Origin of the sequence: Flavobacterium sp. (assembly GCF_027484945.1) — a bacterium.
Lineage (GTDB): Bacteria > Bacteroidota > Bacteroidia > Flavobacteriales > Flavobacteriaceae > Flavobacterium.
The window spans coordinates 1-57,671 of the sequence record NZ_JAIXRZ010000013.1 but is presented as its reverse complement, the minus strand read 5'-3'; the positions used below and the strand labels follow the sequence as shown (position 1 = coordinate 57,671).

The following is a 57,671-nucleotide window of genomic DNA, read 5'->3' as shown; positions in this document are numbered from 1 at the left end:
GTGTTGCCTGAAATCAAATAGGTTCCATTACAAAGTGCTGGAAATTTTTGAATGGCGCTTTGTCCATTAAACGAACCATTTATTAAATTCAATTGTACATTTGAACTATTTCCATTTCGTTCAAAAATTCCGGTATAATTTCCATTAGTATTTGGCGAAATCGTAACTTCTTCACTTTTGTTACAACTAATAGTAATAATTAGTAAAGTCAAGAAAAAAAAGATTTTTGTTTTCATAATGTTTTTTTTATTTGTTATTGATTTGATATTAATTTTTTGTGTTCATTTCTCGTAAACTGACGCCTAACGTTCCCAGGCTTTACGTCTGTTGCGGATTAAATAAACCTTAACTTTCGGTTTTGCACTGACTTCAAAGATTCAAAAGAAACTTTAAATTAAGCCCAAAACCCGCAATAGCCTAAAACCTGTGTTGGTAGCTGTTTTTTATATTAAATTTCTAAATATTATAATAACTAATGTCGTTAAAATTAATAATGTAATCGAGATTTTATTTATAGTTATTTCTGCGTCAATTATTTCCATCTTTTTATATAATCTTAATGTACTTAAATAAGTCATAGGTACAAAAACAGTAGGCAATAAACTAAACCAAACAGCAATTGGTAAATTAAGTAATGATACTCCAATAATTAAAAAAATGATTGGAAAAATTAATAGTTGTTTTTGACACTCTTTTTTATCAAATAGTTCTTCATTTTTATAGAATATAAACTCTTTAGATAAATATTGGAATAATTTTTTTGTAATTAGAAATGTGATAACTGCAATAATTATTGAAATGAAAAATGGCATTTTAAAGTAATTAAAAACTCGACCAGTATCACCATCTTTTATAAATGGAGCAATTAACATATAACCCAAAAAATTTAGAATATTACTCATACCAAACCATAATAAAAAAAGTTTCATTAAAGATGGTTTAATAAGTTTTATAGATATAAAAAGAATCAATATTCCAATTATTAATGAGAAAGTTGGTCCTGCTAAAGCAATTAACATTAATTGTTTTTCTGATGGTTCAATTAAAGGTTTAACATAATTATGATGCAGTTCAGGATTCAAATTAAAATATTCTGCAATTAAATAATGCGCTGATTCGTGCAAAATTATTGAAATTAATGATGTAGAAATTGCTATTAAAATACTATTTATTCCTAATGAATTGTTTTTTAAAGTCATTTTTTATTTTTTAGAGTTTACAAAGTTCAAACTTCTGAATTTTGAATATTCTTTTTAAATAAATTATTCTTAAATGTTGATTTTCTAGGATGAATCGTCATTTTTAGGATAAAATAGCAACCAACTAGTATATACGCCTGACAAAGTCCGACTTATCACCCCAAAATTGGGTAGATTGGCGAAAGTTTGTATCGCATTATTTATTTCAAATATAGTCTTTTTTATTAAAATTGTTTAATAAATAAATAATTATTGGTTGTTGCTATTTTAAGGTCAAGCTCCACAACTTCAATATAATATACTGTATCTATACATAACAATGCAGTATTGATATTAAACAATAAAAACTCTTTAATCAATAGTAGTTCATTCAAATGAATGGGTTTTAATGATTTTATAGTGATTTTCTCTGAAGAAGTTAGAAAATAATTTACATTACTTCGGTTAGAAATAAAAGTTAATGAGTTTAATCGAATGGAATAATGTTTACCAAACTTTCTTTTTATTAAAGTATTCAATACTTTATTTAATAGGACATAAACTTTTGAAATAGATATAGGTTGGTCAATCATATCATTTGAAGTTTATGTGCGGTTGATTTCACTTTCAAGACGGTGTTTGTTGATTTATTTGTTAGCCCGGATATTTGCCGGATTGATAATTTCTTTTTTAATAATTTCAAAACATCCGAATGTTTTTGGATTGTTTCTTCCTCGGTTTCAATAGAACCTGATTTTCTTCCCACTTTACCGCCATTATTAATATGATTACGATAGCCGGAAACCATCCTGCTTTTAGTTAGTTGTGCTTCCATATTAGCAACACTAAACAAAATCTGAACCATAAACATAGATAATGAATTGGGGGTTTTATCATCGTTCAATGTTTCCAAGTTGAAATTTTTAATGTAAATAGATACTTTTTTATCTGTCAATAGTTGAATGTTCTGCAAGGACTGAATTACCGAACGACCAATTCTACTTAATTCCCATACTAATACTTTATCAATTGCACCCTTTTCAATCTCTTCTAACATCTTTGAGAATATTGGTCGGTCTTCATTTTTCTTATAACCACTAACTTTTTCTTCATATACCTCAACGAGTTTGTAACCCATTTTGTTTGCATACTCAATAAGTTCATTTGTTTGTCTTTCGGTGTCCTGACGATTGCCTTCAGAACTCACTCTGGAATAGATTACTGCTTTTATCATAATGTCTCAATTTTATCCTTTGAATTTCGTTGAGGCTAACATACAGCGGAAAACCTATATGTCGGCGCCTGTTTTTGATATTTTTTTGAGACAGTAATTAAATTGAGACAACCTGTTGCGTTTTAGCTTGAGGTTAGTTATTGATTTTTATTTAAAGAATTTATTTTTCATCCATTTATTATTATTTACATATATTTGCATCAAATTATAATAAACACACATCGTTAAATTATAATAAACACACGACGACTTATTATAATAAACACACAGCACTATACTATAACAAATACACGATGGCAAAACCGGCAGAAAAACTAGCAGAATCACTAAAAGTTCTCCAAGCAATACAAAGTAAGGGCATTGTAGCTATTAAATCGGAAGATTTAAGTAGAACTCATAAAGACCGACTTATTGCTAATGGTTTCATAAGAGAAGTTATTAGAGGCTGGTACATTGCGGTAAATCCTGAAGAAAATAAAGGTAATAGTACCTCTTGGTTCACTTCTTATTGGGGGTTTTGCTCGAAGTTTTTGGAAGACCGATACGGTGATGATTATTGTATTTCTGCCGAACAGTCATTGTTGCTTCATTCAGGTAACGAGGTAGTTCCAAATCAGATGATAGTGCGGTCAGTTAAGGGTAAAAATAACAACACTTCTTTATTATTCAATACTTCGTTATTCTGTATGAAATCGCCACTATCAGAATTAGAAGGTGTAGAGGTTAAAAACGGATTGAGAATATTAAATCTATCTTCCTCTATTATTTATTGTTCTCCAACAATTTTTGTTAGTAATCCAATAGATGTGAGAACGGCATTAAGTATGATAAATGATGCTTCTGAAATTTTAGGATTATTATTAGATGGCGGGCATAGTTTGAAAGCCGGAAGAATAGTGGGGGCATTTAGAAATATAGGAAATTCTAAAATAGCAGATGAGATTTTGAAAACGATGAAGTCAGCAGGTTATGATGTGCGAGAAACAGACCCATTTGAGCAGAAAACGGCAATACCATTATATTCAAGAGAACGTTCCCCATATTGCAATAGAATCCGTTTAATGTGGGTTGAAATGCGAGATGAAGTAATTAAAGCTTTCCCAAAGCCATTAAATATTAATTTGATAGACAAAGCGACTTTTCTAAAAAATATTGACGATATCTACGTAACCGATGCGTACCACTCTTTATCAATTGAAAAATATAAAGTCACTCCGGAACTAATTGAAAAAGTCAAAAGTGGCAAATGGAATTTAGGTGATAATGAAGAAGATAAAAAACATAGAGACGCTATGGCTGCAAGAGGTTATTGGCTTGCTTTTAATAGTGTAAAAAATAGTATTGAAAAAATTATTGATGGCGGTGATTTAGGTAAGATACTTTCTGAAGAACATAGTGATTGGTTTAGAGAATTATTTTCGCCAAGTGTAACTTCAGGTATTTTAAAACCTTCTGATTTAGCAGGATACAGAAGACATCAAGTTTATATTGGACAATCACAACACGTACCAGTAAATGTGGATGCTGTAAGAGACGTAATGCCAATTTTATTTGAATTAATAGCCGAAGAACCTGAAGCATCTGTAAGAGCAGTTTTAGGACATTTCATATTTGTTTATATTCACCCTTATATGGATGGAAATGGTAGGATGGGCAGATTCTTAATGAATACATTATTAGCATCGGGAGGTTATAAATGGATGGTAATACCTGTTCAAAAAAGAGATGAATATATGAATTCCCTTGAAATGGCTAGCGTCAAACAAGATATAGAACCATTCGCTAAATTTATTGGAGATTTGGTAAAATTAACAATGGACGGTAAGCCTGTTGCGGAATTATAATAAAAAAAATTATAGCTAATATAAACCATTTGGTTCTTTAATTATTTTCTAAACTTTTTTTTGAAAAAAATCACCCTAAATGATGACTTTTTGAAATATTACTATATTTATTATAGTATAGAATATATGAGTTGAAATTAAATCAACTGGCAAACCCCACCACGAGAAGAAGAGGATATGAAGTGGGGGAAGATGTTTCTATTATTTAAAAAAATCCTTCTTGAACGGTTCTGGATAAAGAAGGTCGGGTCATACCGCAAAAACTCTGTTGGGCTGAGAAATCAGTTGAGCAACCACATTCAATTTAATTATTGGATGTCCTTACAAACAGTAAGGAGCCCAGCCCAGAGCGAAAGAGGAGATTATAGAACTTCCTTTTATTAATTATAATTTTAATAAATTATTTAATAACCTCAAGCCACCTAGCGAGAGGTTGATTTACTTAAATTATCTTCATTTAACTTTATTATAATGCTGTACAAACTTTCCAAATAAAAAAATTTATTTTATGCAGTACAGCAAAATTAGTCTCTATATTTTTGTCAAAGAATTCAGGTGGCCACCCATTCAAAAAACAATTTAAAGAACAATTTAAAAATTAATTATTATGACAACTTTCAAAACATTATTCCCTGATTCACAATTTGAATTCAACAAAACAAAGTACAACAACAAATCATACGCAATGGCATACTATGACTTGGTTAAAGATGTCCTTGAGGGCAAACACGGGGAGTTTGCAACTAAAAAAGATGCTTCAATAGCATTGGGAAGAACAATCTGTTTAGATTATAATGAATTACCTGAATCAGTACTAAAACAGAAGTTATACAAACCCCTTAATGATATTTATGTTGTAACCAATAAAGATATTAAAGGGTTTAATTCAGCTATTCAACGCATCTCTAAAAAACTTAAAGTTGAGGTGGTATTCTGATAAATACTATTCAAAATAAATAACCCCCAGTATAAGCTTATAGACTTATATTGGGGGTTATTTATTTAACAATCACAATTCCGGATTTCAATTCTTATTTTTTTATTTAAACCAAGGAAATAGCCATTTGGTCTATCTCGCATTGAACATACAAAACTTTTATCGTCATTCAACTTTAAAGTTGTTTCAATAGCATAAATCAAAGCGTCTGTAAATTGTTCATTGTTTTCAAAATCTTCTAAATGAATTTTGAACACTAGGGTTGAAGTTTTAGGATTTTTCATAAGATATCTTTAAAAATAAATATCTCACATAATCAAAAAACACTATAAATATTGGAGTTTAAAAAAGTTGAGCACGATGTTTTGCTCAACTTTTTGCTCAACTTTTTAATAAGAAACCCTTGTAAATACTGATACTTACAAGGGTTTTGTGGTGGTCCCACTTGGGCTCGAACCAAGGACCACCTGATTATGAGTCAGGTGCTCTAACCAACTGAGCTATAGGACCCATCTACTTCACTAACTTCAATTAATAATTGTGTTTTGTGAATAAAGCCAAGGCTTTTGTAGCGGATGCAATATTAAAACTATTTCTGCGATTCTGCAAACGATTCAAGAGATAACTTTTTACGATTATTCCGCTTCTTGACACAGCTCGATCAATACGCCATTGGTCGATTTAGGATGCAAAAAAACAACTAATTTATTGTCAGCACCCAGCTTGGGCTGCTCATTCAATATTATAAAACCCTCGCCTTTTAACCGTTCTATCTCTTCATAAATGTTGGCCACGTCAAAAGCAATATGATGAATCCCTTCACCTTTTTTCTGAATAAACTTGGCAATCGGACTGTCTTCACGAGTGGATTCTAACAACTCAATTTTATTGGGTCCATTCATAAAAAAAGAAGTTTTCACACCCTCACTTTCTACTTCTTCTTCTTTATAGGCTGGGACGCCCAATAGTTTTTCAAACAAAGCATTTGATGTACTAAGTGATTTCACAGCAATTCCAATATGTTCTATTTTTCTCATACCATTTCATTTACCACAAAGATAGAAAATAGCTAATGGGTATAATACGGATTTTATCAAATCGGGAAAAATTCAAATTCCGATTAAAGTTGTATTTTTGTCAAATGGAATCAAATAGACAGAAAAAAATAGGGAGTGTACTGCAAAAAGATTTAGTCGACATCTTACAAGGCGAAGTGCGTAAAAACGGAATTGCCAACTTAATCATCTCTGTTTCTAAAGTTAATGTCACTACAGATCTTTCTATTGCTAAAGTATTTTTAAGTGTTTTCCCGGCTGAAAAAGGCCCTGAATTATTAACTGCTATTCGTTCTAACACCCCTTTAATCAAGCACGATTTATCCCAACGGGTTAAACTACAATTGCGAAAAGTGCCCAATTTAATTTTCTATATTGACGACTCATTAGAATACATTGAGCAAATTGACCGCGCGCTTTCTGGTCAAGAAAATCCTATTGAAAATCGTGAATTATTAGCTAAACGCAAAAAATCGTAAGTGAATATTTCGCTCTACATTGCCCGTCGCTATTTATTTTCATTGAGCAAAAACACCTCAATAAATATCATTACGGGTATTGCCTCCTTAAGTATTATTGTAGGCGCAATGGCTCTTTTTGTAGTTTTATCGGTTTTTAGTGGATTGCGCACCTTCAGCCTCTCATTTTCTAATGAATTGGACCCCGACCTTAAATTATTTGCTAAAAAAGGAGAATATTTTACCCTACTTCCAGCGCAAATCCAACAACTTCAACAAGTAGAAGGTTTGGATCATTTCAGCAAAGTAGTAGAGAAAAGGGTGATGTTTCTTTTTGATGGAAAAACCCAATTTTCTTATTTAAAGGGAGTCGATAATCAATTTTCAAAAGTATCTAATGCTTCTGAAAAGTTGTTTAACGGGCAGTGGTTGAGCCCAAATTCTACGCAGGTTGTAATTGGCTATGGACTTTCTGAAAAACTTTCATTAGGACTTATGGATTACAACAATCCCTTTGAGGTATATGTTCCAAAACCGGGTCGTGGTGACTTGAGTTTAAATCCAGAAGACGCTTTCAATACCTTAATTCTATTTCCTGTTGGAATTTATGCAATTAATGAAGAATTGGACTCTAAATATGTTTTTGCAGACTTACGATTAACCCAAGAGTTGTTGCAATTAAAGCCAAATCAGGTTTCTAGTTTGGAAATTAAACTCAAACCAAATGCGAATGAAAAAGCGGTCATGACACAAATTGAATCGATTTTTCCAACCGCTTTGGTAAAAAACCGGGCCCAGCTTAACGAGACGTTATACAAGATGTTAAACTCTGAAAATATTGCTGTTTATTTAATTTTTACCTTAGTGATTATCATGGCGTTGTTTAGTTTGGCCGGTGCTTTAATCATGATGGTGTTGGACAAAAAAGGAAATTTAAAAACCCTCTATAATCTAGGTGTGGAAATAAAAGAACTTCGGCGTATTTTCTTGCTTCAAGGAACAATACTGAGTGTTTTGGGCGGGATATTAGGACTCGGATTGGGTTCAATTTTGGTTCTTCTTCAACAAAAGTTTCAACTTATAATGATTACACCATCGCTTGCCTATCCGATCGAATTTCACTGGGAAAACTTGGTTTTAGTTTTTGGGACTGTGGTAACTCTTGGTTTTATCTCGAGTTGGATTGCGAGCAGCCGGGTTTCAAAAAAGATAATGGACTAAATCACCAAACCCATAAAATGGGTCGCTATATCTTCAAACACGCGTAACAAATCATCACGGCCATCGGTTGTCACCAATCGGGTTTTGTATTCTTTGAAGTTGGGAATCCCCTTAAAATAATTGGTATAATGACGGCGCATTTCCACTATTCCTAAACGTTCTCCTTTCCATTCCATCGACCATAACAAATGATTGCGCGCTGCTTCTATACGATCTGTAATTGTGGGTGTTGGCAAGTGTTGACCTGTAGCGAAATACTGTTTGATTTCATTAAAAATCCAAGGATAACCAATCGCCGCGCGGCCAATCATTATTCCGTCTAAACCATATTTATTCTTGTACTCCAGCGCTTTTTCAGGAGAATCAATATCGCCGTTTCCAAATATGGGTATATGAATTCTCGGATTGTTTTTGACGCGCGCAATATGCGACCAATCCGAGTGACCTTTATACATTTGGGCGCGGGTTCTGCCATGAACCGTTAAGGCATGTATCCCCACATCTTGCAACCGTTCGGCTACTTCATCGATATTGATCGAATTTTCATCCCAGCCCAAACGGGTTTTCACCGTTACGGGTAAATGCGTACTTTTTACAACCGCTTTTGTCAAACGAACCATCAAGTCAACATCTTTCAAAACACCGGCACCGGCACCTTTGCAAACTACTTTTTTTACTGGACACCCAAAATTAATATCCAATAAATCGGGTTGAACCGTTTCTACAATTTTGGCACTGAGCGCCATCGCTTCTTCATCACCACCAAAAATTTGAATGCCTACAGGACGTTCATAATCGAAAATATCCAATTTCATCCGACTCTTAATCGCATCGCGAATGAGGCCCTCAGACGAAATAAATTCGGAATACATAAGGTCGGCACCATGCGTTTTGCACAATCGGCGAAACGGTGGATCACTCACATCCTCCATCGGCGCGAGTAGTAAAGGAAAATCTGGGAGTTCAATGTTTCCGATTTTGACCATAAAGAATACAATTCAGGAGGCAAAAATAAAACTATTCTCGCATTAATAAAGTGAAAATCAACCGAAAAGAAGTTAACCCATTGTAAATCAACTGCTAAAACTTAAAATTAAGCGCAAAAATATCCCTAGCTAAACCGACGCAATACACGCGATATTCTAAACTTTGCGTTATATTTGCAAGGTGTTGCGCTAGGGATTGCAGCTAAGTACCCCGCCGTTGCCGCTAGGCAGGCGTGTACTGCGAAAAGCCCGGTACGGAGGCACGACGGAAGCGTCCCAAGTATTATTTTAAATGATGTATTTTAAATTTTAATGCGCGACCATAAAAGGACTATTGACGATGAAAAATATTCGGAATTTTTGCATTATTGCCCACATTGACCACGGAAAAAGTACGTTGGCGGATCGCTTGTTGGACCAAACTCAGACTGTAACTGCGCGCGAAGCTCAAGCGCAATTGCTAGACAATATGGATTTGGAACGGGAACGAGGCATTACGATTAAAAGTCACGCCATTCAAATGGAATATACCCAAAATGGGGAAAAATATATTTTAAACTTAATTGATACCCCGGGTCACGTTGACTTTTCGTACGAAGTTTCACGTTCAATTGCTGCTTGCGAAGGAGCCTTGTTGATTGTAGATGCAGCACAAAGTATTCAAGCACAGACCATTTCCAATTTGTATTTAGCTTTAGAAAACGACTTGGAGATTATTCCTGTATTGAATAAAGTTGACTTACCTAGTGCCAACCCTGAAGAAGTGAGCGATGATATTGTGGATTTGTTGGGTTGTAAATTGGAAGACATCATCCATGCTTCGGGGAAAACGGGATTTGGTGTAGATAAAATTTTGGAAGCAATAATCGAGCGAATTCCTGCACCAAAAGGCAATAAAGAAGAGCCCTTGCAAGCTTTGATTTTTGACTCGGTATATAATCCGTTTCGTGGTATTGAAGTTATTTTTCGTGTGAAAAATGGAGAAATACGTAAGGGTCAGAAAATCAAATTCATGTCCACAGGCAATGAATATTTTGCAGACGAAATTGGTACCTTGAAACTGAATCAGGTTCCAAAAGAAGTGATTAGTTGTGGCGATGTAGGGTATTTAATTTCTGGGATTAAAGAGGCGAAAGACGTAAAAGTGGGTGACACGATTACCGATGCAAAAACGCCGACTACCCAAATGATTCAAGGATTTGAGGATGTAAAACCGATGGTTTTTGCCGGAATTTATCCCGTTGATACCGAAGATTATGAAGACTTACGCGCTTCGATGGAAAAATTACAATTGAACGATGCTTCGTTGGTTTTTGCCCCTGAGAGTTCGGCCGCTTTGGGCTTTGGTTTTCGATGTGGGTTCTTGGGAATGTTGCACTTGGAGATTATTCAAGAGCGTTTGGAACGGGAATTTAATATGACTGTAATTACAACCGTCCCCAACGTTTCGTATTTAGCCTATACCAAAAAAGATCCGGAAACAGCAATTATTGTTAACAATCCATCCGACTTGCCGGAACCTTCAAAACTGGACCGGGTTGAGGAGCCGTTTATCAAAGCTACAATCATTACCAAATCAGATTTCGTAGGAAATGTAATGAGTTTGTGTATTGAAAAAAGAGGAATCATTACCAATCAAACCTATTTAACTACGGAACGGGTTGAGTTGAATTTTGATATGCCTTTGGCAGAAATTGTTTTCGACTTTTACGACCGATTAAAAACCGTTTCCAAAGGTTATGCTTCTTTTGATTACCACCCCATAGGAATGCGAACTTCTAAATTAGTGCGTTTAGATGTACTGTTGAATGCCAATTCAGTAGATGCTTTATCGGCCTTAATCCATGAAGACAACGCCTATCATATTGGTAAGAAAATGTGTGAGAAATTACGCGAGTTGATCCCAAGACAGCAATTTGATATTCCGATTCAAGCCGCGATTGGGGCCAAAATCATTGCCCGTGAAACTATTAAAGCCTTGCGTAAAGACGTAACCGCAAAATGTTACGGGGGAGATATTTCGCGAAAGCGTAAGTTATTAGAAAAACAGAAAGCCGGTAAAAAACGTATGCGTCAGGTAGGTAACGTAGAAATCCCACAGTCGGCGTTTATGGCGGTGTTGAAGTTGAACGACTAGATTTTGACTATTTTAAATTTTGAATTATAAATGAAGTTCGGTTTTTGCCGGACTTTTTTTTGGGCAGCAGACACCTGTCCTTTTTTACGCGTATCCTCCCGCTCTTAGCTGTATCTCTGGCGACCCCTTTGGCAAGGAATCACCAGAGGATGCCGCTGCGATCGGGGCTGAATACACAACACCCATTTCAAAAATATAAACCCGATGTTTTAGTATTGGATTTCCATAAGGGTTAATGTACCTTTACCGCTTAAAACACATAAAACCATGTTGGAAGATAAAGCCCCACAACGAACACCGCTATCGCAATTGGGCGAATTTGGTTTAATTGCACATCTTACGGAAAAAGTGGAAGTTAGCCAGCCCACTACCCTAAAAGGTATAGGCGATGATGCTGCTGTTTTAAGCTTTGAAAACACCAAAACAGTAGTCTCAACCGACCTGTTGATAGAAGGCGTACATTTTGATTTGTCGTATATGCCGTTAAAGCATTTAGGATATAAAGCGGTGGTTGTTAATCTCTCTGATATTTGCGCGATGAATGCAACACCAACGCAAATTACGGTTTCAATTGCGGTTTCCAACCGATTTCCTTTGGAAGCTTTAGAAGAACTGTATGAAGGTATTCGTTTAGGGGCCAAAACCTATTCAGTTGATATTATCGGTGGCGACACCACTTCATCACAAAAAGGATTGATTATTTCAATTACTGCAATTGGAACTGCCCAAGAAAACGAATTGGTCTATCGCAACGGAGCCCAAGAATACGATTTGATTGTAGTAACGGGCGACTTGGGTTCGGCCTATATGGGCTTACAAGTTTTGGAACGAGAAAAGCAAGTTTTTCAAGTGAATCCATTAAATCAACCTGACCTAGACAACTATACTTATTTAATTGAACGTCAATTGAAACCAGAGGCGCGCACAGATATCAAAGGATTATTGGCGCAATTAGAGGTTCAACCCACTTCCATGATTGATATTTCTGACGGTTTATCCTCAGAATTGCTTCATTTGTGTAAAAACAGTTCCGTTGGTTGTAACTTGTTTGAAGAAAAATTACCCTTGGACCCTCAATTTATTGCTACATGTGAAGAATTTACTATTGACAGCACAACCTTGGCCATAAACGGGGGCGAAGATTATGAATTGTTATTTACGATTAAATTAGAAGATTTTGACAAAATCAAAGGGAATCCCCATTTAACTGTAATCGGACACATGACCCCAGAAAGTGAGGGCATGCATTTAGTCACACGTGCTAATACAAAGATTGAATTGAAGGCACGTGGTTGGAATGCACTTCAAACCGAAACCGAATAATAATTACAATAATAATCCGCGATCGCGCGCTACGGATACTAAGGAGGCATCGTCACTACCTGAAATTCCGAGAAGGTCTTTCAAGTTTTCTTTTCGTGTTTTTACCGAACTAGATGAGATCGTGATGTATAATGGGATATCATCGTAATTGACCCCTTTGTTTAAATAGTGTAATATTTGGCGGTCGATTACATCGATGTATACTTTTTCTTTTTGTTGGTTATTTAAGAATTTAATCACCGAATCACTATAATACGTATCACCATTAAGTATAGAGGTAAGGGCTAAAATCATACTATCAAAAGTCAGATCATTTTTAATAACTAATCCCAAGGGATTGATTTCTTCGATAATGGACATGACTTTCAAGCTTTCGGAATGCATAGTTAGAAGGGCAATTTTACATTCTGGCATCGTTTCCTTAATCAATTTGGCCAAATCTTCACCTGTATTAATGTTTTTCTCAGGATATTCTGGCATACTAACATCTAGGAATGCAACATCAAAGGGTTGTGGACTATTGCTAATCGTTTCAAAACCAGACTTGCAATCTGAAGCTTCAATAAAATTAAAGGTTATAGATTTATCGGGAAATAGGTTAATTACATTTTTATAGCCTTGGATGATAAACTGGTGATCATCGACAATTAAAATATTGATTGTTTGGGACATAGCAATATATATTTTTTGTTAATGTTTGATGTTTTTTTGCTCCAATGGAACTGTTATACTGATACGGGTACCTTTTCCTGGGGCAGATTTGATTTCGATAATTCCGTCACTTTCGTGGGTTCGGGTCACAATATTTTTAAGGCCGATCCCCTTACTTTTCTTATCAACTTCAAATCCTTCGCCATCATCGGTTATATTCAGCACTAAATTACCCTTTTTATCCTTACGGAATTCAACTTTTATAGTATTTGCTTTGGCGTACTTGTTGATGTTTTGTAAACATTCTTGAAGAATTCTATAAAGATTGATCTTGGTTGTATTGCTTAATATGTCCCAATCGACCTGCTCATCGAGAATCGTAGTAAGTTTGGCTGGATTAATTTTGGCTTGTTCTTCAAATAAATTATTGACGATAGCAACGAAATTATTGACCAATACATACTTTTCTCGGGAAAGTTCATGAGAGATTTCTCGTAAATCTTGTTCAATAACTTTTAATTCTTCTAGGCAATGAATTCGTTCTTGAATGGCTGCTTCATCTTCCCGGTGATTGAGGCCATCAAGGTTTAGGCGTAGGCCAAATAAACGACCTAAAACACCGTCATGTAATTCTTTTGCAATCCGATTTTTTTCAAGTACACGTCCTTCTTCAAGTTTGTTTTGTTGCGAAATGATAAGCTTATAAATATCTTCATTCGCGCGTTGCTGTGCCTGACGTAACAAAAGCTCACGACTTTTTGCCCGTTGGGCGCGCATAAAAAACAATAAAGTCCCAATAGCAATGGTTCCGATAAAATAATTGAGAATACTTCGATTTTTTTGCTCGAGTGAGTCTTTTTGCTGAAGAATTTCATCGGTTTCGAGCTCGATTCTAGCAAAACGATCCTTTGATTTTCTCTCCAGCATTTGTAGACTATCATTTAATTTAATGTAATAATCAGAATAATTTAAACTTTTCTTTTTATTAACATTTGAAGCCTGCTTATAAGCTGCAATTTTATATAAAGGTGTATTAAGCTTTAAAGCATTTTTTATTGCAATATCAGAATAGTATACAGAATTTATTGTGTCTTTTATACTAGCATAATATTCTGACAAATGAATATTAACAATTGTAATTGTACTTAAATCTTCAATTGAATCTTTTTTATCTAAAGATTCAAAAAATAAATCTGGTAAACCTGAAAATTGATTTGACTTTAGCTTTGAGTATGCTAAATTATCAATTATTATAGAATACAATCTAGGATTATCATCAATTAAATTTCTACTCTTTAAAGCAAGATTGTAATAATAAATTGATTTTTTATAATCTTTTAAATCATTATATAATAATCCTAAGTTGTTCAAACAATTAGATTCTTGATGTTCAAGATTATTTAAATTTCCTTTTTTTATTACATTTAATGCTTGTTTGTAATAATAAATTGCCCTACTATATTCTTTCAATTCAGCAGAAACTGAACCCAAAGTATTTAGAGTTGCATATAATTTTTGAAAATCATTACCATTCTTAAATATTTGATATGCTTTTCTTAAAGATAAATCTGCACCTAAGAAATCATTAATCTCTAACTGAACAATTCCTTTTTTTAATAATATAATAGGGTAATTTTTTTTATCTTTTATTTTATTGAAAACCTTTTCAGATCTAGTGTAAAAATAAAATGTGCTATCCAAATTATTTTTTTGATAATAATAATTACCTATGTATCTTAAAGACAAACCATAATATAAGCTGTCATTATATTTTAATGAATTTTCTAATAAAACTAAAGACGCACTTTTATACTTCCCCCAATCTTGAAATTCAAAATAATTATTTAAATATCTATCAAAATCTTTTAAATCTTTTTTTTTTAATTCCTTTGATAATTTATTAATAGCCTTATCATTATATTTTAATCTTTCCGTTAAACTTAAATCTTTGTTATAAATTTTACTATTAAAAAAATTTAAATCTTTTGAAGAAAATTGATCATCACTACTTGTTCCCTTTTTCTCACACGAAAAAAAAGAAACAAGCAACACAAGGTTAAATATTTTTATAAAGTTTTTCAATTATCGTTTTTACAAAAATAAAAAAAGCCAACATAAAATGTTGACTTTCTTAATACTTTTTATTAAATATATTAACTCCCAGTACCCACTTGACCACGGCCACCAATACTCAAACTACCTGTACCCACTTGGCCTCTACCGCCAATTTCATAACTACCTGTTCCCACTTGGCCTCTACCACCAATTTCATAACTACCTGTTCCTACTTGGCCTCTACCACCAATTTCAGAAGGAGTACTAAAGGATGTTAATATTAACATCATTGTAAATAATGCAGAAATAATTGCTGACTTTCTCATAATCGTATGCTTTACTAGTTATTATTAAATTTTAAATGGTTGAATTGCCTTTGATTTGAGGGTATTTCAACGGAGTAAAACTAGTATAGCACGGGAAGTCAATTGCTATTTCCGTGGGCGTTTTATGTGAATGTATGTCGTTTGGTAGTAAATGATACTCAAATTTTGGTGAATGCGCTATTTTTTGTATTTCACCGTAATAAAAGAACTATTTTAACTCAACTAATTGTATTTCAGGCTTTTAATTAATTCAATGGGATTCAACTATAATTTCGGTTCCTTGATTTCGATTGGTTAGGATTTCTATTTTGGCTTGAATTTGGGCTGCTCTTGTCTCCATGTTTTGCAATCCTATTCCTCTTTGTATGGAGTGCAATTCAAATCCTTTTCCGTCATCTTTAATCCTCAATTTTATTCGACCGTCAATTTGCGTAAAGGCAATTAAAATATTATCCGCTTTAGCATGTTTGGCTGTATTAAACAATGCTTCTTGGATCATACGCACCAAACATAATTTAGTTTCCGCTGGTAATTTTTCCCAATCCCAAGTATCCATTTCAAAAATTACATTTTGACCGTATATTTCATGATGAACAACTATGAGTTGTTCAATCATTTGTTTTAAGGATATATGTTCAAGTTGACTTTGGTTCGTGAGGTTGTGTGTGAGATTCCGAAGTTCAACCTCTACTTGTCGAATGTTTTCGATACCGTAGAGCGCATCATTTAAAGCATTAGGGTCTTGCGTAAAATTCAATTTAAACAATCTATAACGCACGCTAGCCAATTGATTTAACACATTATCATGGATTTCCATAGCTATTCGGCGTTGTTCTTTTTGGCGCGATTCAACTTCTATAGCTTGATTTTGGGTAATTAATTCTTGAATAATCTCATTACTTTTTTGATGTTTCTTATTTAGTTCATATTTACTTTTTATGATACGATTTCTGTAATTAATAAATATAATTGCTAAAATTAAAAAAATTATAACCCCTACCCATATTGCTTGATTTCTTTGGGTTTCTAGTTGCTTTTTTTCTTGTTCAATTTGATTTGTCTCAAGTTCAATTTTATAAAATCTATTTCTGGATAGATTTTCATTATTCTCTATTTTATTTTTTAATTTAAGATAGTCAAAAAATAAACTTTTATTATCTTCACTCTGCTCAATTATCTTCTCTAAAATATATAACTCACATCTATTAGCTTTAGATTTTTTTGCAAAATTTAATGATTGTTTTGACAATTCATTTGACTTTAAAGTATTTCCATTTTTTAAAAATATTTTTGATTCATTTATCAATAAATAAGATAACTCTTCAAAATTATTTACTTTAAAAAATGCTTTTTTTGCTTCTTCAAAACTCTCTAATGCTTTTTCCAGTTGATTATTTTGCAAATAACAATATCCTAAATTTGATTTTAACAAACCAAATAATTCTAAGTCACTATCCAATAAAACTTTTTTATTAGATAGTGCTTTTTTAAAATATGTTTTAGCGGTATCGAAAAGTCCCATCTCCTTGTAAACATTTCCAATATTATTTAAAAAAGCTTGTCTATGAAGATAACTCATGTGAATTTTATCCCTATTATCTATATAGTACTTATAAGCAATTTTGTGATATTTAATAGAGGAAATGTAATCGCCGCTACTTTTATAATTATTACCAAGAGCAATACATGAAATATAATATAATTTTTTGTCGTCAATCTGTTTAGATAATTCAATTATTTTTTTTAACTTGATTTCAGAACTATTATAGTCATTAAATTTAGATTCTAATTCTGCTAAACCATACAATGAAGATCCATATTCATTATATTTTTTTAGAATATCATAATCTTTTTTTGACTCATTAAAAAAATAATATGCAGAGTCAAGCATCCCTATCATTCTGAAATATGAAGCTTTATTTTTAAATAAATTTGCTTGTTCTAATACGTTTTTTTTAACTGGTTGCTTAGCAAAAGCAATATTGATTTTTCGAGATAAATTATAATTATTATTAAAATTTGATTCTTTGAAAATTTGATTTAACAATCTAATTCTTTGACTATCAACTTCTATTTTTAATGCTGAAAAATAAAGTTTATTCAAAATAAAATATTTTTTACTTTTTGAGTTGACTTTTTCTATTTCTTTTAATTGACTTTCTATTTTTTGTACATCATTTATCTCTACATTGTTATTATTGCATGACAAAAGAATAAAAATTAAAGAAGTTATAATAAGTGCTTTTTTCATAATTAAAAAACAGTTTTACAATGCATAAGTTAATCAATCCTACTTATTAATAAAAATTTAAAAAATCCCCTCCTCGGACAGGCGTAGAAAAAACAAAGAATCCGGGCTTATACAACAGAATTAACGAAAGTGACAATTCCGAGGAAAGGGATTTGAACTTATGTTTGGCTTATACCTTACAACTGGCGCTTAGATATCGTAAAATTATACTACCTGAACTTTACTATTGGTATACAAAAAGTGTAGAATTTGTTAAATTTCAAAGCTTTTTACACTTCCAATCCATCCACAACCCATTGATTTCTTGTTCAATACATTCCATTTCGCAAGATTTTAACCCAATACACCTCCATGCTTCATCAGGCCCATCAACCCAATCCTTTTTATCGTTTTGAATATACAACGCGATAACAATAATTGGTAGCTGATCATTTTGGATTTTGTTAAAATTTTCAATTGAAAAGTCCGTATAATTAAAAACAAACTCCTGCAAGGCTTTTTCAAAAATCGGCTTGGAATCAAAATAAAAAAGTAATGTATCAGACTGAACGGTAAGCCGGAACATAATTTTCCCGGATTCAATGTTAGCTGTTTCCTGTGCTACAGGTAAAGAATAAACAAATAAGGCAAATAATAAATAATGAACTTTGTAATCATGGCATTTATAGGTTTTAAATTTCAACATCAAATTTACACTATTCAAGAATTAACTTGAATTATAAGGCTTTTAACACTACAAATATAGAATCTTAAATTAACCTTTAGGTATACAAAAAGTGTACAATTTGTTAAATATATCCCTTCTTTTTGGCTATTTGAATGATATCCTCATCATTCCCTTTTTCGATCTCAAAAAAATCGCGAATTTGAGCTTTTCGTTTATCAATGGCGCTTTTAGATAGATTTAATTCGGCCATGATGTTTTTTGTTTTTAATCCTTTAGCAATTAACTTAATCAACTCCCTATTGGTCGTGTCAAATATGCGATAATTTGACAGTAATTGATTTTTCAATTCTAAAACGGTTTTCGTATAACATTTACCGCCTTGGTAAACCGCCTCAAATGCTTCTAATAATTCCATTGAAGTGAAATCACTTTTAATCATAATCGCCTCCGCGCGCGATTCGACAATGACTTTATACAACATCAAAGCTTCAGAATGTGACGTTAATATCATTAATTTAGCTTGAGGCTGAAATTGGCGAACAAATTGCACTAAATCATACCCATTTTGAATTTCCAGCGCTTCATAAGGCGGCAAGGTGTAATCTAAAATAATTACGTCAAACTTTTGACTGTTTGCTGGGTTGCTTAGGGCTTCATATCCTTGCTGGGCATCAAGAGCCTCTGTAATGTGCAAGGTTGCATTTAAACGGTTGTTTGAAAGGATCGTTTTATATCCTTCAATAATTGACATGTGGTCATCAATAATTAAAATTTGTATATCCATGGCTTATAAATTTGAACAAAAAAAAGGAAAATAATTTATATCTCCAAATAATTTCCAGACGCTATGCTACTGATTATCTGCTCAATATTGTCTTTGTACGATTTTGAAAAGGGAATTTTGACCGAAGAATTTTTTATATGACAAACGGAATTCCCTGTGTGAATACGAGCAATGTAATTGCAGTTTACAATATAACTGTTATGGATTCGTACAAAAGGATGTTGAAGCACACTTTCAAAATGTTTTAAAGTTTTGAATGCTGTTATCATTTCTCCTGAATTTAAATGAATATCTGTTGAATTGTTATCGGCTTGCAAATAACAAATTTCTGCAGCATCAATATAGCGGTAATCCCCATACGATTTTACGCATATCACCAAGGGTTTTTGAATGGGTTGCTCGGCAATTCTTTGCGTTGTGTTTTTCTCACCGGATTCATCCAGAGTCTTGGCTAATTCATTATTTTCTGGTAAATGTGTCGCTTCCTCAGGTAGTTCGCTTTGTTCTTGAATCGGTTCGGGCAAATCATTATCAACTAAAATTGTTCGGGCTTCATCAGCAACATGGTTGATATTATTGGGAGGCACCATTTGATTTTTTATAGGCTGCCCTTCACCAATTTCTTTTTCAAAACGCAAAAGTGTTTTACGAAGATCTTTAACAGCAATAGGATGTATCAAATAATCAAAAACGCCAAATTGGAATGCCGTAGGGCATTGGGTATGATCTTTCGTAGTGATAATTATTTTTGGAAGTTGTAAAAGATACCGATGTAATTCACTGATGAAATGCAAGGATAAGCCAGATTCTTGCTCTTTAGGATTAATTTCTAAAAAGATAAAATCCGGCCGATGTTCCAATACGAGATCGACACCCGCATCACTGTTGGCGGCACTTCCCATACATCTCATATAAGGAAAATTAACAGCAGTTGCCATAGTTTTCTTTATATGATTTGGATTATCATCGATAATAACAAAGGTAAACGTCCTCAATTGCTTTTACTTTTTAGCAAAGCGTTAGTCCTTTTTTTCAAAATGGATTAAGTTTAATTATAAAAATCATTGATAGCTGGGGCTAACGGATTCAATTGGTAAAATAACTAGCTTTTATAACCTCTATTTCTATTTCAACGCTCCCTTATTTAATATCAAAAGACCCGTTACTCGTAGAAAACTTGAAGCGCTTTTATTGGCTAATCAACTGAAAATACTGCAGCAATTCAACCAATTTAACCTATGAATTTGCTTCAATGAATTTAGAAACATTATGACTCTAGTGAAAAGTGAAACAATTACTATTTTTGAACAATTTTATAAACAAAAAAAGCGGCCGTTTAATGCCGCTTTTTATTTTGCTTTTCTTGATTATTTCGAACGTAATAACCAATTGCGCATAGAAACTTCAGTATTGATTATTGCTCGTAATTCAGTTATTTTAACACGATCTTGAATCATTGTATCTCGATGACGTAGGGTTACCGTTTGGTCTTCTAACGATTGATGATCTACGGTTATGCAAAATGGGGTTCCTAAAGCATCTTGTCGGCGGTAACGACGACCAACCGCATCTTTTTCATCATACGCTACGTTAAAATCCCATTTTAATTCTTCAATAATTTCGCGTGCCAATTCGGGTAGTCCGTCTTTTTTAACCAAGGGCAATACCGCTGCTTTTGTAGGAGCTAAAACACTCGGTAAACGCAACACCGTTCGCGTACTTCCATCTTCTAGTGTTTCTTCCTGTAACGATTTTGAAAATACCGCCAAAAACATACGGTCTAAACCCACCGAAGTTTCAACGACATAGGGAACATAGTTTTTGTTTTCTTCAGTGTCAAAATATTGTAATTTTTTTCCTGAATACTGCTCATGGGCTTTCAAATCAAAGTCGGTTCGCGAATGAATCCCTTCCAACTCTTTAAATCCAAATGGAAAATTGAACTCAATATCGGCGGCGGCATTCGCATAATGTGCTAATTTTTCATGATCATGAAAGCGGTAATTTTCAGCGCCTAAACCTAACGATTGGTGCCATTTTAAACGCGTTTCTTTCCAATATTGATACCATTTCATCTCTTCACCTGGCTTGACAAAAAACTGCATTTCCATCTGTTCAAATTCACGCATACGGAAAATAAATTGACGTGCCACAATTTCATTACGAAATGCTTTACCCGTTTGGGCAATTCCAAAAGGAATCTTCATACGACCCGTTTTTTGAACATTTAAGAAATTCACAAAAATTCCCTGTGCCGTTTCGGGACGGAGGTATAAATCCATCGCATTTTCTGCTGCTGCGCCCAATTTAGTGCCAAACATCAAATTGAACTGCCGTACTTCAGTCCAATTTTTGGAACCCGTATCGGGATCGACAATCGCTAATTCTTCAATCAATGCTTTTACATCCTCCAAATCACCACTGTCTAAAGAACGTGCCATGCGTTCTAAAATGGTTTTCTTTTGGGTTAAATACTCAACTACACGTCCATTTGTAGTAATAAACTGCTGTTCATCAAATGAAGCTCCAAATCGTTCACGGGCTTTATCGATTTCCTTTTGTGCTTTTTGTTGCAATTTTTCGCAATAATCTTCAATTAGCACATCGGCGCGAAAGCGTTTTTTGGAATCTTTATTATCAATCAACGGATCATTGAATGCATCAACGTGACCAGAAGCTTTCCAAGTGGTAGGATGCATTAGTATTGCCGCATCAATTCCCACAATATTTTCGTGCATCTGCACCATTGCTTTCCACCAATATTCGCGGATGTTTTTCTTTAATTCTACTCCATTTTGAGCATAATCGTATACGGCGCTTAAACCGTCATAAATTTCGCTAGAAGGGAAAATAAACCCGTATTCTTTTGCATGCGAAATTACATTTTTGAATAGATCTTCTTGTTTTGCCATAGTGGTGCAAAAATATAAAAAGTGCCGTGAAATCGTATGTTAATCAAGGAATTTTCTATCTTTATGACTTTATTTATACGCCTATGTTATCACATCTTATTCGCCTCTTTTATCCAGAGACATGTGCCGCTTGTCGTGGTTTTTTAATTTCTGAAGAATGGGTGCTCTGCAGTCATTGTCGGCATGTACTCCCTGTAACTTCTCACCATGCTGTTGCTGAAAATGAAATTGTTCGAAAATTTTATGGACGAATCCCTATTGTTTTTGGAGGCTCATTACTTTATTTCCACAAAGAAAGTTTAGTACAATCGTTGATTCATGAACTCAAATAGAAAGGAAATGAAGCTGTAGGAACCGCCCTAGGCTTATGGCATAGTTCCGTACTTAATTCAAGCATACTCAACCCAGCACCCGATTATATCATTCCTGTACCGTTACACCCCAGAAAACAAAGGCAACGGGGTTATAATCAAGTGACTTCCTATGGCAAGGCATTAGCTGAAAGTTGGTCCATCCCATTTGAGGACACTATCCTTAGGAGAAATTTATATTCGAAAACGCAAACTAAAAAATCAATTATTGGGCGCGCTGAAATTGTACAGTCCATTTTTAGCGTTAACTTCAACGAAAATCACTACCATAAACATTTCGTTTTGGTTGATGATGTAATTACTACGGGCTCTACTCTTGAAGCTTGTGCGCGTGAACTATTAAAGATTCCTGGCGCAAAAATTAGTGTTCTTTGTATGGCCATGAGTCAATAAATCGTTAATTCTGATGAAAAAGATTTCCCAAACACCAATTATAATTGTTACTTTGCAACGTAAAATTTTGATTTCATGCGCAAACAAGTAGCCGTATTTGCTTCCTTGGTTTTGTTGACCGTACTCATTCCTTCTTGTGCTCGTCGTGGATCTATATCTGGTGGACCAAAAGACACCATTCCACCCCGAATGTTGTTTAGTATTCCTAAAAATTTAAGCACAAACTTTAATGGGAATGAAATCCGAATTCAATTTGATGAATATGTTAAGCTAAAAGATATTCAGAAGCAACTTGTGGTTTCTCCACCCATGAAAATAGCGCCTGAAGTTAGTCCGCAAACGGCAAGTAAAACATTAACAATTAAAATTAAAGATACGTTAAAGCCCAACACCACATACAGTTTTAATTTTGGGCGGAGCATACAAGATAATAACGAAGGAAATCCGTATCCCCAATTTCGCTATGTGGTCGCAACCGGACCAACCCTTGATTCTTTACAATTAAGCGTTAAAATTAAAGATGCATTGGCCCAAAACACCGATAATTTCGTTTCGATAATGCTTTATGAAGTTAATGACACGTATAATGATTCAATTGTATTTAAAAAACCGCCTCAATATATTGTCAATAGTCTTGATAGCTTGAAAATAATGCGATTTGAAAACATTAAAGCGGGTAAATACCGACTTATCGCTGTAACTGATTTGAATAAAAACAATACGTTTGATCCTAAAAATGAAAAAATCGGATTTCAAAAAGATATTGTATCGATTCCAAATGATACGGTTTTTGAATTGGAATTATTTAAAGAACGGAAACCTTTAAAAATCACAACTTCCGCCCATGTAAAAGCTTCTAGAGTATTACTTGGACACCAAGGAACCCTTGAAAAAAATAAAATCACATTAAATCGCGGAACGGAAATCATCCCTCATAAAGTAACAAAATTACAGGGAAAAGATTCGGTTGAAGTTTGGTTTGCTGCCCAAAAAAACGATTCCCTTACCTTAACCGTGCTTGAAAATAAGTATAAAAAACAATTTGGATTTCGAGTAAAAGATTTTAAAAAAGATAGTTTATCCATTGCTATTGAACCGAAAGGGACCTTGCATTTTAGAGATACCTTACGTATTCGGACGAGTATTCCACTTCAATCTTGGGAGGTCTCAAAAATAAAATTGTATCGAAAAGATTCTACCCTAGTAAATTACAAACCTTTTTATTCAGAAATTAATAAAGAGTTGGCGTTAATTTTTGATAAAGAACCCAATCAGAAGTACAAATTACACCTTTTACCTGGGGCACTACTCGATGATTTCGGGAAACAAAACGATACCATAAAATATGAAACCAACACATTAGATTATGCCGATTATGGCAATTTAAAATTGGTCCTCCAAAATGTAAAACGATTTCCTATATTGGTTGAATTGACCGACAAAACCGGTAAAATTTTAGCTTCTTCCTATAGTGAAAAATCCAATGAAATCAACTTCGATTTAGTACAACCTAATGCTTTTACTGTTCGCATCATTTATGATGACGACAAAGATCAAAAATGGACGCCTGGAAATTTTATTGAACAACGGCAAAGTGAAGAGGTATTTTATTATCCCGAAACGATCGACGTCCGCATGAATTGGGATGCGGAACAGCTGATCGATTTAAACGGAAATTAATCCCAATGTATGGTGTCGCGATCCTCTAAAAAAGGAAATTTTTTGCGATTTTCTTCTAATGTTTTTTTATTCAATTCCACATAGTAAATAGCATCGTTTTGTTGGGGCGCTAAACTATAGTTTCCAAAACAATCGATAGCTTGTGAATGGCCTACATAGCAATGGTTATTTCCATCTTGGCCAACCCTGTTGACGCCAAGCGTATAACACATGTTTTCGACAGCTCTAGCGCGCAATAATAGATCCCAGGCTTGTATTCTAGGCTGCGGCCAATTGGCCACGTAAAGTAAGATATCATAATTTTCAGTATTGCGGGAATACGCGGGAAATCGAAGATCATAGCAAATTAATGGACAAATTTTCCATCCTTTATAAGTTACGATTAAGCGTTCTTTTCCAGCTGTGTATACCTGATGTTCACCGGCTAAAGTAAATCGATGCCGTTTATTATAAATTTCTAGTTTACCGTCAGGATGAACAAAAAATAATCGGTTGTAAAAGTGTCCATTGTCTTCCACGGCTATACTTCCTATTAGTGCTGCATGTAACTTTTTTGCCCAAGATTGCATCCAAACTACCGTTGGACCATCCATTGATTCTGCACAAAATTGCGGTTGCATGGTAAAACCTGTAGTAAACATTTCCGGGAGTACAATTAAGTCGGTTTCTGGCAAAATTGTATTGAATTTTTCATCAAATAGTGTGCGATTTGCACTTGGATTTTCCCAAATAGATTCTGACTGTACAATGGCGATTTTCATGGCTACTTGATTTCGATTTCGTCAATAAATATAAATGCATCGCCGCCTACACCTATATGCCAATCGGGTAATTTTCCAAAATTATACGCTTTTACTTTGATGTAGCGAGCAGATAATATTTTATCCAAATTAAAGGCAAAATCTTGAATTGAATTGGTGTCGTTTTTTGGGTCTAAGGTATTGTGGACTGTTCCAACTAAAGTAAAGTTTATCCCATCTAATGATGAAAAATACTCAACTTTGCTCGGCATTAAAATCCACGAACGGCTATCTTGTAAGCAAAAAGCTTTAATACTTGAAACAGGTTTGACTGCTTGCATATCTACTATAGCTTCAAAATCTTGTGATTGATAGCCTTGCCAATCGCCTTTCCTCCAATTGGTCGTACCGTGGATACCATCAAGCAATCCTTCTGGACCACCGGCATGATATTGCGGGTTGTATTTGGATTGAATGGCAATCGTATATGTATTGGGTTTTTTATAAAAAGTAGCCTCAACGGTAGCGCTTTGGGTAGTTTTATTTTTAGAAAAAGCTTTAATCGTAGCCGTTTTGGAAATCGTAAGAGGTTGGGTATATTGAAAAGAAACTCCAACTATTTTTTGAACCTCATCTGGATATGAAATAGAATAGTAAAGTTCATCCTTAGGGTTTTGGGACATCAATTCAACGCGCAAAGTATCTTTAAACGATTTACTTGTTGCTTGAAACACGGGGACAGGAAGTAGCGGGATTGCGGCACTAATTTCTTCTACTTTTGTGAATTGGGAATAGGTTGAACTTCTACTTTGAAGCAGTTGTTCTTTCATTTTACTAGGCAATAAAAAAATTCGATTGGATATCCCATTTACAACCTCTTTTTGGTACTCAACAATACTTTTTCCGGTTTCATCTTTTATGACAATCCCATCAAATAAAGGCGTTATACTCTCCCATTTTTCCTCACCAGGGGTAACCGAATAAATTCCCATTGAACTCAACACATACCAAGCGCTCATTTGTCCGCAGTCTTCATTTCCAATCAAACCATCTGGGGTGTTTTTGTAAAAATTATGAAGAATATAATGAACTTTTTCTCGGGTTTTCTCGGGTTTGCCTATATAGTTATATAAATAGGTCATGTGGTGACTGGGTTCGTTTCCATGGGCATACTGCCCAATAAGTCCCGTTACATCAACTTGTTCGCGACCGGTTGTTTTACTTTCACTTGTAAACATTTCATCCAATTTAGCTTCAAATTGAGCAGGACCACCATAGGCTTCAATCATACCAGGGATGTCTTGAGGTACAAAAAATGAATATTGCCAACTGTTGCCCTCCGTGAAATTATTGTTGATTTCCCGTGGATCAAAAGGCTTGTCCCAACCGCCATTCTTTTTGGGTCGCATAAACCCAACGTTCCAATCAAAAACATTTTTCCACGATTGTGAACGCTTCATAAAATAGGTATACTCTTCTGATTTGCCCAAAATTTTTGCCATTTGCGCAATACACCAATCATCATAAGCATATTCTAAAGTTTTAGAAACACTTTCGTGTTCGTCGTCCATAGCTATAAAGCCCTGTTGTTTATAAGCTGCTAATCCCAAATGATCCAGCATTGCCGAATGTTTTGAAGCTTCAAAAGCTTTTTCATAATCAAATCCTTGAATTCCTTTAGCCATCGCATCAGCAATAACCGAAACGGCATGGTACCCAATCATACAATCGGTTTCATTAGAGGCCAATTCCCAAACGGGTAAACGTCCCCCTTGTTCATATTGTTTGAGGAATGTATTAATATAATCGGCAGTACGTTTTTTATCAATTAAGGTATATAAAGGATGCGCTGCACGAAAGGTATCCCATAGCGAAAACACCGAATAATAAGTAAATCCTTCCGCTTTATGAATTAAGTTGTCGCGACCTCTATAGGAACCGTCAATATCTTGCGCCACATTGGGCTGCATCATTGTGTGGTATAAAGCAGTATAAAAAATGGCTTTTTTATCGGTATCCGTTGATGTAATCTGAATTTTAGCCAGTTCTTGATCCCACGAACGAGCCGCTTCTTGCACCACTTTTTCAAAATCCCAATGCGGAATCTCAGCGCTATTTAGCTTTGCGCCTTCATAAGATGTCGGAGAAAGTGAGACTTTAACTTTAATCTTATCTCCGGTATTTACTTTTTTACTCAATGCAATTTTCACTTCGGTCCCCGAATAAAATCCATTTTTATTTTCAGCATTACCTAATGCTTTCGTAACGGTCATCGGTGTATCAAATTCAATTCGAGCATACACATATTGATCTTTTGCCCAAGCTTCACTGCGACGTAAAATTTCAATAGTTGTGGCATCTACTAGACGAATAGCCCCATAGAGCAACTTATCCCGATGATTCAAATCGATAATCAAACTAGCTTTTCCAGATTTAGAGAATGTATATTCATGAAATCCAACTCGAGTGGATGCGGTTAAACGAACGTCTATTTGGTGTTTATCTAAATGTACTTGATAATATCCAGCTGCCGCTTTTTCTTTTTTATGTGAAAATGGCGAAGAATATTGACTGGGTACAAATGAAATGTTATCCATCGTAGGCATAAGCATGATGTCACCGTAATCGGAGCAGCCGGTTCCATTTAAATGCGTATGGGAAAACCCGAAGATTACCGGATCAGAATAATGGTAGCCTGAACATCCGTCCCAGCTTCCATCGATACGGGTATCGGGAGAAAGTTGCACCATGCCATAGGGTAAAGTTGCGCCAGGAAAGGTATGTCCGTGACCATCAGTGCCAATCATTGGGTTAACATACTGCGATAAATGCTGAGCCGTTGCAGTTAACGCCCATCCACTCAACAATAGGGAGAATAGGAATTTCATAGGTAATCATTTGTTATTTTCAAATATACGTTTTTTTGTGCGTTTAAGCGGTAGTATTGCCCTATGAGCAAGTCGTCAAAAATAAAAAAAGCACCCCGTTATGGAGTGCTTTCGTATGAATTAACCTTTTATGTGGGACTTATTTAATACTTGCTTTTAAATATTCACGATTCATTCGTGCAATGTTTTCTAAAGAAATTCCTTTTGGGCATTCAATTTCGCAAGCTCCCGTATTGGTACAATTTCCGAATCCTTCTTCGTCCATTTGGCGTACCATATTTAAAACCCGTTGCGTTGCTTCTACTTTACCTTGTGGCAATAATGCATACTGAGACACTTTTGCCCCTACGAATAACATTGCAGAACCATTCTTACATGTGGCAACACAAGCGCCACAACCGATACAAGCGGCTGCTTCAAATGCTTTGTCGGCATCGTCTTTTGGTATGGGAATGGTATTTGCATCAATCGTACGACCCGAAGTGTTAACCGAAACGAAACCACCCGCTTGTTGGATACGATCAAAGGAACTGCGATCTACCACCAAGTCTTTGATGATAGGAAATGCGCGACTTCTCCAGGGCTCTACATAAATAGTATCGCCATCTTTAAACATACGCATATGCAATTGACACGTAGTGATTCCTGTGTCGGGTCCATGGGCGCGACCGTTGATATACAACGAACACATTCCGCAGATTCCTTCACGACAGTCGTGATCAAACGCTATTGGCTCTTGTTTTTGTGCTATTAATTGCTCATTTAATTGGTCTAACATTTCCAAGAATGAGCTATCGGTAGATACATTATCTAATTTATAGTCTACCAATTGACCTTTGGCATTGCCATTTTTTTGACGCCAAATTTTCAAATTTATGTTGATGTTCTTTTTAGAAGCCATGTCTCCGATTATTTATAGTTTCTAGCTGCAATTTTAATAAACTCGTATTTCAGTTCTTCTTTATGAAGTTCTGCTTTACTAATATCTTGACCTTTATATTCCCAAGCTCCAACAAATGAAAAGTTGGCATCATCGCGCAAAGTTTCGCCTTCAGCATCTTGGTACTCTTCACGGAAGTGCCCTCCACAAGACTCATTACGTTGTAGTGCATCCATCGCCATTAACTGTCCTAATTCGATAAAATCAGCAACACGCATCGCTTTGTCTAATTCAGGATTTAATTCATCTGCGCTTCCAGGAACATAAACTTCCTTATAGAATTCTTCGCGTAAAGCGGCAATTTCACGGATAGCTTCATTCAAGCCTTCAGTGTTACGACCCATCCCTACTTTATTCCACATGATCAATCCTAAACGTTTATGGAAGTGATCCACTGATTTTGAACCGTTGTTGTTTAAGAAGTTGTTGATTTGATCTTTTACTCGTTGCTCGGCTTCATCAAATTCTGGAGAATTTATAGAAATTTTCCCTGTACGAATATCGTCTGCCAAGTAATTAGAAACGGTATACGGTAAAACAAAATAACCATCAGCTAGTCCTTGCATCAAAGCAGAAGCTCCCAAACGGTTTGCTCCGTGGTCAGAGAAATTTGCTTCCCCTGCGACAAAACAACCTGGAATAGTTGATTGTAAATTGTAGTCAACCCAAACTCCACCCATAGTATAGTGAACCGCAGGATAGATTTTCATAGGCGTTTCATATGGATTTTCGTCGGTAATTTTCTGGTACATCGTAAACAAGTTACCATACTTTTCTTCCAACCATTTTTTCCCTAAACGCGTAATTTCTTCCGCGGAAGGATTATGATTACCTGCTGCATAAGCCGCTTGTTTTCCTTTGTTTTGAATCTCAGTAGAAAAATCCAAATAAACTCCTTCGTTGGTGTCATTTGCCTCAATACCAAATCCTGCATCACAACGCTCTTTTGCAGCACGCGACGCCACGTCACGCGGAACTAAGTTACCAAATGCTGGATATCTTCTTTCTAAAAAGTAATCGCGATCTTCTTCGGCTATTTGAGTGGGTTTTAACTGACCCGCACGAATGGCTTCTGCATCTTCTTTTTTCTTAGGTACCCAAATACGCCCTGAATTGCGAAGCGATTCAGACATCAAGGTCAATTTGGATTGGTTCGTTCCATGAACAGGAATACAAGTAGGATGAATTTGAACAAAACAAGGGTTTGCAAATAAAGCTCCTTGACGGTGAATTTTCCATGCTGCTGTAACGTTACTTCCCATTGCATTGGTCGACAAGAAATAAACATTTCCATAACCTCCCGATGCAATGATCACTGCATGTGCAGAATGACGCTCGATTTCACCCGTAACTAAGTTGCGTGCGATTATTCCTCGAGCTTTACCATCGATCTTTACTAAATCCAACATCTCATGACGGTGAAACATTTGAACACGTCCTAAACCAATTTGACGTGACAATGCCGAATAGGCTCCTAGCAACAACTGTTGACCCGTTTGTCCAGCTGCATAAAATGTACGTTGCACTTGTGTTCCTCCAAAAGAACGATTGTCCAACATACCTCCGTATTCACGAGCAAAGGGGACACCTTGTGCTACACATTGGTCAATAATATTTCCTGAAACTTCGGCTAATCGGTGTACGTTTGCCTCACGCGCACGGTAGTCACCACCTTTAATTGTATCGTAAAATAAACGGTAGGTTGAATCCCCATCGTTTTGGTAATTTTTAGCAGCATTAATTCCACCTTGAGCAGCAATCGAGTGCGCGCGACGTGGAGAATCTTGAAAACAAAACGCTTTTACATTGTACCCCATTTCACCTAGAGAAGCCGCTGCGGATGCCCCAGCTAAACCCGTTCCTACAACAATAATGTCAATTTTTGGACGGTTATTAGGAGCCACTAATTTTAAGTTATTCTTGTGATTGGTCCACTTCTCTGAAATGTGACCTACCGGTATTTTCGAATCTAACTTCATAATGCGATGTTGATTATTTTAAGAAAAAGTGAATGTAAACAGGAATGGCAGCAAATAAAGCCGGAACTACAATGGCAAACGCTGTTCCGAAGAATTTGATTGCTGGAGTAAATTTACGACTAGTTGCTCCCAAAGATTGAAAGGCACTTTGAAAACCATGTAATAAATGGAAGGCTAAAACCAACATTGCTGCAACATACAACAATGTAGCCATCAAACCCGTTTTGGCATCTTTGAAAAACGCTACTGTAATTTTGTGCAAATCTTTCATTCCAACAAAAATGACTTCTCCTTTTTCATCCGTAATTGTGGTAAGATCCTTTTGCACCAAACGGTATTGCTTCAAAGTCATCGGATCAATAGTTCCTTCTGGAGTTAATGGAAACATTGGATTGGGTGAACCTAAAATACCAATAGCCATTTTTTGCGTAACCCCCATATTTGAAATTTCTTTACTTGCTAGAGGCATATTTTTATCAAAATGCATCTTAGCCCAGAAATTTACCATGTGTGTTACAATAAAAATTAAAATAACAGTCCCTAAAACCGCCATATTACGTGATGCAAATGAACTGTTAGCCGAAGGATTGGATTTTGCATAACCCACAGGGCGCGCTGCCTTATTTTGAAAAGCCAACATAATCCCATCGATTGCATGGAAGATAATTGAGAGGTACGTTAAATACGATAAAATTTTAACTGCTGGATTTGAGGTCATGAACAATGCATACTCATTAAAATGTTTTGCATCGCTGAAAATCAATTGTAGATTTCCCAACAAGTGACCTGTCAAAAACAAGCATAAAAATAAACCCGTAAGAGCCATCCAGTATTTTTTTGTGATGGACGACTTCAAAAGTGCAGATTTTGCCATAATTATTCGTTGATTATAACTGTTTTTTAAAAAATCAAACAAAAATAAGGCTTCTTGTACTTAACTACAACCTTTTGAGGCTAATTTATAATGAATTTAAAAAGCGTTTAACGCCTATTGAAAATCAACTATTTATGACCGAAAATTGGAAGATTTATTTAACATAGGTTGGAATTAATCCACGTAAACCCATATCGACAACCGACTCCCCAGCAGAAGGTTCGTATTTTCCATCGGGTGTTGTATCTATCCACTCAAAACTTTGGTTGGTCGAAAGCGACATGGTTACTACTACATCGTTCGTTTCATTTCCAGAAATTTGTAAAGGCACAGCAAATTGTCCAGTTACCACACAGGAACCCGCCGGTATAGGTGATGTAGCAGCTAACGGATTAGGTACAGTTGTAGCGCCTTCGGGGGCTTGACCCGAACTTGAATACGGAAAATCATTTAAAGCAAATGCCCAATAACCTTGAGCGCGATTACCGTTAACAGTAAAAAAATTATTGCCTATTGAATGATTGGTTATATAGGTTTTAAATCCCACAAAACTTGCTAAAGTCCCCAAGTAATCAGCTCCCGAATGCCGTACAGCAATCCTATAATTTTGATATGATAACGAAACACGCATCCATTGATAGCTTCCAGCAGCAACTTGTTTTAGTGGTATTTTCAAAAAAACTTCATCTTCTGCCACTACCTTTGCCTGATTAAAATCAATTGCATTTGCACCGCCTGCAATTGTTTCGGGCGCATGATACAAAATGGTGCCTTGGCCCAATTGGGTATTGGCGGTTGGAGCTAATTCTACATAATGTGAAGAAATTGTATTAAAAACGGGAGATTGGGCAGCATGTCCAGTAGGGACGGATGCAATTTGACCCAAATTATTCAATCGCTCTTGCGTGGGATCGAACTTAAATTTTAAGATTAAATAATGGGTATTTGGCGTCTCTTCTTTTTCACACGAATAAAACGGTAAAAAAAGCAACACTGCAACTACAAGCGCAATCAGTTTCTTCATACGAGTTCGATTAAGATATAAACAAGACAAACCTAGTAACTCTTTGTTACATCTTCATCGATAACGAGTATAAAGTCGGCTTTATTGTAATGCTCTGAATCTAATTTATCAATATCCTTTTGCTCAACTGTCGCAATTGTAATAATCTTTGTTCCGGGCTTATAGGATTGTAAATACCAACTAATTCCCTCAAAATAATCTGAATGATAGGTGCCGTTGTAGTGTAAAAAGACCGTGTTGGGTTGCAAATTTTGAACAATAAAATAACCCATAGTTGCATCTTTTGATGCTTGAGCTTTGGGCATGTTCGGACTGGTATGCTCGCCCATCATTTTCATCATGTTGACATACCCCGACAACGAAGCATCGTAAGGCATCGGTAAGGGTGCCATCCAAGATTTCTCCTCGGGAGAGAGTAATTCCAATGCTTCAAATCCTTTTTTAGCGACCTGAGAAGCATAGCGTCGTGGTATATTAGTGGCTACAAATTTAATTGCATTATCTTTTGCAAAATCCAATAAGGGTTTATAATCGGTTGTATAATTGGGCCATAACCGCGCGGTGCTGTCCAATTTTTTCTGATCGATACTCCCCGCTAAATACTGATTTACGGCTTTCTGATTATCGGCTTCAAACATTTCTGCACCCATAACAATAGCTTTATCAGCAGCTACACCTTTGGCTAACTCCAATTCGAGCCAGTGGCAAATGGGATTGTTGTGGTATTCGCCAAACAAAACAACTTCAGTTTCCAAGGCCGCTTTTAATAGCTTTTTATAGGCCACTTTTTTTCCGTTTTTATCAAATAATTGATAGACGGACTTGTCTTGTGCGTGCAACATAATGCCAATGAGCAACAAAAAAGAAAGGATTCCCTTTTTCATGGATTAATTTTTTTCTAAAAGTACACTTTTCATTTCATTCCGAAAAATTCCCTAATATTGAAACTTAATTTCGAAAAAATGTAAAATAAGGTCATTTGGTCTCGAATCACTTCAGACTTATCCGTAATTTTGGTAAACCATTTTCAAATCTTCAAATAAAAAATCTTCAAATAAAAGAATATGAAATATCATGCTATTGACCGCGAATTGTTTAGTACTAATCGGGCCAAATTTACGGCGCAAATGAAACCGAACAGTGTCGCTATATTTAACTCCAACGACATTTATCCTATATCTGCAGACAGCACCTTACCCTTTGCACAACACCGTGATATCTTTTATTTATCGGGTGCTGATCAAGAAGAAAGTATTTTGTTGCTTTTTCCAGATGCTCCTTATGCCCACCTTCGCGAAATTTTATTTTTACGGGAGACTAACGAACATATCGCCATTTGGGAAGGTGAAAAACTGACTAAAGAACGCGCGTTCGAAGTATCTGGTATACGCTCGGTTATTTGGCTCCAAGATTTTCAAAAAACGCTAAAAGAAGTCATGGCTTATGCCGACACAATTTATATTAATACCAATGAACACTACCGTGCTTCAGTAGAAACGCAAACCCGAGAAGATCGTTTTATCAAATGGTGGAAAGAAACATACCCTGCCCATAAAGTAGAAAAGTCTAATCCAATTTTACAACGCTTACGTTCGGTTAAGGAATCCCAGGAAATTGCACTAATGCAAACCGCTTGCGACATCACCGAAAAAGGAATTCGTCGCATCTTAAATTTCGTAAAACCGGGTGTTATGGAATATGAAATCGAAGCCGAGTTTGCACACGAATTTTTGCGTAACCGTTCCAAAGGCTTTGCTTACACGCCGATTATCGCAAGTGGTGCCAATGCCAATGTGTTGCATTACATCGAAAACAACCAAGAATGTAAGGCCGGCGATTTATTGCTTTTGGATGTCGGTGCTGAATATGCCAATTACTCTAGTGATTTGAGTCGCACGATTCCTGTTTCTGGCCGTTTTACCGAACGTCAACGGGCGGTTTATAATGCTGTATTGAAGGTTAAAAACGAAGCAACAAAATTGTTAGTTCCGGGCACCCTTTGGAAAGAATACCACGTAGAAGTGGGTAAAATCATGACTTCCGAATTGCTCGGTTTGGGCTTATTGGACAAAGCCGATGTACAAAACGAAGATCCCGCATGGCCAGCCTACAAAAAGTATTTCATGCACGGAACTTCGCACCACTTGGGCTTAGATACCCACGATTACGGTTTATTATACGAGCCAATGCAACCCAATATGGTGTTTACCGTTGAACCAGGCATTTATATTCCTGCTGAAGGTTTTGGGATTCGTTTAGAAGACGATGTAGTGATTCAAAAAAGCGGCGCACCATTCAATTTAATGCGCAACATCCCGATTGAAGCCGAAGAAATTGAACAATTGATGAATGAAAACTAGTTTGCAGTCGCAGTGATCAATTTGTTTATCGTGAAAAGTCGGAATTGCACTAATTGATAAAGACGGCCTTATTGGCCGTTTTTTTATGCAGCAATCTTTTTTGACTATTTATATTTTAATGATAATTGAAAAGTTATAAACACCCTGTAGCCATTTCATCTTAAGCTGTATTTTTGCTATTAATCATGGCGCAATTGCATTATAAAAATATCACTATTGACTATACCTCAACGGGTAAAGGCAGTGCTGTGGTTTTGCTCCATGGTTTTTTAGAAAACCAAACCATGTGGCACCATTTGGTTCCTGTTCTTGCTGCTAAATACCGGGTCATTACGATTGATTTATTAGGGCATGGTAATACGAGTTGCCTCGGTTATGTGCATACCATGGAAGATCAAGCCGATATGGTACATCATGTTTTGCATGAATTGAAAATTCGAAAATCGGTACTAATTGGACATTCCATGGGCGGCTATATCGCTCTGGCCTTTGCCGAATGCTATCCCGATAATGTCAAGGGATTGGTGTTACTCAACTCGACTTCGCGTGCCGATAGTGATGAACGTAAACAGAACCGTGATCGGGCAATTGCTGCAGTGAAACAAAACTACACGGCTTTTGTGCGCATGTCGATTGCGAATTTATTTAGTGAAGACAACCGAGAAAAATTGGCCGACGTCATCGAACAAGTAAAATTAGAAGCCTTAAAAACCCCTGTTCAAGGAATTGTCGCCGCATTAGAAGGGATGAAAATCCGAAATGACCGCGAAGTATTGTTACATTTTGGACCCTATCCCATTGCATTGATTTTAGGAAAAAAGGACAGCGTGCTTCCCTATGAAGAAAATTGTACCCAAATCGAAAATACACGAGTTGCACTGACTACCTTTCCTGACGGCCACATGAGTCATTTGGAAAATGAAAAAGAAGTAGGACAAACCCTTTTGTCTTTTTTGAAATCCATTTAATTCACCTTTTCAACAAATGGGATGTCTGGATTAATGATTTCGGCCAATAAAGTTGCCAACTCATCTAAATAAGCACTTATTATTGCAGGGGTCACTTCTGTGTGTACTTCTTTATCTACTTTAAACGCAAAGGGTAAAAATCCTGCTTTTAAATTTTTAAAAGAAATAATCCCTACTTCTACAGGTTGTCCTTTGGCCTGTTGTTCGTATAAGAAAGCATAGGCTAACACTTGGATGATTTTATCATTTTTGATGTCTTCGGTTAAACCCTCCCATTTGGACAACATAACTGCATTAGCGTCTACCTTTCCGGTTTTGTAATCGATAATACGAATGCGCTGGTTTCGGAGTTCGATACGATCGACGTTACCCCCTATTTTTATTGGAAATGGCAATTTTGGGTGTATCAACTCTCGTTCGAATGGTTGTTCTAAAGCAATGATTTGTACAACATCACCTTGTTGTAGCGCATCGAGTTCGAGTTTAAGGAAATTATAGACATTGCGTTTGGCTACTTCAAATGCAAGCAAGTTGCGCCCTTTTTTTATTTCACCTTCTTTATACACGTCTTTGAATTTCTCCAACACTTTTTCATCTATCAGCGCGAAACATTGCATAATAGCAGCTTCGGTTAAGACTTGTCCAATAAAGGGCTCATACAAATCTTCTAATACCGCGTGAATAATAGTTCCCAAAGTATTGACGGCAATATTTTCTTCAACTTCTTCTGCCTCGAAAACACGTAATAACCGCTGAAAATAAAACTGTATTGGATTGCGAACATAATTCGTAAGCGCTGAGGGAGAAAAGTACTTATGGGTTGCAATATCTTGTAATTGTTGGAGTACAGCTACATCTTTTGGAATTACTATGGGCTCATAAGCGGTTTGAGGTACTTCGGGATGGTACATTTCAAATGAAAGGGTATGATTATCCCGATTTTCTACTTGCAATTGAGTAATGAAACGACTTCGTTCCCCAGCATCTAATCCTTCGGAGTCGGAATTGTAAATTAGGTATATGTTTTTAGCCCTTTGGAGCAAATGATAGAAATGATAGGTATAAATGGCATCTTTTTCTTTGTAGGTTGGCAATCCATATTCGCGCTTTACGTCATAGGGAATAAAAGAATTTCCAGATTTCCCAGATGGAAATTTACCTTCATTGACAGAAGTAATAATTACCGTTTCAAAATCGAGTACACGACTCTCTAAAACGCCCATAATTTGGAGTCCTTCAAGGGGTTCGCCTTCAAATGAAACTTCGGCCAAGTCGATGACTTGTTTATATAAGGCATAGAGCGTTTCGGGGTTACTATCTACCGAATGAGTTTGGTAATAACTAATCAATTTATTGATAACCTTATAAACCGAATATAAAAAGGCATTGGCTATTTTTTCTTCTGTATTGGTATAATTGAATTCTTCTTTAATTGACAATAACAACTTTGAAAGCTGTTCTAAAATAGCTAAGGGAGTGGATTCCCATGCCCCAAAAACGAGTTGGAACAAGGGGGAACATTGACCTTGCATTTCCATCAATCGATGTTGAGGAATAAAGGAAATATTATAGCTTCGAATACGACTTACGAGACTTTGTGTTTTAAGATACGGTTCGAGCAACGGGTGGGTTAATAAATCCAGAACTTCTTTATAATAAAACACATAGGAATTGGCATTTCGAGAAAGCGCATTAATATGCATTTTAAACCATTTATTAACGAGCAATTGAGCCGGATTATTTTTACTCGAATACCCCATCGTGATGTTTAAAGCCTGAACTTCTGCTGGTAAATGATAGAGTAGCGGCATCAACATTGTTTCATCGCCCAAAACCACAGCGCAATTTTGAAGATTGGATTCGGGTTGGTTTTTTATATGTTGTTCCAAAAGATGTCCTGCGAGTTTTGCTTGACCAATCGACTTGGAAGTTCCCATGACCTGAATTTTTTTTGGAGTATCAAAATCATTTTGAATCCACTGCAGCGAATTATTTTTATAATACGGCCACTCTTTTTGAAAACGGCGTAAAAAATGTCCGGCATCATGTAAGGGATCATTTAAAAATATTTGATCTATATCCCAGTAAATTTTAGCTTTATCAAGTGCTAATAAATGTTGTACGATAACCTCCTCGGCTTTGTTCAGGGCGTTAAAACCTGCAAAAAGATAAATTTCGTTTTGTAAACTGTTGGTAAAATGATTTAAGTTATCTTTTGCTTCACGGTAAATCAATCCCTGATATCCTTTTTTGGCTGAACGCAAATGTTGGTAGAACGCATGATAGTATTCGGGTAGTTTTCGCCAAAAAGCCAAGTGTTTTTCGATTAATTCGGTCTGTTTTTCAATGGTTACTGACCAATGTTCGATTTCCTTGATATTTTCTAAATACTTCAAAATTTTATCCGGATCGAGCAAATAGCGATCAATCTCGTTAAAATCTTGAATTAATGTTTTTGCCCAATTGGCAAAGGTTTCAAAAGGTTCTGGCTGATCTGGTGTTAGCGAACAATAAACCTCATAAAATACAAACAACTGTTCAATTCCATCGATGTATTGTAGCCCTGAAATATCTTGAACGAAATCTTCAATGCTAATAATTTTGGGAGCAAAAAATGTTGACTGCGTTTGTTTTTGAAATGCGTTTATTAAAAATATTCGCGCGCGCTTGTTGGGCAGTATAATGACTACATCACTCAATTGAGTGGAATAATCTTTTAAAATAGTGGTAGCGAGTTGATGTAAAAAAGAATCTGTTTGCATTGTATAAAAATAAAAAACGCTCCGAAATTTCGGAGCGTTTTCTGAAAATATTTAAAAAGAAATTATTTTATTAATTTCACTTCAACACGTCTGTTTTGTGCTTGTCCTGCTTTTGTTTTGTTTGAAGCAACAGGCATTGACTCTCCAAAACCTTTCGAAGATAAACGCGAAGCATCAATACCATTAGTTACTAAAAAGTTTTTAATAGCTGCTGCTCTTTCTTCAGACAATTTCAAGTTGGTAGCATCTGCACCCTTGTTGTCTGTATGACCTTCAATAGAGAATTGTGAATTTGGATATTCCTTAAAGATAGCTGTCATCGCCTCAAGAACTGGATATGTTTGTTTTTGGAATGATGCTTTACCAGTATCAAACAAGATTGTTTTTCCATAATCGTTCAAACGTTTCATAACTTCTTCAGTTACTTCAGGACATCCTTTATTAGCAGCTGTACCCGCAACATCTGGACACTGATCATCTTTATCTAAAACTTTATCCCCATCTCTATCTGGCCAAGGACATCCACCGTTTTCTTTTGGACCTTTAACATCTTTACATTTGTCCTCTTTATCAGCGATACCATCACCGTCAGCATCTGGACATCCTCCTAAAGCAGCAACACCAGCTGCATCTGGACAAGCATCTTCTTTATCTTGAATACCATCAGCATCTGTATCAGGACAACCTGCAAACTGAGCTAAACCTGGAGTATCTGGACAAGAATCATCTTTGTCAATAATTTTATCTCCGTCAGAATCTGGACAACCTTTAAATTCAATTGTACCCGCAGCATCTGGACAAGCATCGTCATTATCATAAATTCCGTCGTTGTCTGTATCTTTTGCACCAAATTTAAAGATTAAACCTGCAGAATGTAAAATGTGTGTTGGTACATCAACATTAGCAAAACGAGTGTCATCAAAAGAATGCTTGTAAGTAGCTGAATAGCTAAAACCAATTTGTTTTCCAAACCAGTAAGTCAAACCTAGACCTGCGTTTACAGTACCTGCTGAAGCATTACCTAACCATGAGTAACCACCACCAAATTGAGCTGATGGATCAAATGATTTAGATTTGATTAAGCTCATAAAGCTATAGCGAACCACACCATCAAAGCTGTAATACATTAAATCCCCTGGGTTAGCTACGGTATACTCACTCGTATTTGTAGCCGCGTCGTATACACGTTCACCAACCATTTTGTTGATTTTGTTAATAGAACCTGTAACTCCAAAAGAGAAGTTATTTCCTACATAATGTGAAACGTTTACTGAGCTCACTGCCGGCATTACACTCCAATACTCTCTTGCATTGAAGAATTGAGAGAATTGATCTTTAATTGTGGAAGCAGCGCTAACTCTTCCGCCATCAAATGCATTGGCACCAATAGTAACCGACCATTTGTTGTTATAATCTTGAGCTTGAACGGTTAAGCCAGCAAGCATCAAAATAGCACATAGTTTGTTAAGATGTCTCATACTTAATTTTGTTAGATTATTATATATGAATAGTGCGCAAAATTATAACCAAATAATGAAATATCAAAATGTTATCCCATATTTCAATGAATTATCCCTAAGCTTTTTCCAACTTCAGTAAATGCGGTTATCGCTTTATCCAAATGAATTTGGGTATGTGCAGCGGAAAGTTGTACGCGAATGCGCGCTTTTTCTTTAGGCACAACCGGATAAAAGAAGCCTATAACATAAATCCCTTTTTTTAACAATTCATCGGCCATTACTTGTGATAATTTTGCATCATAAAGCATCACTGGAACAATGGCAGAGTCACCATCAATGATATCAAATCCAGCGGCTTTCATTCCTTTTTTAAAATAGTTGGTATTCCACTCCAATTGATCGCGTAAGGAAGTATCTTTTTCTAATAATTCAAAAACTTTAAGCGAAGCACCAACAATACTTGGCGCCAGCGAATTTGAAAACAAATACGGACGCGAACGCTGTCTCAAGAGTTCAATTATTTCTTTTTTTGCGGTAGTATAACCACCCATTGCTCCACCCAAGGCTTTACCAAGTGTTCCCGTAATGATGTCTACGCGACCCATAACTCCTTTTGCTTCCAATGTTCCTTTACCCGTAGTTCCTATAAAACCTGCGGCATGGCATTCATCTACCATAACCATTGCATCATATTGATCCGCTAAATCGCATATTTTATCCAATGGTGCAACTAGACCATCCATAGAAAACACTCCATCAGTAACAATTAACTTAAAACGGTGCCCTGCTGCTGTTGCCTTTTGAAGTTGTGTTTCCAAATCGGCCATGTTGTTGTTTTCATAACGATAGCGGGCTGCCTTACATAATCGAACACCGTCAATAATAGAGGCATGGTTTAGACTATCGGATATAATACAATCGTCCTCACCAAGCAAAGGTTCAAAAACCCCACCATTAGCATCAAATGCTGCGGCATATAAAATTGTATCTTCCGTGCCATAAAAATCGGCAATTTTTTGTTCCAATGATTTGTGAATATCTTGCGTACCGCAGATAAACCGTACCGATGACATCCCAAACCCATGCGAATCCATTGCATCTTTGGCCGCTTGAATTACTTCAGGATGAGAAGATAATCCCAAATAATTGTTCGCACAAAAGTTTAAAACAGTCGTCCCATTAACCGTTATTTCGGCACCTTGAGGCGAAGTAATAATTCGTTCTTTCTTGTATAACCCACCGTCTTTAATCGATTGGATTTCATTTTGCAAATGCTGCTGAATTTTTCCGTACATAAAATTAAGTAATTGATTCGTGCAAATGTACAATTTCGATGTTCTCACCAATATAAACAAGTGTTTTTTTCGCTACCTGCAAACCCATATCTTGAAGAGCCTTTTCATATCCTTCCAGTTGCAATTTATAGTTTTCATGATGCTCTCCCGTTTTGTAATCCAACAAATACGCTTGATTACCTTTGATTACAACCCGGTCAGGCTTTAATAAAATCCCTTTTTGAGGTTGAACAATGGTTTGCTCACTATACACTTTCCCATCTGGTGAGAAGAAATCTGTTAATTCTTTATGAGTCACAATTTGCAGCAACGTTTTTCGAATCGCTTGGGATTGGATTACCGTAATTAGTCCCTCTTCAACGGAACGCTCTAAAGCCCAATCTATATCGGAAGGCGTCTGAATTTTAGCCATGATTTCGTGAATTAAATTCCCAAAAGCAATGGCCTCCTGCTGAAGTGTCCCCCACATTAAACTTTCGCGTTGTGCAATTTTGATCTTATTAATATCAAATTTATGCGCTACTTTAGGCATAAGTTGCGAAGCTTGTATAGTCTCCTCGGGAGTAGAAACGCGTTGCGATTCCCCCATTAGTATAGGATCGACTCCAATTGTATATCCCCGGTTTTCTAAAAATTCAATAAAAAAAGAGGATAAATTGTTGGGCAGCACCCCTTTGGAAGAACGATTGTTGGCCGAAATTACATACAATTGCTCAACAGCACGCGTTAAAGCGACATAGAGCACATTGATATGATCTAACAAATCTTCTTGCTTGCGTTGGTTATACACTGCTGCTGCATGCGGATTAAACCCTTCCACTTCTTTGTTTTTGGCTACCAATGCTTTTGGCACACCGATTTCTTCACTATCGGCATCTAGCCATAATTTATCTCCTTTAGTCAATGCGTAATTTTCTTCTGCAAAAGGAAACAAAACAACAGGAAACTCCAATCCTTTTGACTTGTGTATCGTCATAATTCGGATGGCATCATTTCCTTCAGGGGAAGGAATGCTAAGCTTGTGTGCGTGATTGTCCCAATAACTTAAAAAATCAGACAAACCGGATTGTTTTCGTAAATCTTGCTCCAAAACTACATCTTGAAAATAGTGCAAATAAGCATTGTGTTTATCGGCGGGAATAATTAACTCCGACAAATATTCAACAGCGTCAAACAAGGCCTTTTTTCGTAAATTTTGAAATGAAAATTGGCTCCATTTTGCACCTAATTCCGTTTGCAACATTTTTTCCCATTGTTCTTCCGACTTTAAAGCCATGCCTCTTGAAATAAAAGAATGGATAGCATTGGGAAATGCATTTTTTGCCAAATAATACAATAATTGTGCTTTTGCTCCCGAATCAGTAGGATTGCTTATATAACGTAACGCAGCTATAATTACACGAACTTCACCAGAAGCTTCCAGAAGTAAACTTTCGGAGGAGATAATAGGGATTCTTTGTTCGGTTAACGATTGTGCAATCATTGCTCCATGTCGGTTATTGCGAATCAAAATTGCGATATCACTATAGGCAAAGCCTTGATTTCGAATCGTTGAAATTGTCTTTGCAATGGCTAAAAGGTATTGTTCTGCTTTATCTAAGGCATCATCTTCCAGTTCATTTTTGGGAACAACGGGTAAAAATTCAAAAGATACAAAACCGCCTTTTTTGGAATTGATCTTTTGTTTACTGTAGTGTTGATATAAGGTTTTATAGTCGGTATTTTCAAATTTACCACTGAGAAAATGAAAGAAATCATTGTTAAATTGAATAATTTCAGCATAACTTCGGTAATTGGTTTCTAGCGTTTCACGGGAAAAATCTTTATTCGAAAACGGATTTTCCCCTTTACCTAAACGGATAAATTGTTCGGCTTTACCACCACGCCAGCGGTAAATAGACTGTTTTGGATCACCAACCAAAAGCAATGACCCCGAGACGCCAAACACTTCACCAGCTAAAGCATTGTCGATTAATGGAATTAAATTTTTCCATTGTAATTCAGAAGTGTCTTGAAATTCGTCAATGAAAAAATGACGGTATTTTTCACCTAATTTCTCATAGATGAAAGGAGCCGGTTGGTGCTGAATTTGCTCATGAATTAGCTTATTAAACTCGGTAATCGAAAGAATATTTTGTGCCTCTTGTAACGCTTTTAGTTTTTTCTGCAACGTATTTAATAGCGATAGTGGTGTAACGTTTTTTAAAAAGGCGGTATAAAACAATTTTTTATCCAAGCAGGCGTACATGTCTTGCAATAGATCCATAATTTCTGGAATCAACAACTCAATAGTATTCCGATCGGGCGCTGTTTTATTAATCTTGATTGCATCAACTTCACGATACGTTTTAGTGTTGGGATTGTATTTTTTTTCAATAATTCCATTCAAATGATTCGGGAAATATCCCCCAGAGAACGATTTCAAGTCTACCCCATGTTGATCTAAAAGCTGAAAAATACGCTGTGCATAACCTACAGCTTGCGTCTCTAAATCTGCTGTAAGTTCAATTAATTTATTTTTTAATACTACAAAATCTTCAATTGATTTTTCCTGAAGTTGTGCAATTTCCTCCCGATTATTTTCATTTAACATTAACTTACCGGTTTCGAAAATTTCTTTAGAAATATCCCAACTTTTATCATCATCGGTCTTTTCCATCGTATAGTTCACCAGAAGCTGGGTCAAGATCTCGTCTTCACCAGCTTGAGCAATGATTGTATCAATCGCTTCCGTTAGTAAACTATCGGTATCTAAAGAAACCTCAAAGGTTATCGGCAAATTCAAATCGTGTGCAAATGCACGGATAACTTTGTGGGTAAATTTATCAATGGTTGAAATATCAAAAGCCGCATAATTATGAATCAAATGCTTGATGATTACACGTGCCTTCTCTTCTATTGCCGACAACGACAACCCAGTATCTTGAGCAATATCACGCATAAAATCAAGCGCTTTGGACGAGGGTGTGGGGCTTGCAAATTGCATCAAATTTTCCACAACTCGGCTCTTCATTTCGTGTACCGCTTTATTGGTAAATGTGATTGCTAAAATATTTCGGTAGGCATCGGGTTGGGGAGAACACAATAAAATTTTCAAGTATTCTTTGACCAATGTATAGGTCTTCCCCGATCCGGCAGAAGCATCATAAAGAGAAAAGGCAGTAGTTTTCATAAAGCAGCTAATTGATGGCGTTGAAACGCATAGACAAAATTAATCTTTTCAGGTTCGCCAAAATAGGCTACCTCAATTTCATTTATTTTTTCGGCTCCGAGTTTAGAAATAGCTTTTTGTGAACGAAAATTCTGTGCACCAATATGAAAGAAAACCGTTGCTACATATTGAAATATATATCCTAACATTATTTTCTTTAATTGGCGATTGTATCCCGAACCCCAGTAGGCTCTTCCTACAAAAGTATATCCAATTAATATAGTGTTGTGTATTGCGTTATAGTCATAATACCGGCTACAACCCACAACGGCATTTGTCGTTTTTTCGAGTATCAAAAAAGCGCCTTTCGATTCTAAGGCGCCTTTGAAATAAATTTCAAAATCAGTTCTTTGATAACGGTTGGGGTTTGGGTGTTGTTCCCACAAAAGCGGATCTGCAGCCACTGCATATAATGCTTCAAAATGATCTTCGCTTAATGGAATCAATCGAATTTTGTCGCCTTCGAGATGGGTGGGCTGTGCCGAAAAATGCATCTTTTATTATTTGTTAAAACTAACGTTAAATCGAGAAATTGTATTTTCTATTCCGAAGTTAAATGTATAAATTTGAATTTAAATTAATATTCATTTAAACAAAAAAATTATGGCTTTTGAGTTACCACAATTACCCTATGCTCACGATGCATTGGAACCCCATATTGATGCGCGTACTATGGAAATTCACCATAGCAAACATCATAATGCGTACACAACTAACCTAAACGCTGCCATAGCTGGCACTGATTTAGAAGGAAAAACCATTGAAGAACTATTAGAAAACCTAGATATGAGTAAAGCGGCTATTCGCAACAACGGCGGTGGCTTTTACAACCATAACTTGTTTTGGAATATTATGGCTCCTAATGCAGGCGGCACTCCAACTGGTGAATTAGGCGCTGCAATATCCCGTGATTTTGGATCATTTGATGAATTTAAAGCGCAATTTGCTAAAGCAGGAGCTACGCAATTTGGTTCTGGTTGGGCGTGGTTATGCGTACACAAAGGCGGAAAATTGGAAGTTTGCGCTACTCCCAATCAAGACAACCCGCTTATGCCTGGTGTTGCATGCCAAGGGTTCCCTATATTAGGAATGGATGTTTGGGAGCACGCCTATTACCTAAATTACCAAAATCGTCGCCCAGATTATATTGAAGCCTTTTTCAATGTAATCAATTGGAACGAAGTTTCACGATTATATGAAGCTAATAAATAAGAATTAGAAATCAATACTTTAACCCCAATTATTGGGGTTTTTTTATTTATAAAAATAAAAAGGCGTTCTAGCGAACGCCTTTTTGCCCCAAATCTACCATAAACTTAACCTACTAAATACTATGGTAGAGCAAAATTATACAACAGCCTTTTGTTCAGGTGCTATTTGAAAATAAATGTGCGAAATGAATTGTTTTGAGAGTGAATGGTACGAAAATAAAAGAGAACACATGAATTTCGTAAAAATAAAAAAGGTGAAAATTTCTTCTCACCCTTTTTGCCCCAAATCTACCATAAACTTAACCTACTAATGCTATGGTGATTCAAATGTATATAGTTCTGTAATTACCATCACAAAATTATTGACGAATTACCAATAAAAACGATAAAGTGCATCTTTTCAGAATTTTAGTACGCGCGCGCATCTTTCCCTTCATAAAAATTCATAAAGGCCCGATTCACAACTCGATTGCCTCCGGGAGTGGGATAATCACCTGTAAAATACCAATCCCCAAGATGCTTTGGACAGGCGTGATGTAGGTTTTCTACCGATTGAAAAATAAGTGTCACTTCGGCTCTAATTCCCTCAGGCTTTAAAAGTCGTGCGATCTTATTTGAAATTTCTTTATCGCTGAAGGATGCATATATCATTTTCACATGATTAACAATTTCGGTGTCGGGTTTTCCTTCTTGCGCTTTACACTTAGCATAGACTTCATCAACAATTGAATACTGATTTTGCTCTTTCAATAATTCAATTGCTGCTCGAAATGCAATTAACCCTTCCAATTTTGCCATATCAATTCCGTAACAATCCGGGTAACGAATTTGTGGCGCTGAGGAAACCACAACGATTTTTTTCGGATTCAAACGATCCATCATGCGAAGAATACTGTTTTTTAGGGTTGTTCCCCGCACAATACTATCGTCTATGATTACGAGATTATCCGAAGGCTGAATCACACCATACGTTACATCATATACATGGGCTACTAAATCATCCCGACTACTGTCTTCAGTAATAAAAGTGCGCAATTTAGCATCTTTAATAGCGATTTTCTCCGTTCGGATTTTAACCGCCAAGATTTCTTCTAGTTTTTCTTTAATTAACGTCTTTCGGTTGTCTAAAATGTATTGATTTTTGCGTTGGTTTAAAAAGTCATTCGCGGCTTCTATCATACCAAAAAAAGAAGTTTCAGCCGTATTGGGAATATATGAAAACACTGTATTGTCGGTATCTTGATCAATAGAATCCAAAACATCGGGTAAAATTAATTTACCTAAAGCTTTTCGTTCTTGATAAATTTCGGCATCACTCCCACGTGAAAAATAAATTCGCTCAAACGAACAGGCTCTTTTTTCAACCGGAACAATGATTTCTTCCTCGGTAACCGTTCCGTTTTTCTTAATAATTAGTGCATTTCCAGGTTGTAATTCTTTAACAGCGTCAAAAGCAACATTAAATACCGTTTGTATCACCGGGCGTTCTGATGCCACCACCACGACTTCATCATCTTCATAATAAAAGGCCGGACGAATACCTGCAGGATCCCGCAACACAAAAGCATCACCATGACCAAATAACCCCGCCATCGCAAAACCGCCATCCCATCCGCGAGAAGCACGTTTTAAAATACGATTGATATTTAAACGTTCGGCAATTACAGGAGAAGCCTCACGCTTGGTTAGTCCTTCATTTTTACATTCTTGGTACAACTCAGTTACCTCATCATCCAAAAAATGACCAATTTTTTCCATGACCGTAACGGTATCTGCCATTTCTTTTGGGTGTTGTCCTAACTCGACTAAACTAGCAAAGAGTTCCTTAACATTAGTCATATTAAAATTACCCGCAACAATTAAATTACGATGCATCCAATTGTTTTGACGTAAAAAAGGGTGAACACTTTCAATGCTGTTTTTCCCAAAAGTGCCATAGCGAACATGACCTAAAAACAATTCGCCAATATAGGGGATCGTTGCTTTTTGCCAAGCCACATCATCGCCTTTATCGGGATTGGATTCAAGCTCACTATTGATTCGTTGATTGATTTGAGCAAACACATCCTGAATCGGCTGTGCCTCATTGGAACGGATACGACTGATATACCGTTCCCCGGGATCGACATCAAATTTAATCGATGCAAATCCAGCTCCGTCTTGCCCGCGGTTATGTTGTTTTTCCATGAGCAAATACATTTTTTGTATGCCATAGAAAGCCGAACCGTATTTTTGTTTGTAGTAATCCAACGGTTTCTTCAACCGTAAAAGTGCAATTCCACATTCGTGTTTTACTGCATCACTCATAAAATGTTGTTGTGTTGTGTGTTGTTGTTTAGTACTCTGAAAATCAATGAAATTTTCGGGAAATTATATTTTAAGTAAACAAAAATGCCCCGAAAATTCGAGGCATAAAGTTACTATAATTCTATTTCAAATTGGGTCAGCGCTTTAAATTGTTTCAATCGTTGCGCGACATCTTCCTTCGTCAAATTAACCATGCGCTCAGTTCCAAATTGCTCCACACAGAATGACGCTAAATTGGATCCTTGAATAATCGCTGTTTTTAGTGTTTCAAACGAAACATCGCCTTGTTGTGCTATATAGCCTGCAAATCCACCTGCAAACGTGTCACCTGCTCCCGTTGGGTCGAATACATCGGCTAACGGTAATGCGGGTGCAAAGAAAATATGTTCATTATGGAATAATAAGGCACCATGTTCTCCTTTTTTAATCACTACGTATTTTGGGCCCATCGTATGGATCTTTGCAGCTGCTTTTACCAAAGAATATTCTCCCGATAATTGACGGGCTTCTTCATCGTTAATGGTAATCACGTCTACGCGTTTAATCACCTCCATTAATTCGGGTAATGCACAATCCATCCAGAAATTCATAGTGTCCAACACCACCAATTTTGGTTTTTTTGTTAATTGATTCAAAACACCGGTTTGTACTAACGGATGCAAATTGCCCAACATCACTACATCGGCGTCTTTGAAGTTTTCTGGCACAATAGGATTAAAATCGGCCAGAACATTAAGTTCTGTAGCCAAAGTATCGCGCGAATTCATATCGTTATGGTAGCGACCACTCCAAAAAAACGTTTTTCCGCCTTTAACAATTTCCAAACCCGAAATATCAATGTTGCGTGCCGTTAATAAATCCAAATACGCTTGTGGAAAATCATCCCCTACAACTGAAACAATTGCGGATTGCAGGTTGAAATGCGCTGCCGATAACCCAATAAAGGTACCTGCGCCTCCTAATATTTTGTCGGTTTTGCCGAAGGGAGTTTCGATGGCATCAAAAGCCACTGTCCCAACGATTAAAAGCTTGTTCATGAACACGTTTTTATAGTGAAGGCGCAAAGATACGTATTCATTTATTAAGAATAAAAACTTCGCTTGGAAAAGGTTTTTTTGTCTTTACTTTTCTAAAGAAAAACCCGGCCTAAATCGATTTGTGAAACGTTTCAGGAATCTATTTTTTTTAGGAAAAAATCAATCGTGTTTAATTCAATACGCATTTGAACCTCAGAAAGTGGTTACTTATATAATAAATATGAATATTCCATTTAAAATCACTAAATTAGAAGAACTTAACACATCTGGGTAATAATTGAGCATTATTTTTCTCACATAGGTGTAAAACTTTGCGCCATGCAACATCGAGGCGAAATAATTAAAAAAGCGGTATACGAAAGTGGAATGCCCATTAGTCAATTGGCATTACGCTTAAACCGAAGCAGACGTTGGGTTTATCTGATGTTTGAAAACCAAAACGTATCGATTGATGTAGTGCTAGCTATAGGAAAAGTTATCAATTATGATTTTAGTTCCGAGATCTATGAACTTCGGAAAAATGTAGTGCAGGAAGAACGTTCAGCCTATCCTGAAAATACTACTACTTCAGAATATTGGAAAGCAAAATATATAAACTTGCTTGAAGAGTACAATACGCTTCTCAAAAATTTAAAAAACGATTAGAATAATTCATTCTGATGTTGCTCATAATAGGTGTCTACTGATAAATTCGGTTGCATCGAACCCATGACGGCCAATTGATCACAGCGTTCATTTTGAGGATGGTTATTGTGCCCTTTTACCCATTGAAAATCGACCTTATGTTGCCGGAATTGCTTTAAAAAACGAATCCACAGGTCGGGATTTTTCTTTCCTTTAAATCCTTTTTTCTCCCAATCCAAAAGCCAACCTTTTACAACGGCATCGACAACGTATTTACTATCAGATACAACCAAAACAGTCATCCCTGGTTGGCGCAATTTTTCCAAACCTTCGATCACTGCCAACAATTCCATTCGGTTATTGGTCGTCAACCGAAATCCTTCAAAAAACTCTTTGCGATAATTTGTTCCTACTTGTTCTAATACCACTCCATATCCGCCTGGGCCAGGATTTCCCTTGGCTGCGCCATCGGTGTATAAGTGGATTTGATGCATGGAAAAATTATTTTAAATTTTGAATTAGAAATTATAAATTATGCGTTGGATTGTTTTTGAGTGTTATAAATTGTAATCCTTTTTGGTCTCTAATATTTGAGCTATAACTTTTGGAAAATGCTGTTGTTCCAATTCATGAATTTTAGCTGCAATGCATGCTACCGTGGTACATGTTTCAATCGAGGTTTCAAATTGTGCGATAATTGCCCCTTCATCATAATGCTCGTTGACATAATGTATCGTAATTCCGGTTTTCAATTCTTGATTTTCGAGGACTGCTTGATGCACATACGTTCCATACATTCCTTTTCCCCCATATTTAGGCAATAATGCGGGATGAACATTAACAACTTTTGGGAATACTTCTAAAATTGCCTTTGGGAACATCCAAATAAATCCGGCTAAAACAATTAAATCGGGTCGAAATGCCTGTAAACGCGACAGCACATCACCTTCAACTAATTGTGTTTTATCAAAAAATTCCAACTGAACGCCCAAGCTTTTTGCTTTATCAACTACACCCGCTTGTGGATTATTGCAAAAAACCGCCCCTACACGAACCGATTTCGTTGAAAAATAGCGAATAATCGCTTCGGCATTCGTGCCTGAACCGGAGGCAAAAATCACAATTTGTGACATATTGGAAAATAATTAGTCGTTTTTCTTCTGCAAAAAAACAAATAAATCACGAGATAAATCACCGATGCTTAAAGGATTCTTAAAATTTTTTAGTATCTTCGTTACAACATTTGTGTTTCAAAATGTAGAAATAAAATAAAGTTTTTTATTTTTGCCATCAATTTAAAATTAAAAATTAGAAACTATGTCAGACATTGCATCAAGAGTTAAAGCGATTATCGTGGACAAACTAGGAGTTGACGAAAATGAAGTTGTATCTGAAGCAAGCTTCACTAACGATTTAGGAGCGGATTCATTAGATACTGTTGAGCTTATCATGGAGTTCGAGAAAGAATTTGACATCCAAATTCCAGACGATCAGGCAGAAAATATTTCAACTGTTGGTCAAGCTATCTCTTACATCGAAGAAGCTAAAAAATAATAAAATATAACTATCCCGTATAATCGCAACGTTTATACGGGTTTTTATTATTTTAAAATTACGATTTTATGATTGGAAATCAATCATGTCTATAAATACCCCTGTCTCTTTGCGCTAACCCAAAAAAGGAACACGGGTATTCTTTATATTAGCAACAAAATAAAAATCATCTCTATGCAATTAAAGCGTGTTGTTGTAACCGGACTTGGAGCCCTTACTCCTATTGGAAATTCCATTGCGGAATATTGGGAAGGTTTGGTAAATGGCCGAAGCGGTGCTGCACCGATTACGTATTACGATACCGAGAAACACAAAACAAAGTTTGCTTGTGAAGTGAAAAACTTTGATGTGGAGCAATACATGGACCGCAAAGAGTCCCGCCGTTTGGATAAATTTTCACAATATGCTATTGCGGCCAGCGATGAAGCCATAAAAGATGCGGGGATCTCCGACGAAAATGTGGATAAAAGTCGGGTTGGAGTTATTTGGGGAGCTGGAATTGGCGGTTTAGAAACCTTTCAAGATGAAGTGTTGAACTATGCCAAAGGTGATGGAACTCCAAAATTCAATCCTTTTTTCATACCGAAAATGATTGCCGACATTGCACCAGCGCACATTTCAATGCGCAATGGTTATATGGGGCCTAATTATACTACTGTTTCTGCCTGTGCTTCTTCGGCAAACGCTTTGATTGATGCCTTCAATTACATCCGTTTAGGGATGTGTGATGTAATTATTTCAGGTGGTTCTGAAGCAGCTGTTACCATAGCCGGCATGGGTGGATTCAACTCCATGCATGCACTTTCCACTCGAAATGAAAGTCCGTCAACGGCTTCACGTCCATTTGATGCTACCCGTGACGGATTTGTATTAGGGGAAGGTGCCGGTGCTTTAGTTTTAGAAGAATACGAACATGCAAAAGCCCGTGGAGCAAAAATTTATTGCGAAATCGGAGGTGGTGGTTTGTCTTCAGATGCCTACCACTTAACTGCTCCCCATCCTGAAGGTGTGGGTGTAATCGCTGTAATGAAGAATACGCTACGCGATGCAGGAATGCAACCTCATGAAGTAGATCATATTAATACTCACGGCACCTCTACACCTCTGGGTGATGTAGCCGAATTAAAAGCGATTAGCGCAGTATTTGGGGATCATGCTAAATCCATGAATATTAACTCAACCAAGTCCATGACAGGGCATTTATTGGGTGCTGCAGGAGCAATTGAAGCAATTGCGGTAATATTAGCAATGCAACACGGTATTGTTCCCCCAACGATCAATCATGAAGTGGTAGATGAAAATATTGATCCTTCCTTGAATTTAACGCTTAACAAGGCACAACACCGCGAAATTAAAGTAGCGATGAGCAATACGTTTGGTTTTGGCGGACATAATGCTTGTGTGCTTTTCAAAAAAGTAGACGCGTAATTCCTGTATGCGAATTATAACTAAAATATTTGGAAAAAAATCCCGTCCACAGGCTGAGAACGGGATTTTTTTTGATTCCATCCATTCAATACTGGGATTTGCACCGGGCAATTTAAACTATTACAAAAAAGCATTTACCCACCGCTCATCCAACATTACAGATGATAAAGGAAGCCCATTCAATTATGAACGTTTGGAGTTTTTGGGCGATGCCATGCTCGGATCTGTAATTGCTGCGCATCTTTATAAAGAAGCCCCCTCTGGTGACGAAGGTTACCTCACCAAAATGCGTTCAAAAATTGTGAGTCGCGAACATTTAAACGAACTTGGACGCGACCTCAACTTGGTTCAGTTTGTAGAAAGCAAAGTGCCAACCCATCACTTTGGTGAAAATATTCACGGCAACATCTTTGAAGCCCTAATTGGCGCCATTTTTTTGGACAAAGGGTATGGCTATTGTGAACAATTTATTCGAGAAAAAGTCATCATTCCTTATGTTGATATCGAAAAACTTGAAGGCAAAGTAATTAGTTATAAAAGTTTAGTTATCGAATGGTGTCAAAAAGAAAAACAGCATTTTCATTTTGATGTTTTTGATGATAATGGTAACGACGGACAAAAGTATTTTGGTGTTCGTTTACGGATCAACGATAAGGTTGTAGCCAAATCGCGCGCTACATCCAAGAAAAAAGCGGAAGAAATTGCAGCGAAACGAGCCTACTTTGCTTTTCAGGAAAAAATGAACCGAGCGTAGACCAAATTCAAAAAACCTACAACGTTTTCGTTCATAAAATAACGTTAATCTAACTTTCATTCCGTAAAATCATACCCGATAAAGCTTATATTTACAACTTATTTTGGCGCAAATGGCAACTCAAAAAATCTACATCCATGAGTTTGAGGAAAGCGATTATGAAGTAATTGCAATTCATACGACTTTGGAAGATTCACGGTTGGCTTACCATATTAATCGCCAACTCGAAGTGCTTCTAGCCCGCACTAAAGAAGAACTTCAGATTCAAGTTAAAGATGGGTTGACCGGACTTTCCCGCTTTGAATTTTATGATGAGGGCCAATTTATTACTTGGAACTTGGTACAAAATAAAAGCGAGATCAATAGCGTTACAACTGTAACAAGTGATTTATTTGCAGGAATAGACCATGGCATGGCAGCTAAAGTATATCTTTTGCCCGAATTTAAAAAAGTAGATTACCTGTTAAAAATCGAAAACTTAGAAGCTAATTTAGACTTGGATACCGTAGTCCGAAAAATAAGTGACATTGAATGGGTAAGCCTCGCATACTGTATTGATAAAGACAAATTAAAGTCAAAAAACAATTTAATTTTTTAAAGAATGCCAACCACCAGAAAAAAGACCAAAATTGTAGCCACATTAGGACCGGCATGTAGCACGCGTGAAGTGATTAAAGAAATGATTGACGCCGGAGTAAACGTGTTTCGCATCAACTTTTCACATGCCGATTATGCCGATGTAAAAGAACGAATTGCTATTATCCGTGGACTAAACGAAGAATTTGGGTATACCACAGCTATTCTAGCCGACCTTCAAGGTCCAAAATTGCGTGTGGGGGTAATGAAAGAAGATGTAGTGGTTAATCCCGGTGATATCATTACTTTTCAAACAGCCGAAGATGTTCCCGGAAATGCCGAACGCGTATATATGAACTATAAAGCATTTCCTAGCGATGTTAATCCAGGTGAGCGTATTTTATTAGACGATGGAAAATTGATCTTCGAAGTGGTAGAAACCGACGGGAAAGACGAGGTAAAAACCAAAGTAATACAAGGCGGGCCTTTGAAATCTAAAAAAGGGGTAAATCTTCCGAACACCAAAGTATCACTTCCTGCACTCACACAAAAAGACATCAAAGACGCTATTTTTGCCATTGAAAATAACGTAGATTGGATTGCACTTTCATTTGTGCGTACACCCAAAGACTTGATGGAGTTGCAAGAATTAATCAGCGAACACACCAATCATAAAATTCCGATTGTAGCCAAAATCGAAAAACCAGAAGCAGTAGAAAATATTGATAAAATCGTAGCCTATTGTGATGGGTTAATGGTTGCTCGGGGGGATCTTGGCGTTGAAATTCCGGCCCATGAAGTACCGTTAATTCAGAAAAAATTAATCCATCGCGCCAAAACTGCACGTATCCCTGTAATTGTGGCTACTCAAATGATGGAAACGATGATTACGAGCTTAACCCCTACACGCGCCGAAGTAAATGACGTGGCCAACTCAGTTATGGATGGTGCCGATGCTGTTATGCTTTCTGGCGAAACGTCTGTGGGGAATTTTCCTGTACAAGTTATTGAAAAAATGGCGCAAATCATCGAAGCCGTTGAAGATTCGCCACTTATTCAAGTGCCTCAAAACCCTCCGTATGTACGTACCAAACGTTTTATTACAAAATCGATTTGTTACCATGCCGCAACAATGGCCAATGATATAAAAGCCAAGGCAATTTCGACCTTAACCAATAGTGGTTACACTGCGTTTCAAATTTCCGCTTGGCGTCCTTCTGCCCATATTTTGGTGTATACTTCCAATAAAAAAATTGTAACCCAATTGAACTTGTTGTGGGGTGTAAAAGCTTTTTTTTATGACAAATTAGTTACCACCGATGACACCGTTGACGATATCAACCAAATGGCAAAAGAGCAAGGGTTTGTTAAAAAAGGCGATATTCTAATCAATTTGGCCGCAATGCCCGTAGTTGAGCGAGGGATGGTCAATACACTTCGCATTTCAGAAATTGAATAAAAACTAAAATCAAAAAGTGGGTGCCAAAATTCTAGTATTTTGATAATCCTTTTTTTTTACAAAAAATCAAATTATCTTTGAGAAACAAATAGCACTATTATGGAATCAAAAAACCCTTTTTTCAACACTAAATCGTACAACAATTCTGAAAAAGTTCACGATGCTGTACTAATCGATTACAATCAAACCATGACGTTAAACGGCACGATGAACAAAGCGTTCATTATGCTATTGTTATTGGTAGCTGGCGCAACTGCTACTTGGACACTAATTGGATCGGGATCTGACGCAATCGTGCTTATAATAGGAGGTGCAATCGTAGGTTTAATAGCCGTATTGGTTGCTACTTTTAAACCGCATTTATCGCCGTATTTAGCTCCAGGTTATGCGCTGTTTGAAGGCCTTTTTATTGGCGGAATATCTGCCTTCTTTGAAGCGATGTATCCTGGTATCGTTATTCAAGCTGTTGGCGCTACTTTTGTGACCTTTTTTATTTGTTTGGTACTTTATAAATACCAAATTGTAAAAGTAACTGAACGATTTCGTTCGGTTGTTGTCGCGGCTACACTGGCAATCGCGGCCTATTACTTAATTTCATGGTTGCTTTCGTTATTTTTAAACTTTCAACCCGTTCACCACGGTAGTTCCCTAATGAGTATAGGAATCAGCGTATTTGTGATTGTTATTGCAGCTTTAAATATCTTTTTGGATTTTGATCAAATTGAACGAGGAGTTGCCAACCGCGCACCGAAATACATGGAATGGTATGGTGCTATGGGCTTGATGATCACGCTCGTTTGGTTGTACATTGAATTCTTACGCTTGCTGTCTAAATTGAATAGTAGAGACTAAAAATAGTCGTATAAAAATAGCTCTAAACCATCCTTCGGGGTGGTTTTTTTATACGCCGGATTTGAAATTTGCAGTTTTAGTGAAGAAAATTTCAGATAGCGCGTATTTACAATACGCGCTATCAGTAAAATAGTTATAGCTGTAATCTCAAAAGGCAAACTTCAACTGTACGGCTACCGTTTTTTTAACTTCAGTATTTAAATTGCTTAACGAAATGCCCAACAACCGCACTGACTCTTTCAAACGCTCTTGGTACAACAGTTCCTTAGCTGTTTCAAACAATAAACCTTTATCGGCAATAAAATAGGGTAAGGTCTTGCTCCGGGTTTGGGTGGTAAAATCACTGTATTTGATTTTTAATGTCACTGTTTTGCCCGAAATCGAATGTTTTTTCAAACGACGTTCCAATTCCTCGCCAATTCGTTGCAACTTTTCTTCCATAAACAGCTCCGAAGTCAAATTCTCCCGAAAGGTGTGCTCGGCGGCAACCGATTTGGATACGCGATTGGGTTTGACTTCACTGTAATGAATCCCACGAACAATAGTGTAATAAAAGCCCCCGCTTTTGCCAAAATGCTGCTCCAAATATTCTCGCGAGCGGGCTTTTAAATCCTTCCCAGTAAAAATTCCGTGATGGTACATTTTCTCTGCAGTCACTTTGCCAATGCCATAAAACTTCTTGATATCCAACACCTCCAAAAATGCCTCCACTTCATCGGGAGGGACTGTTTTTTGACCGTTGGGTTTGTTGTAATCACTTGCTACCTTGGCAACAAATTTGGTGTTGGAAATCCCTGCCGAAGCGGTTAACCCAATTTCATTATAAATACGTGAACGAATTTCTTGAGCTAGCAATGAAGCACTCGGATTGCCTTTTTTATTCACCGTCACATCCAAATAGGCCT

51 protein-coding genes and 1 tRNA gene (1 of these 52 running past the window's edge) are annotated in these 57,671 nt (G+C 36.4%); 19 read left to right on the top strand and 33 right to left on the bottom strand.

Annotation, left to right across the window (positions count from 1 at the left end; genetic code table 11):
- The 4 genes from Q0039_RS01730 to Q0039_RS01715 form a co-directional block, all read right to left on the bottom strand.
- Positions 1 to 236, bottom strand: the 5' portion of a protein-coding gene (locus Q0039_RS01730) for a hypothetical protein (protein ID WP_297508102.1). 145 nt of this gene lie to the left of the window's left edge; 236 of the gene's 381 nt are visible here — the first part of the coding sequence; its start codon is at positions 234 to 236; its stop codon lies off the left edge, out of view.
- 207 nt (positions 237 to 443) lie between these two features.
- Entirely contained in the window at positions 444 to 1,199 is a 756-nt protein-coding gene (locus tag Q0039_RS01725) for a hypothetical protein (protein ID WP_297508100.1), read from the bottom strand.
- A 224-nt stretch (positions 1,200 to 1,423) separates the two neighbouring features.
- Positions 1,424 to 1,771, bottom strand: coding sequence for a hypothetical protein (locus Q0039_RS01720; RefSeq protein ID WP_297508098.1), 348 nt, complete (start codon positions 1,769 to 1,771; stop codon positions 1,424 to 1,426).
- Positions 1,768 to 2,412, bottom strand: a complete 645-nt coding sequence (locus tag Q0039_RS01715) for a recombinase family protein (RefSeq protein ID WP_297508097.1) — start codon at positions 2,410 to 2,412, stop codon at positions 1,768 to 1,770. Before Q0039_RS01715 ends, Q0039_RS01720 begins: the two co-directional genes overlap by 4 nt.
- A gap of 293 nt (positions 2,413 to 2,705) precedes the next feature.
- On the opposite strand from Q0039_RS01715, the gene Q0039_RS01710 reads away from it, so the two are divergent.
- Positions 2,706 to 4,256 carry a Fic family protein gene (locus Q0039_RS01710; RefSeq protein WP_297508094.1) on the top strand — a complete coding sequence of 517 codons (1,551 nt, stop codon included), beginning with the start codon at positions 2,706 to 2,708 and terminating at the stop codon, positions 4,254 to 4,256.
- A 607-nt stretch (positions 4,257 to 4,863) separates the two neighbouring features.
- Positions 4,864 to 5,193 carry a hypothetical protein gene (locus Q0039_RS01705; protein ID WP_297508091.1) on the top strand — a complete coding sequence of 110 codons (330 nt, stop codon included), beginning with the start codon at positions 4,864 to 4,866 and terminating at the stop codon, positions 5,191 to 5,193.
- Between the two features lie 65 nt (positions 5,194 to 5,258).
- On the opposite strand, the gene Q0039_RS01700 is transcribed toward Q0039_RS01705, so the two are convergent.
- The 3 genes from Q0039_RS01700 to mce all read right to left on the bottom strand — a co-directional run bounded on the left by Q0039_RS01700 (position 5,259) and on the right by mce (position 6,230).
- A complete protein-coding gene (locus tag Q0039_RS01700; protein WP_297508088.1) occupies positions 5,259 to 5,477 on the bottom strand; it encodes a hypothetical protein in 219 nt (72 codons plus the stop codon).
- Positions 5,478 to 5,626: 149 nt separating this feature from the next.
- A tRNA-Ile gene (locus Q0039_RS01695) sits at positions 5,627 to 5,703 on the bottom strand.
- Positions 5,704 to 5,828: 125 nt separating this feature from the next.
- On the bottom strand, positions 5,829 to 6,230 hold the full coding sequence (gene mce, locus Q0039_RS01690; protein ID WP_297508085.1) for a methylmalonyl-CoA epimerase: 402 nt from the start codon (positions 6,228 to 6,230) through the stop codon (positions 5,829 to 5,831).
- A 104-nt stretch (positions 6,231 to 6,334) separates the two neighbouring features.
- On the opposite strand from mce, the gene rbfA reads away from it, so the two are divergent.
- Both rbfA and Q0039_RS01680 read left to right on the top strand, forming a co-directional pair.
- On the top strand, positions 6,335 to 6,727 hold the full coding sequence (rbfA, locus tag Q0039_RS01685) for a 30S ribosome-binding factor RbfA (protein ID WP_297508081.1): 393 nt from the start codon (positions 6,335 to 6,337) through the stop codon (positions 6,725 to 6,727).
- On the top strand, positions 6,728 to 7,927 hold the full coding sequence (locus Q0039_RS01680) for an FtsX-like permease family protein (protein WP_297508079.1): 1,200 nt from the start codon (positions 6,728 to 6,730) through the stop codon (positions 7,925 to 7,927).
- Here the strand turns inward: Q0039_RS01680 and dusB are convergent.
- Complete coding sequence (gene dusB / locus Q0039_RS01675; protein ID WP_297508076.1) at positions 7,924 to 8,913, bottom strand: tRNA dihydrouridine synthase DusB; 990 nt, start codon at positions 8,911 to 8,913, stop codon at positions 7,924 to 7,926. The two genes, Q0039_RS01680 and dusB, sit on opposite strands and share 4 nt — an antisense overlap.
- 340 nt (positions 8,914 to 9,253) lie before the next feature.
- On the opposite strand from dusB, the gene lepA reads away from it, so the two are divergent.
- Positions 9,254 to 11,050: a translation elongation factor 4 gene (lepA, locus tag Q0039_RS01670; RefSeq protein ID WP_297508073.1), complete on the top strand. Its 1,797-nt coding sequence runs from the start codon at positions 9,254 to 9,256 to the stop codon at positions 11,048 to 11,050.
- Between the two features lie 267 nt (positions 11,051 to 11,317).
- Positions 11,318 to 12,373 (top strand): thiamine-phosphate kinase, encoded by a 1,056-nt coding sequence (gene thiL / locus Q0039_RS01665; RefSeq protein ID WP_297508069.1) that lies wholly within the window; start codon positions 11,318 to 11,320, stop codon positions 12,371 to 12,373.
- Positions 12,374 to 12,376: 3 nt separating this feature from the next.
- On the opposite strand, the gene Q0039_RS01660 is transcribed toward thiL, so the two are convergent.
- The 8 genes from Q0039_RS01660 to Q0039_RS01625 form a co-directional block, all read right to left on the bottom strand.
- The gene (locus Q0039_RS01660) at positions 12,377 to 13,045 is read right to left on the bottom strand and encodes a response regulator transcription factor (RefSeq protein ID WP_297508066.1); all 669 of its coding nucleotides are present in this window, start codon (positions 13,043 to 13,045) and stop codon (positions 12,377 to 12,379) included.
- 18 nt (positions 13,046 to 13,063) lie between these two features.
- Complete coding sequence (locus Q0039_RS01655; RefSeq protein WP_297508063.1) at positions 13,064 to 15,106, bottom strand: tetratricopeptide repeat-containing sensor histidine kinase; 2,043 nt, start codon at positions 15,104 to 15,106, stop codon at positions 13,064 to 13,066.
- 71 nt (positions 15,107 to 15,177) lie between these two features.
- A complete protein-coding gene (locus tag Q0039_RS01650; RefSeq protein WP_297508061.1) occupies positions 15,178 to 15,405 on the bottom strand; it encodes a hypothetical protein in 228 nt (75 codons plus the stop codon).
- 250 nt (positions 15,406 to 15,655) lie between these two features.
- On the bottom strand, positions 15,656 to 17,656 hold the full coding sequence (locus tag Q0039_RS01645; protein ID WP_297508058.1) for a tetratricopeptide repeat protein: 2,001 nt from the start codon (positions 17,654 to 17,656) through the stop codon (positions 15,656 to 15,658).
- A 259-nt stretch (positions 17,657 to 17,915) separates the two neighbouring features.
- Positions 17,916 to 18,341, bottom strand: a complete 426-nt coding sequence (locus tag Q0039_RS01640; protein ID WP_297508055.1) for a hypothetical protein — start codon at positions 18,339 to 18,341, stop codon at positions 17,916 to 17,918.
- 103 nt (positions 18,342 to 18,444) lie between these two features.
- The gene (locus Q0039_RS01635; protein WP_297508052.1) at positions 18,445 to 19,107 is read right to left on the bottom strand and encodes a response regulator; all 663 of its coding nucleotides are present in this window, start codon (positions 19,105 to 19,107) and stop codon (positions 18,445 to 18,447) included.
- Between the two features lie 35 nt (positions 19,108 to 19,142).
- Positions 19,143 to 20,102 (bottom strand): response regulator transcription factor, encoded by a 960-nt coding sequence (locus Q0039_RS01630; protein ID WP_297508049.1) that lies wholly within the window; start codon positions 20,100 to 20,102, stop codon positions 19,143 to 19,145.
- A 372-nt stretch (positions 20,103 to 20,474) separates the two neighbouring features.
- Complete coding sequence (locus tag Q0039_RS01625) at positions 20,475 to 22,019, bottom strand: glycine--tRNA ligase (protein WP_297508046.1); 1,545 nt, start codon at positions 22,017 to 22,019, stop codon at positions 20,475 to 20,477.
- A gap of 26 nt (positions 22,020 to 22,045) precedes the next feature.
- Between Q0039_RS01625 and Q0039_RS01620 the strand changes: the two genes are divergently transcribed.
- The 3 genes from Q0039_RS01620 (at position 22,046) to Q0039_RS01610 (ending at position 24,463) form a co-directional block, all read left to right on the top strand.
- A complete protein-coding gene (locus tag Q0039_RS01620; RefSeq protein ID WP_297508043.1) occupies positions 22,046 to 22,351 on the top strand; it encodes a hypothetical protein in 306 nt (101 codons plus the stop codon).
- A 141-nt stretch (positions 22,352 to 22,492) separates the two neighbouring features.
- Complete coding sequence (locus tag Q0039_RS01615) at positions 22,493 to 22,783, top strand: phosphoribosyltransferase family protein (RefSeq protein WP_297508040.1); 291 nt, start codon at positions 22,493 to 22,495, stop codon at positions 22,781 to 22,783.
- 75 nt (positions 22,784 to 22,858) lie between these two features.
- Positions 22,859 to 24,463, top strand: a complete 1,605-nt coding sequence (locus Q0039_RS01610; protein ID WP_297508037.1) for an Ig-like domain-containing protein — start codon at positions 22,859 to 22,861, stop codon at positions 24,461 to 24,463.
- Here the strand turns inward: Q0039_RS01610 and Q0039_RS01605 are convergent.
- The 7 genes from Q0039_RS01605 to Q0039_RS01575 all read right to left on the bottom strand — a co-directional run bounded on the left by Q0039_RS01605 (position 24,460) and on the right by Q0039_RS01575 (position 33,792).
- Complete coding sequence (locus Q0039_RS01605) at positions 24,460 to 25,224, bottom strand: amidohydrolase (protein ID WP_297508034.1); 765 nt, start codon at positions 25,222 to 25,224, stop codon at positions 24,460 to 24,462. The two genes, Q0039_RS01610 and Q0039_RS01605, sit on opposite strands and share 4 nt — an antisense overlap.
- A 2-nt stretch (positions 25,225 to 25,226) precedes the next feature.
- Positions 25,227 to 28,091 (bottom strand): GH92 family glycosyl hydrolase, encoded by a 2,865-nt coding sequence (locus Q0039_RS01600; RefSeq protein ID WP_297508032.1) that lies wholly within the window; start codon positions 28,089 to 28,091, stop codon positions 25,227 to 25,229.
- Between the two features lie 139 nt (positions 28,092 to 28,230).
- Complete coding sequence (locus Q0039_RS01595; RefSeq protein ID WP_297508029.1) at positions 28,231 to 28,992, bottom strand: succinate dehydrogenase/fumarate reductase iron-sulfur subunit; 762 nt, start codon at positions 28,990 to 28,992, stop codon at positions 28,231 to 28,233.
- An 8-nt stretch (positions 28,993 to 29,000) separates the two neighbouring features.
- Positions 29,001 to 31,010, bottom strand: a complete 2,010-nt coding sequence (locus Q0039_RS01590) for a fumarate reductase/succinate dehydrogenase flavoprotein subunit (RefSeq protein ID WP_297508026.1) — start codon at positions 31,008 to 31,010, stop codon at positions 29,001 to 29,003.
- Positions 31,011 to 31,023: 13 nt separating this feature from the next.
- Positions 31,024 to 31,884, bottom strand: a complete 861-nt coding sequence (locus Q0039_RS01585) for a succinate dehydrogenase cytochrome b subunit (RefSeq protein WP_297508023.1) — start codon at positions 31,882 to 31,884, stop codon at positions 31,024 to 31,026.
- A gap of 154 nt (positions 31,885 to 32,038) precedes the next feature.
- Positions 32,039 to 32,908: a hypothetical protein gene (locus Q0039_RS01580; protein ID WP_297508020.1), complete on the bottom strand. Its 870-nt coding sequence runs from the start codon at positions 32,906 to 32,908 to the stop codon at positions 32,039 to 32,041.
- Positions 32,909 to 32,940: 32 nt separating this feature from the next.
- Positions 32,941 to 33,792: a ChaN family lipoprotein gene (locus Q0039_RS01575; RefSeq protein WP_297508017.1), complete on the bottom strand. Its 852-nt coding sequence runs from the start codon at positions 33,790 to 33,792 to the stop codon at positions 32,941 to 32,943.
- Between the two features lie 180 nt (positions 33,793 to 33,972).
- On the opposite strand from Q0039_RS01575, the gene Q0039_RS01570 reads away from it, so the two are divergent.
- Positions 33,973 to 35,268: an aminopeptidase P family protein gene (locus Q0039_RS01570; protein ID WP_297508014.1), complete on the top strand. Its 1,296-nt coding sequence runs from the start codon at positions 33,973 to 33,975 to the stop codon at positions 35,266 to 35,268.
- 185 nt (positions 35,269 to 35,453) lie between these two features.
- Positions 35,454 to 36,236, top strand: coding sequence for an alpha/beta hydrolase (locus Q0039_RS01565; RefSeq protein ID WP_297508011.1), 783 nt, complete (start codon positions 35,454 to 35,456; stop codon positions 36,234 to 36,236).
- Here the strand turns inward: Q0039_RS01565 and Q0039_RS01560 are convergent.
- The 5 genes from Q0039_RS01560 to Q0039_RS01540 form a co-directional block, all read right to left on the bottom strand.
- Positions 36,233 to 38,998, bottom strand: coding sequence for a PD-(D/E)XK nuclease family protein (locus tag Q0039_RS01560; RefSeq protein WP_297508008.1), 2,766 nt, complete (start codon positions 38,996 to 38,998; stop codon positions 36,233 to 36,235). The genes Q0039_RS01565 and Q0039_RS01560 overlap by 4 nt on opposite strands.
- A 62-nt stretch (positions 38,999 to 39,060) precedes the next feature.
- Positions 39,061 to 40,476 carry an OmpA family protein gene (locus Q0039_RS01555; protein ID WP_297508005.1) on the bottom strand — a complete coding sequence of 472 codons (1,416 nt, stop codon included), beginning with the start codon at positions 40,474 to 40,476 and terminating at the stop codon, positions 39,061 to 39,063.
- Positions 40,477 to 40,559: 83 nt separating this feature from the next.
- Positions 40,560 to 41,753 carry a glycine C-acetyltransferase gene (gene kbl / locus Q0039_RS01550; protein ID WP_297508002.1) on the bottom strand — a complete coding sequence of 398 codons (1,194 nt, stop codon included), beginning with the start codon at positions 41,751 to 41,753 and terminating at the stop codon, positions 40,560 to 40,562.
- A 4-nt stretch (positions 41,754 to 41,757) separates the two neighbouring features.
- Complete coding sequence (locus tag Q0039_RS01545) at positions 41,758 to 44,925, bottom strand: UvrD-helicase domain-containing protein (RefSeq protein WP_297507999.1); 3,168 nt, start codon at positions 44,923 to 44,925, stop codon at positions 41,758 to 41,760.
- Positions 44,922 to 45,458, bottom strand: coding sequence for a GNAT family N-acetyltransferase (locus Q0039_RS01540; RefSeq protein WP_297507996.1), 537 nt, complete (start codon positions 45,456 to 45,458; stop codon positions 44,922 to 44,924). Before Q0039_RS01540 ends, Q0039_RS01545 begins: the two co-directional genes overlap by 4 nt.
- A 109-nt stretch (positions 45,459 to 45,567) precedes the next feature.
- Between Q0039_RS01540 and Q0039_RS01535 the strand changes: the two genes are divergently transcribed.
- Positions 45,568 to 46,176 carry a superoxide dismutase gene (locus Q0039_RS01535; RefSeq protein ID WP_297507993.1) on the top strand — a complete coding sequence of 203 codons (609 nt, stop codon included), beginning with the start codon at positions 45,568 to 45,570 and terminating at the stop codon, positions 46,174 to 46,176.
- Positions 46,177 to 46,583: 407 nt separating this feature from the next.
- Here Q0039_RS01535 and Q0039_RS01530 read toward each other — a convergent pair whose 3' ends face one another.
- Together Q0039_RS01530 and Q0039_RS01525 are read right to left on the bottom strand one after the other, a co-directional pair.
- Positions 46,584 to 48,482, bottom strand: coding sequence for an amidophosphoribosyltransferase (locus Q0039_RS01530; protein WP_297507990.1), 1,899 nt, complete (start codon positions 48,480 to 48,482; stop codon positions 46,584 to 46,586).
- A 113-nt stretch (positions 48,483 to 48,595) separates the two neighbouring features.
- Positions 48,596 to 49,519 carry a PfkB family carbohydrate kinase gene (locus Q0039_RS01525; RefSeq protein WP_297507987.1) on the bottom strand — a complete coding sequence of 308 codons (924 nt, stop codon included), beginning with the start codon at positions 49,517 to 49,519 and terminating at the stop codon, positions 48,596 to 48,598.
- Positions 49,520 to 49,837: 318 nt separating this feature from the next.
- Here Q0039_RS01525 and Q0039_RS01520 point away from each other — a divergent pair, with 318 nt between their 5' ends.
- Positions 49,838 to 50,164 (top strand): hypothetical protein, encoded by a 327-nt coding sequence (locus tag Q0039_RS01520; protein ID WP_297507984.1) that lies wholly within the window; start codon positions 49,838 to 49,840, stop codon positions 50,162 to 50,164.
- Here Q0039_RS01520 and rnhA read toward each other — a convergent pair.
- Both rnhA and Q0039_RS01510 read right to left on the bottom strand, forming a co-directional pair.
- The gene (gene rnhA, locus Q0039_RS01515; protein WP_297507981.1) at positions 50,161 to 50,637 is read right to left on the bottom strand and encodes a ribonuclease HI; all 477 of its coding nucleotides are present in this window, start codon (positions 50,635 to 50,637) and stop codon (positions 50,161 to 50,163) included. The genes Q0039_RS01520 and rnhA overlap by 4 nt on opposite strands.
- A gap of 63 nt (positions 50,638 to 50,700) precedes the next feature.
- On the bottom strand, positions 50,701 to 51,276 hold the full coding sequence (locus Q0039_RS01510) for a phosphoribosylglycinamide formyltransferase (RefSeq protein ID WP_297507978.1): 576 nt from the start codon (positions 51,274 to 51,276) through the stop codon (positions 50,701 to 50,703).
- A 184-nt stretch (positions 51,277 to 51,460) separates the two neighbouring features.
- On the opposite strand from Q0039_RS01510, the gene Q0039_RS01505 reads away from it, so the two are divergent.
- From Q0039_RS01505 to Q0039_RS01480, 6 genes are all read left to right on the top strand, one after another.
- Positions 51,461 to 51,697, top strand: a complete 237-nt coding sequence (locus tag Q0039_RS01505; protein WP_026980165.1) for an acyl carrier protein — start codon at positions 51,461 to 51,463, stop codon at positions 51,695 to 51,697.
- Positions 51,698 to 51,871: 174 nt separating this feature from the next.
- On the top strand, positions 51,872 to 53,125 hold the full coding sequence (fabF, locus tag Q0039_RS01500) for a beta-ketoacyl-ACP synthase II (protein ID WP_297507974.1): 1,254 nt from the start codon (positions 51,872 to 51,874) through the stop codon (positions 53,123 to 53,125).
- Between the two features lie 7 nt (positions 53,126 to 53,132).
- Positions 53,133 to 53,879, top strand: a complete 747-nt coding sequence (gene rnc, locus Q0039_RS01495; RefSeq protein ID WP_297507971.1) for a ribonuclease III — start codon at positions 53,133 to 53,135, stop codon at positions 53,877 to 53,879.
- Positions 53,880 to 53,991: 112 nt separating this feature from the next.
- The gene (locus Q0039_RS01490) at positions 53,992 to 54,477 is read left to right on the top strand and encodes an IPExxxVDY family protein (RefSeq protein ID WP_297507968.1); all 486 of its coding nucleotides are present in this window, start codon (positions 53,992 to 53,994) and stop codon (positions 54,475 to 54,477) included.
- A 3-nt stretch (positions 54,478 to 54,480) separates the two neighbouring features.
- Positions 54,481 to 55,914, top strand: coding sequence for a pyruvate kinase (pyk, locus tag Q0039_RS01485; protein WP_297507965.1), 1,434 nt, complete (start codon positions 54,481 to 54,483; stop codon positions 55,912 to 55,914).
- A gap of 99 nt (positions 55,915 to 56,013) precedes the next feature.
- Positions 56,014 to 56,766, top strand: coding sequence for a Bax inhibitor-1/YccA family protein (locus Q0039_RS01480; RefSeq protein WP_297507962.1), 753 nt, complete (start codon positions 56,014 to 56,016; stop codon positions 56,764 to 56,766).
- Between the two features lie 147 nt (positions 56,767 to 56,913).
- Here the strand turns inward: Q0039_RS01480 and Q0039_RS01475 are convergent.
- Positions 56,914 to 57,671, bottom strand: a 758-nt coding sequence (locus Q0039_RS01475; protein WP_297507959.1) for a DNA polymerase IV, incomplete at its 5' end; no start/stop codon positions are given.

Excerpts from the sequence above, each read along its gene's own strand:
- Q0039_RS01725 (WP_297508100.1), bottom strand. The coding sequence starts at position 1,199 with ATGACTTTAAAAAACAATTCATTAGGAATAAATAGTATTTTAATAGCA.
- Q0039_RS01720 (WP_297508098.1), bottom strand. The coding sequence starts at position 1,771 with ATGATTGACCAACCTATATCTATTTCAAAAGTTTATGTCCTATTAAAT.
- Q0039_RS01715 (WP_297508097.1), bottom strand. The coding sequence starts at position 2,412 with ATGATAAAAGCAGTAATCTATTCCAGAGTGAGTTCTGAAGGCAATCGT.
- Q0039_RS01710 (WP_297508094.1), top strand. The coding sequence starts at position 2,706 with ATGGCAAAACCGGCAGAAAAACTAGCAGAATCACTAAAAGTTCTCCAA.
- Q0039_RS01705 (WP_297508091.1), top strand. The coding sequence starts at position 4,864 with ATGACAACTTTCAAAACATTATTCCCTGATTCACAATTTGAATTCAAC.
- Q0039_RS01700 (WP_297508088.1), bottom strand. The coding sequence starts at position 5,477 with ATGAAAAATCCTAAAACTTCAACCCTAGTGTTCAAAATTCATTTAGAA.
- mce (WP_297508085.1), bottom strand. The coding sequence starts at position 6,230 with ATGAGAAAAATAGAACATATTGGAATTGCTGTGAAATCACTTAGTACA.
- rbfA (WP_297508081.1), top strand. The coding sequence starts at position 6,335 with ATGGAATCAAATAGACAGAAAAAAATAGGGAGTGTACTGCAAAAAGAT.
- dusB (WP_297508076.1), bottom strand. The coding sequence starts at position 8,913 with ATGGTCAAAATCGGAAACATTGAACTCCCAGATTTTCCTTTACTACTC.
- lepA (WP_297508073.1), top strand. The coding sequence starts at position 9,254 with ATGAAAAATATTCGGAATTTTTGCATTATTGCCCACATTGACCACGGA.
- thiL (WP_297508069.1), top strand. The coding sequence starts at position 11,318 with ATGTTGGAAGATAAAGCCCCACAACGAACACCGCTATCGCAATTGGGC.
- Q0039_RS01660 (WP_297508066.1), bottom strand. The coding sequence starts at position 13,045 with ATGTCCCAAACAATCAATATTTTAATTGTCGATGATCACCAGTTTATC.
- Q0039_RS01650 (WP_297508061.1), bottom strand. The coding sequence starts at position 15,405 with ATGAGAAAGTCAGCAATTATTTCTGCATTATTTACAATGATGTTAATA.
- Q0039_RS01645 (WP_297508058.1), bottom strand. The coding sequence starts at position 17,656 with ATGAAAAAAGCACTTATTATAACTTCTTTAATTTTTATTCTTTTGTCA.
- Q0039_RS01640 (WP_297508055.1), bottom strand. The coding sequence starts at position 18,341 with ATGTTGAAATTTAAAACCTATAAATGCCATGATTACAAAGTTCATTAT.
- Q0039_RS01635 (WP_297508052.1), bottom strand. The coding sequence starts at position 19,107 with ATGGATATACAAATTTTAATTATTGATGACCACATGTCAATTATTGAA.
- Q0039_RS01625 (WP_297508046.1), bottom strand. The coding sequence starts at position 22,019 with ATGGCAAAACAAGAAGATCTATTCAAAAATGTAATTTCGCATGCAAAA.
- Q0039_RS01610 (WP_297508037.1), top strand. The coding sequence starts at position 22,859 with ATGCGCAAACAAGTAGCCGTATTTGCTTCCTTGGTTTTGTTGACCGTA.
- Q0039_RS01605 (WP_297508034.1), bottom strand. The coding sequence starts at position 25,224 with ATGAAAATCGCCATTGTACAGTCAGAATCTATTTGGGAAAATCCAAGT.
- Q0039_RS01600 (WP_297508032.1), bottom strand. The coding sequence starts at position 28,091 with ATGAAATTCCTATTCTCCCTATTGTTGAGTGGATGGGCGTTAACTGCA.
- Q0039_RS01595 (WP_297508029.1), bottom strand. The coding sequence starts at position 28,992 with ATGGCTTCTAAAAAGAACATCAACATAAATTTGAAAATTTGGCGTCAA.
- Q0039_RS01590 (WP_297508026.1), bottom strand. The coding sequence starts at position 31,010 with ATGAAGTTAGATTCGAAAATACCGGTAGGTCACATTTCAGAGAAGTGG.
- Q0039_RS01585 (WP_297508023.1), bottom strand. The coding sequence starts at position 31,884 with ATGGCAAAATCTGCACTTTTGAAGTCGTCCATCACAAAAAAATACTGG.
- Q0039_RS01580 (WP_297508020.1), bottom strand. The coding sequence starts at position 32,908 with ATGAAGAAACTGATTGCGCTTGTAGTTGCAGTGTTGCTTTTTTTACCG.
- Q0039_RS01575 (WP_297508017.1), bottom strand. The coding sequence starts at position 33,792 with ATGAAAAAGGGAATCCTTTCTTTTTTGTTGCTCATTGGCATTATGTTG.
- Q0039_RS01570 (WP_297508014.1), top strand. The coding sequence starts at position 33,973 with ATGAAATATCATGCTATTGACCGCGAATTGTTTAGTACTAATCGGGCC.
- Q0039_RS01565 (WP_297508011.1), top strand. The coding sequence starts at position 35,454 with ATGGCGCAATTGCATTATAAAAATATCACTATTGACTATACCTCAACG.
- Q0039_RS01560 (WP_297508008.1), bottom strand. The coding sequence starts at position 38,998 with ATGCAAACAGATTCTTTTTTACATCAACTCGCTACCACTATTTTAAAA.
- Q0039_RS01555 (WP_297508005.1), bottom strand. The coding sequence starts at position 40,476 with ATGAGACATCTTAACAAACTATGTGCTATTTTGATGCTTGCTGGCTTA.
- kbl (WP_297508002.1), bottom strand. The coding sequence starts at position 41,753 with ATGTACGGAAAAATTCAGCAGCATTTGCAAAATGAAATCCAATCGATT.
- Q0039_RS01545 (WP_297507999.1), bottom strand. The coding sequence starts at position 44,925 with ATGAAAACTACTGCCTTTTCTCTTTATGATGCTTCTGCCGGATCGGGG.
- Q0039_RS01540 (WP_297507996.1), bottom strand. The coding sequence starts at position 45,458 with ATGCATTTTTCGGCACAGCCCACCCATCTCGAAGGCGACAAAATTCGA.
- Q0039_RS01535 (WP_297507993.1), top strand. The coding sequence starts at position 45,568 with ATGGCTTTTGAGTTACCACAATTACCCTATGCTCACGATGCATTGGAA.
- Q0039_RS01530 (WP_297507990.1), bottom strand. The coding sequence starts at position 48,482 with ATGAGTGATGCAGTAAAACACGAATGTGGAATTGCACTTTTACGGTTG.
- Q0039_RS01525 (WP_297507987.1), bottom strand. The coding sequence starts at position 49,519 with ATGAACAAGCTTTTAATCGTTGGGACAGTGGCTTTTGATGCCATCGAA.
- Q0039_RS01520 (WP_297507984.1), top strand. The coding sequence starts at position 49,838 with ATGCAACATCGAGGCGAAATAATTAAAAAAGCGGTATACGAAAGTGGA.
- rnhA (WP_297507981.1), bottom strand. The coding sequence starts at position 50,637 with ATGCATCAAATCCACTTATACACCGATGGCGCAGCCAAGGGAAATCCT.
- Q0039_RS01510 (WP_297507978.1), bottom strand. The coding sequence starts at position 51,276 with ATGTCACAAATTGTGATTTTTGCCTCCGGTTCAGGCACGAATGCCGAA.
- Q0039_RS01505 (WP_026980165.1), top strand. The coding sequence starts at position 51,461 with ATGTCAGACATTGCATCAAGAGTTAAAGCGATTATCGTGGACAAACTA.
- fabF (WP_297507974.1), top strand. The coding sequence starts at position 51,872 with ATGCAATTAAAGCGTGTTGTTGTAACCGGACTTGGAGCCCTTACTCCT.
- rnc (WP_297507971.1), top strand. The coding sequence starts at position 53,133 with ATGCGAATTATAACTAAAATATTTGGAAAAAAATCCCGTCCACAGGCT.
- Q0039_RS01490 (WP_297507968.1), top strand. The coding sequence starts at position 53,992 with ATGGCAACTCAAAAAATCTACATCCATGAGTTTGAGGAAAGCGATTAT.
- pyk (WP_297507965.1), top strand. The coding sequence starts at position 54,481 with ATGCCAACCACCAGAAAAAAGACCAAAATTGTAGCCACATTAGGACCG.
- Q0039_RS01480 (WP_297507962.1), top strand. The coding sequence starts at position 56,014 with ATGGAATCAAAAAACCCTTTTTTCAACACTAAATCGTACAACAATTCT.